We start from the raw sequence: 44,712 nt of genomic DNA on the forward strand, positions 1-44,712 counted from the left end.
CGGCCTGATGGTGTTCATGGACGTGGTCTACAACCACTTCGGCCCGCACGGCAATCATCTGCCGGCCTACGCGCCGGCGTTCTTCCGGGACGACACGCCGACGCCGTGGGGCGCGGCGATCGATTTCCGCCAGCCCAGGGTGCAGCGTTTCTTCATCGACAACGCGCGCATGTGGCTGCACGAGTACCGCGTCGACGGGCTGCGGCTCGACGCGGTGCACGCGATCGCGCCGCAGGATTTCCTCGCGACGCTGCGCCGCGCGCTGCGCGCCGATCTGCCGCCGGGCCGGCACGTCCACCTGGTGCTGGAGAACGAGCACAACACCGCTTCGTGGCTGGGCGACGACGGCTACGACGCGCAATGGAACGACGACTTCCACAACGCGCTGCACGTGCTGCTGACCGGCGAAACCGAGGGCTACTACGCGGCGTTCGCCGACGACCCGGCCGCGCACCTGGCGCGCGTGCTCGGCGAGGGTTTCGCCTTCCAGGGCGAGGCCGACGCGCGCGGCCATGTGCGCGGCGAACCCAGCGCGCACGTGCCCCCGCGACACTACGTGGCGTTCGCGCAGAACCACGACCAGGTGGGCAACCGCGCGTTCGGCGACCGGCTGGCGGCGCAGCTGCCCGCCGCGCGCCTGCGCGCGGCGCTGGCGTTGACCGCGCTCACGCCGATGGTGCCGCTGTTCTTCATGGGCGAGCCCTGGGGCGCGACCGCGCCGTTTCCGTTCTTCACCGATTTCCCGGCGCCGCTCGACGCCGCCGTGCGCGAGGGGCGGCGCCGCGAGTTCGCGTCGTTCGCGGCGTTCGCCGACCCGCAGGCGCGCGCCCGCATTCCGGACCCGAACGCGCCCGCGACGTTCGCGCTGGCGCGGCTGGATCCGGACGAGGCCGACGCGGCGCCCGGCGCCGACTGGGCGGTGTGGTTCGCCGACCTGCTGGCGGTACGCCGGACGCAGCTGGTGCCGCGTCTGGACGGACTGCGCGCGCAGGGCGCGGCCACGATCGCGCCCGCCGCGGTCCACGCGGCCTGGTCGGATGGCACGTGGAAGATGGACCTGGTCTGCAATCTCGGCGCGACGCCGGTGCCGTTCGAGTCGACCCTGGCGGCCGTGCTCGGCCACTACCGCAGCGACGGCGGTCCCGATGCGGCGCAGGTGCCGCCCGACACGCTGGCGCTGCGCTGGAGCCGGGCATGAGCGCGGCGTTGCATGCGCTGGCCGATGCCGCCGGACTGTGCCGCGCGTGGGAGGACGCGTCCGGACGCGCGCGCATCGTCGACGACGACGCGCTGCGCGCGATCCTCGCGGCGCTGGGCCTGCGGACCGGCACCGCGGCCGACATCGACGACGCGCGCCGCGCCTGCGCCGCCGCCGGAGAGACGCCTGCACCGCTGGCGACCGCCGAGGCCGGACAGGTCTGCCGGCTGCCTGCCGCGGGCGCCGCGCTCGTGCTGACCCACGAGGACGGCGGCGAATGCGTCGTCGCCGTGGAGGCGGACGGTCGCGCCACCGCGCCGTGGCGGCCCGGCGACTGGCGGTACGCCTGGCGGGGCCGCACGCACACGCTGGCGGTCGCGCCGACGCGCTGTTTCGGCGTCGCCGACGCGCTGGGCATCGCGGCGCCGCGTGCCTGGGGCGTCGGCCTGCAGGTCTACGGTACGCGCGCGCCGGGCGACGGCGGCGTCGGCGATGCCGCCGGCGTGCTCGACTGGGCGCAGCGGGTCGCGGCCGCCGGTGGCGACGCGCTGGCGCTCAGCCCGGTGCATGCCGCGCGGCCGCCGGGCGACGGCTACAGCCCGTACTCGCCGAGCGACCGCCGCTTCCTCGACCCGGTGCATGCCGCGCCGGCGCTGGTACTCGGCGATGCGACCGTCCACACACTGTGGGCTGAGGCCGGCCTTGATGCGACCGGCGACGCCGACGCGGACCTCGTCGACTGGCCGGCCGCCGCAGGGCTGCGATGGCGCCGGCTGCGCTTACTGCGTGCGGCGCGAGACCGGCTGCCCGACGCGGCGCGCGCGTCGCTGGCGCACTTCGAACATGCCGGCGGTGCCGCGCTCGAGGCCTTTGCCGCGCACGCGGCCGCCGATTTCGGCGGCGGCGATCCGTCGCTGCATCGCTTCGCGCAATGGCTGGCGGCCGATAGCTGGGACCTCGTGCAGCACGCTGCTCGCGAGCGCGGCATGGGCCTGGGGCTGATCGCCGATCTCGCCGTCGGCTTCGACCCCGCCGGCGCCGAGGCCGCCGCGTGCCCCGACGCGGTGCTGCAGGGCCTGGAACTCGGCGCGCCGCCCGATGCGTTCAATGCCGACGGCCAGGTCTGGGGCGTGACCGGCTACGCGCCCGGCGGCCTGCGCCGCAGCGGCTTCGCGCCGTTCCGCGCGCTGCTCGACGCGACGATGCGCGGCCGCGGCGGCATCCGCATCGACCACATCCTCGGCCTGATGCGACTGTGGGTGGTGCCGCGCGGCGCACCGTCGTCGGCCGGCGCCTACCTGCGCTGCCCGCTGGACGACCTGCTCAACCTGGTCGTGCTGGCGTCTTGGCGCCACCGCTGCATCGTCATAGGCGAGGACCTGGGCGTGGTGCCGCCGGGCATCCGCGACACGCTCGCACGGCGCGGCGTGCTCGGGATCGACGTGCTGCCGTTCACCCGCGACGCCGACGGCGCGTTCCTGCCGCCGGCACGCTGGCGGCGCGAGGCGGTGGCGACCACGACGACCCACGACCTGCCGACGCTGGCCGGCTGGGCCCGCGGCCGCGACCTCGACTGGCGCGTGCGCCTCGGCAGCCTGACGCCGGCGGACGAACGCGCGCAGCGCCAGGCGCGCGCTGCCGACGTCGCCGCGCTCGACGCCGCGTGCGCGCAGGCGCTGGGCACGACCGGGCCGGCGGCCTGGTCGGCGCTCGTCGCCGCGTCGCCGGCACCGCTGGCGCTGCTGCCGGCCGAGGACGCGCTGGGCCTGGACGAGCAGCCGAACCTGCCGGGCACCGTCGACACCCACCCCAACTGGCGCCGGCGGCTGCCGGCAGCGGATGTGCGGCTGGACGCGGCGCTGGCCGCCTTCGATGCCGCCAGGCGAACCGCATGACGCCGCTGCGCGCGACCGCCCGCCTGCAACTGCACGCCGGCTTCGGGTTCGACGCCGCCGCCGCGCAGGTCGACTACTACGCCGCGCTCGGCGTCAGCCACCTGTACCTGTCGCCGGTCGGCACGGCGGTGCCCGGTTCGACCCACGGCTACGACCAGACCGATCCGACCCGCCTCAACCCGGAACTGGGTGGCGACGACGGCTTCGCGCGGCTGGTGCGCGCGGCGCGCGCCGCCGGGCTGGGCCTGCTGCTCGACATCGTGCCCAACCACATGGCCGCGCACGCCGACAATCCGTGGTGGTGGGACGTGCTCGCCCAAGGACGCGCATCGCGCCATGCGGACTGGTTCGACATCGACTGGCGCGCGCCCGGACGCGAGGGTCGCCTGTGGCTGCCGGTGCTCGACCGCCCGCTGCGCGCAGCGATCGCCGACGGCGTGCTGCGCGTCGAGGACGGCGCGCGCGGCCCCGTGCTGGTGCATCACGACGTCCCGTTCCCGGCGTCGGGCACGCCGCAGGAGGACCGTGCGGCCTGGTGCGCGGCCTGCAACGCCGATCCGGCATGGCTCGAAGCGCTCGTGCTCGCGCAGCCCTACCGGCTGGCGTGGTGGCGCATCGGCTTCGACCGCGTCAACTACCGGCGCTTCTTCGACATCACCTCGCTGGCCGCGTTGCGCATCGAGCGCGCGCCGGTCTTCGACGCGGTGCACGCGCTGCCGCTGCGGCTGCTGGCCGAAGGCGCGATCGACGGCGTGCGCATCGACCACATCGACGGCCTGGCCGATCCGCGCGGCTACCTGCGCCGGCTGCGCCGCGCGCTGGACGCGGCGGGCACCGGGCCCGAGCGGCCGGTGCTGCTGGTGGAGAAGATCCTCGCGCCCGGCGAGACGCTGCCGGCCGACTGGACCTGCGACGGCACCACCGGCTACGACTTCATGGACCAGGCGGCCGGCGTGCTGCATGCCGGCGAGGGCGAGGCCCCGTTGCGCGCGCAATGGCGCGCGGCGAGCGGACGCAGCGGCGACTTCGCCGCCGAGGAGCGCCTGGCGCGCGCGCAGCAGCTGGTCCACGCGCTGGCCGCGGAAACCGACCGCGCCGGCCGGGCGCTCGACGCGCTGGTCGCCGGCGATGCCGCGCTGCGCGAACTGGGCGCGCCGGCGCTGCGCCGGGCGCTGGTCGCGGTGCTGTGCGAATTCCCGGTCTACCGGACCTATGCGCAGCGGGATGGCTTCGACCCGGACGACCTCGCCCGCTGGCAGGCCGCCGCGCAGCGCGCACGCCGGCGCGACGACGATCCGGTGCTGGCGGCCGCGATCGACGCGCTGCTCGAAGCGCTGCAGCGTCCGGGCGCGACGGCGCGCACGCTGCGGCTGCGTTGCGAACAGCTGTCGGCGCCGCTCAACGCGAAATCGGTCGAGGACACCGCGTTCTACCGCCACGGCGTGCTGCTCTCGCGCAACGAGGTCGGCAGCCATCCGCAGCACCTGGCGCTGCCGGTCGAGGACTTCCATGCCGCCGCGGCGCGCCGCGGCCCACGCGCGCTGCTCGCGACATCGACCCACGACCACAAGCGCGGTGCCGACGTGCGCGCGCGGCTTGCGCTTCTGAGCGCCGAGCCGACGTGGTGGGCCGACGTCGTGTCCGGGGTCGAAACCGCCGTGGGCGAGGCCTGCGCGCAAGTCGACGGCGGCGACCGCGCGATGCTGTGGCAGACGCTGGTCGGCGCCTGGCCACCGGCGCTGCGCGCCGACGATGCCGCCGGCGTCGAGGCGCTGCGCACGCGCGTGGCCGGCTGGCAGGTCAAGGCCCTGCGCGAGGCCAAGCTGCGCACCGCATGGACACGCCCCGACGAACGCTACGAAGCCGCAGCCGCCGCGCTGCTCGACCGGGCGCTCGCCGACGCCGCGGCGCGTGCCGCGCTCGCCCGCGCGGCCGAGACGCTGGCCGCGCCCGGCGCCGTCGTGGGCCTGGTGCAGGCCGCGCTGCAGCTGTGCGCGCCGGGCGTGCCCGATCTGTACCAGGGCTGCGAAGGCTGGGACCTGTCGCTGGTCGATCCCGACAACCGCCGTCCGGTGGACTTCGCACGGCGTCGCGCGTGGCTCGCCGACGACGCGCCGCCGGGCGCCGACTGGCGTGACGGGCGGCCGAAGGCGCTGCTGTGGCGATGCTTGCTGGCGTTGCGTCGCGCGCGCCCCGCGCTGTTCGCGCACGGCGACTACGCACCGCTGTACGCCGAAGGCGCGGCGTCGGACCGGATGCTCGGATTTACACGACGGCATGACGGCGACGCGCTGATAGTGCTGCTGCCGCGTGCGTTCGGATCGTCCTGGATCGAGGGGGACGCACCGGCACTGGTTCCCCGGTTCTGGGATGCGACGTCGGTCGCGCTTCCCGACGGTCGCTGGCGCGATGTGACCGCCGGCACCGTCGTGGCGGGCGGGCGGCATCCGCTCCCGGCGTTGTGGTCGCGGTTTCCCCTGGCGGTCCTGGCCGCCGAACGATGAGTCGAACGACGATGGACGAACAGCAGCGGACCGCCCGCATCCGGGAACTCGCACGCGAGATCTGGCAGGCCGAGGGACGCCCAGACGGCGAATCGCTGCGCCACTGGGCGATGGCCGAGCGGCTGGTCGACGCCGAACTGCAGGCCGAGCGCGAGAACGTCGAGCACGCCGCCGGAACGCCGCGCTGATGGCCGCGCCCCGGGCCCAGCGCGCGACCCCGCCGCGCCTGCTGCAACGCTCGCGCGTGCGCGAAGGCCGTCCGTTCCCGCTCGGCGCGACCTGGGACGGCCTGGGTGTCAACTTCGCGCTGTACTCGGCGCACGCCACGCGCGTGGAGCTGTGCCTGTTCGACGCGCGCGGGCGCGAACAGGAGCGCATCACGCTGCCCGAGCATACCGACGAGATCTGGCACGGCTACCTGCCCGACGCGCGCCCGGGCCAGCTCTACGGCTACCGCGTGCACGGCCCGTACGCGCCGGACGCCGGCCACCGCTTCAACCCCAACAAGCTGCTGCTCGATCCCTACGCCAAGCAGATCGTCGGCGAGCTGCGGTGGGCGCCGCACCTGTTCGGCTACACGATCGGCCACCGCGACGCCGACCTGAGCTTCGACCGGCGCGACAGCGCGCCGTACATGCCCAAGGCCGCGGTCATCGACCCGGCCTACACCTGGGGCGAGGACCGCCGCCTGCACACGCCGTGGGACCGCACGGTGATCTACGAGGCCCACGTGCGCGGCCTGAGCATGCGCCACCCGGCGGTGCCCGAGTCGGCGCGCGGCACGTTCTCGGCGCTCAAGCACGACGCGTTGATCGACCACCTGCGCACGCTGGGCGTGACCGCGATCGAGCTGTTGCCCATCCACGCGTTCGTCGACGACCAGCACCTGCTCGAGCGCGGCCTGCGCAACTACTGGGGCTACAACTCGATCGGCTTCTTCGCGCCGCATCCGCGTTATCTGGCGTCGAGCAACGTGGCCGAGTTCAAGCAGATGGTCGCCCACCTGCACCGCGCGGGCATCGAGGTGCTACTCGACGTCGTCTACAACCACACCGCCGAGGGCAACGAGCTGGGCCCGACGCTGTCGTTCAAGGGCATCGACAACGCCAGCTACTACCGGCTCGCCGACGATCGCCGCTACTACATCAACGACACCGGCACCGGGAACACCTTCGATCTGACCAACGCCGGTGCGCTGCGCATGGTCAACGACTCGCTGCGCTACTGGGCCTCGCAGATGCACGTCGACGGCTTCCGTTTCGACCTGGCGACGATCCTGGGCCGCGAGCCGCACGGCTTCGACCGCAGCAGCGGCTTCCTCGACGCGGTCGGCCAGGATCCGCTGCTGGCCCAGGTCAAGCTGATCGCCGAACCCTGGGACATCGGCCCCGGCGGCTACCAGGTCGGCAACTTCCCGCCCGGCTGGTCGGAATGGAACGACAGGTTCCGCGACACGATGCGCGCGTTCTGGCGCAGCGACGCCGGCCAGCTGCCGGAGTTCGCGCGCCGCCTGGCCGGCTCGGCGGATCTGTTTGACCATCGCGGCCGGCGCCCGCGCGCGTCGGTGAACTTCGTCACCGCGCACGACGGCTTCACGCTGCACGACCTGGTGACCTACGCCGACAAGCACAACGCCGCCAACGGCGAGGACAATCGCGACGGCCACGACCACAGCCTGTCGGCGAACTACGGCGTCGAGGGCGAGACCGACGACGCGTCGATCAACACGCTGCGCGCGCGGCAGAAGCGCAACCTGCTGGCGACGCTGCTGCTCTCGCAGGGCACGCCGATGCTGCTGGCCGGCGACGAGTTCGGCCACAGCCAGCAGGGCAACAACAACGCCTACTGCCAGGACAACCCGCTGACCTGGCTCGACTGGGAAGCCGCGTGGCGCGGCGAGGGGGCCGCGCTGTCGGCGTTCGTTGGCCGGCTCGCCCGCGTGCGCCGCGACCATCCGCTGCTGCGCAGCACGCGCTTCCTCGACGGCCGCTTCGACGAGCGCCGCGGCGTGCGCGACATCGCGTGGCTCGCGCCCGACGGCGGCGAGCTCTCGCCGGAACAGTGGGACGACGCCCATGCGCGCGCGATCATGGTCCGGCTCGACGGTCGTGCGGCCGATGCAGGCGCCGGCCATGTCAGCCTGCTGCTGCTCGTCAACGCCAGCGCCGGCGCAGTCGACTTCGCACCGCCGTCGATCGATGGCGTGGCGTGGCGCGTGCTGATCGACACCGCCGATCCGGAGGACCGCGGCCAGTGGGCGCCCGGCACGACGCGCACGCTGGTCGACCGCAGCCTGATGCTGCTGGTGGCCGAGCACGACGGCGGGCGTGCAATGCCGGCGCAGGCCCCGACGGAACCCGAGGCCGACTGAGCGGCGCGTCCCGCGGCGATGCGAAGACGGCGGGACACGGCGATCAGCCGCGCGGCATACGTCCGCGGCGCATCGCGCGCCGCCGCTGCGCACGTGCCGACCAGAACCCGATCGACACGAACTGCGCCGCGCACAGTGCGAGCAGTGTCCAACCCAGGTCGAGGCCGAGATAGACACCCGATGCCCGGTTGAGCCAGCCCCATTCCGACCGCCGCATCGCGAGGCTGCCTTCGCCGAACACCGCGTGCAGCACCTGCGCGGTCGTCACCGTCTCCCAGTCGCCGTGGCGCACGAGCCCGACCAGTCCGGCCCCGAACGCGGCAGCGGTCGCCAGCGCCAGCAGTCCCGCGATCCAGGCCAGCGCATCGCTCATACCGCGCGTGTCGCGCCACAGCAGCAACGCGCCCAGGCTCCAGGCGACGAGCAGCGCAGCGAACAGGAACACGAACACCATCGAGGGATCCTTCGGGAACTGGCCGGCATCGGCGAGCGACCGGCCGGCCGGCGGCGCGGATGCGGCTTGACCAGCATCGCAGCGCGCCTGCATCCACCGCGTCGCGGTTCCCGCAGCGTGGCCTCCGGCGCGTACCCCGCGATGGCCGCAATGTGGCCCGGGGCGGCGTTTGAGGCGCCGGGCCCGCGGGCGCACAATAACCGGCCCTGCATGGCCCGTGCGACGGGCCACGCGCCACGCCCGCGCTGGCGGCATTGCCCGGTGCGACCGCAGGCGTCTTTCCCCGGAACCCATATGCACGCTTTCGAACCCGACGCCCTCCGGCTCTCGGTCGCCCCGATGATGGACTGGACCGACGTCCATTGCCGGCAGTTCCACCGCATTCTCGCGCCCGGCGCGCGGCTGTACACCGAGATGGTGCACGCCAATGCGGTGATCCACGGCGACCGCGCGCGGCTGCTCGCGGCGACCCCCGAGCAGGCGCCGCTGGCGCTGCAGTTGGGGGGCAGCGACCCGGCGCTGCTGGCGCAGGCGTCGGCGATCGCGGCCGGGTACGGGTTCGACGAGATCAATCTCAACTGCGGCTGCCCGTCGGACCGGGTGCAGGCCGGGCGCTTCGGCGCCTGCCTGATGCGCGAGCCGGCGCTGGTCGCCGACTGCGTCGCGGCGATGGTCGCGGCGAGCCCGGTGCCGGTCACCGTGAAATGCCGGCTCGGCGTCGACGAGGACGACGACTACGCCGCGTTCGCCGCGTTCGTCGACGGCGTGGTCGCGGCCGGCGCGTCGATGGTCGTGGTGCACGCACGCAACGCTTGGCTGCAGGGGCTCTCGCCGAAGGAGAACCGCGACATCCCGCCGCTGCGCTACGACTGGGCCTGGCGGCTCAAGCGCGAGCGTCCGGCGCTGCCGGTCGTGGTCAACGGCGGCATCGCGACGCTGGAGGCCGCGCACGCGCAACTGGCGCACGTCGATGGGGTCATGCTCGGCCGGGCGGCCTACCACGATCCCTACCTGCTGCATCGGCTGGACGCGTCGCTCGGGGGCCGCGCGGAGCAGCCGCGCGAGACGCTGCTCCGGGCGCTACGCCCCTGGATCCAGGCGCGGCTGGCCGAGGGCGTGGCGCTCAAGCACATCGTGCGCCACGTGCTGGGGCTCTTCCATGGCGAGCCGGGCGGACGGCGCTTCCGACAGGTGCTCAGCGAAGGCGCCCACCGGCCCGGCGCGGACTGGGCGCTGGTCGAGCGCGCGCTGGAGGCGACCGCGGTCGCCGCGTGACGCCTGTCGCCGCGTCCGCGACGGAGGACGGCTGCGAGTTCGCGCGCGTTGCACCATCGCGCGAATGCGGACATGATCGGCGGCCGTCCGAAGCTGAACACAGACAGCCTTGTCAACGAAAAGTTAAGGACGGATTCACCGCCTTCGCCCGACCATGCAATGCGTTGTCCGCCGACCCACGCTCAAGGAGCGGCCGTGCCCGTCCCGTCGTCCCGTCCCTCGCCATCGTTCCTGCTCGCCGTCGCGCTCTGCGCCTCGGGCGCGGCCACGACGGTGCGGGCGCAGGAGGAGCCGCCGATGGGCGGCGCGCGCTCCGGGCCCGACATACGGGCCTCGTGGGGACGCCAGAACGTGGGGCCGCGGGGCGTCCAGGATTCCATGTCCGATTCGGTCCGCCGGATCGAGCGCAGCACGCGGGGACGCGTGCTGAGCGTGGAGCGGATGCATTCCGACGGTCGCGACGTCAACCGCGTCAAGGTGATGGACGACAGCGGGCGGGTCCGGGTGTACGTCGACGATCCGCAGCAGCGGGGCCGCGGGCCCCGTGCACGCGGCGACGACGATTGATCCTGCATCCTCGCCCACAATTCACGGCCGGTCCGGCCGTTCGACCGGAGTTGACCCCATGCGAATCCTGCTCGTCGAAGACGAAGCTCCCCTGCGTGAGACCCTTGCCGCCCGGCTGAAGCGTGAAGGCTTCGCGGTGGACGCCGCCCAGGATGGCGAAGAGGGCCTGTACATGGGCCGCGAAGTCCCGTTCGACGTGGGCATCATCGACCTTGGGCTGCCGAAGATGTCGGGCATGGAACTGATCAAGGCGCTGCGCGAGGAGGGCAAGCAGTTCCCGGTGCTGATCCTCACCGCGCGCTCGAGCTGGCAGGACAAGGTCGACGGCCTCAAGCAAGGGGCCGACGACTACCTGGTCAAGCCGTTCCACGTCGAGGAACTGCTGGCGCGCATCAACGCGCTCGTCCGCCGTGCCGCGGGCTGGAGCAAGCCGACGCTCGAATGCGGCACCGTGATGCTCGACCTGGCCGCGCAGACGGTCAGCGTCGACGGCAAGAACGTCGATCTCACCAGCTACGAGTATAAGGTGCTCGAGTACCTGATGATGCACGCCGGCGAGCTGGTGTCGAAGGCCGACCTGACCGAGCACATCTACCAGCAGGACTTCGACCGCGACTCCAACGTGCTCGAGGTGTTCATCGGCCGGCTGCGCAAGAAGCTCGACCCCGAGGGCGCGCTCAAGCCGATCGAGACCGTCCGCGGTCGCGGCTACCGGTTCGCGATCCCGCGCAACGGCGAGGGGTGAGCCCGCGCCGGCGGCGTGCGACCGGATGCCCGGTCGCGGCCGGTCGCGCGGACGGTGTCTCGACGTGATGGTCCGTCATGCCCGCTGAGTCCCGACGCTCGAAGGCCAAGCCGCGGCGGCCGTCGCGCTGGCGTCCGCGTTCGCTGCAGGCCCGCCAGCTGCTCGCGGCGAGCATCGGCCTGCTCGCGTTCCTGGCGCTGGCCGGCTACGCGCTCGACCGCGCCTTCATCGACGTCGCCAGCGAGGGCCAGCGCGAGCGCCTGCGCAACTACGTCTACGCCTACGCCGGCGACATCGAGTTCCTGCGCGGCGGCGAGATCTACCTGCCATCCGAATCGCCGCCCGACGACCGCTTCCTGCGCCCGGGCAGCGGCCTCTACGCCGAGGTCGTGCTGCCGAACGGCGCCTGGGCCTCGCGCTCGGCGTCGGGTCCGCAGCTGCCTGAGGCGACGATGCTCGGCGCGCGCGAGGAGAAGTTCGAAGGCCCGCTGCCGGTCGTGCGCAGCGACGGCTCGCCGGGCGAGGTCTACCGCTACGGCCTGGGCCTGCTGTGGTCGCCCGCCGAGGCACGCACCGAGGACGAGTTCGCCTACACGATCTACGTGATGGAGGACGCCGGCATCGTGCCGCGCCAGGTGCGGGTGTTCCGCGCCGCACTGTGGGTCAATCTCGGCATCGCCGGCATGATCCTGCTGCTGCTGCAGGCGCTGATCGTGCGCTGGAGCCTGTGGCCGCTGCGGCGGGTCGAACACGAACTGGTGCGCGTGCAGCGCGGCCAGGCCGACCGCATGGGCATGCAGCATCCGCGCGAACTGCTGCCGCTGACCGAGAGCATCAACGCGCTGATCGAGAGCGAGCGCGAGCACCTCACGCGCCAGCGCAACACCATGTCCGACCTCGCGCACAGCCTCAAGACACCGCTGGCGGTACTGCGCTCGCGGCTCGATGCCGGCACCGGCGAGGCCGAGCTGCGCGAGGAGGTCGAGACCCAGCTGCAGCGCATGACCGACCTGGTGACCTACCAGTTGGCGCGTGCGGCTTCCAGCGGGCACCAGTTGTTCTCGGCCGCGATCGAGATCGAGCCGCACGCCGAGCAGATCGTCCGCGGACTGGAGAAGATCTACGCCGCCAAGGGCGCGGTGTGCGAGTTCGAGATCGACGCGGCGGCGCGCTTCCACGGCGAGCCGGGCGACCTCCAGGAACTGCTGGGCAACCTGCTCGAGAATGCGTTCAAGTGGGCGCGCTCGCGGGTGCTGCTGACGGTGCGATCGGGCGAGACCGCGCCCAACCGGCGGCCCGGCCTGGTGCTGGTGGTCGAGGACGACGGCCCGGGCATCCCGGCCGACCGCGTCGCGTCGGTGCTCCAGCGCGGCGTGCGCGGCGACGAGCGCGTCCAGGGCCACGGCATCGGGCTGTCGATCGTGCAGGACATCGTGCACAGCTACCGCGGTGAACTGCACGTGGGCCGGTCCGAGGAACTGGGCGGGGCCTGCTTCTCGGTGCGCCTGCCACCGGGGTTCTAGACCGGTCGGCGCGGTCGTGTATGAGCGCGCTCGCGCGCGAGGACGTTCCCGATGAAGCCCGCGCGCGCGAGCGCGCGCCTACAGTGGGTCAGGGGCGTCGAGCGGCGAGGGGCCGTAGAAGCGCGCCAGGTGCGCGGCGACGGCGGGCAGCGTCTCGCGCAGCAGCGCCGGCGCGCTGAAGTGGTACTCGCTGCACACCGCGAAGAACTCCTCGGGTGCCTCGGCCGCATAGGGGTCGAGCGTCGTGTCCTCGCCGGCGTCCACGCGCGCGACGAAGCCGTCGAACGCGCGCTGGAAGTCCCGCGCCCATTCGCGTTGCCAGGTGCGCGGCAGCGGCGGGGTGCCGTCGAGCACGCCGTCGAGCGCGTCGAGCTTGTGCGCCATCTCGTGCACGGCCACGCAGAAGCCGCCGTCGGGCTCGGCGATGTCGCCCTGGATGTCGGCCCACGACAGCACCAGCGGTCCGCTCTCCCAGGATTCGCCGATCAGCTCGTCGTCCCATTCGTGCATCACGCCGGCCGCGTCGACGTGGCTTCGGTTCACGCGGAACGCGTCGGGATAGACGATCACCTGCGACCAGCCGTGCAGGCCTTCGTCGCCGAACGCGAGCAGCGGCAGGCAGCACAGCGCGGCGAGCAGCAGCCGCTCGCGATCGTCCAGCGCCAGGCCGGCGACCGGGGTGATCGTCTTGCGGTGCACGAAGCGCGCCGCGAGGTCGCGCAGCCGGGCCGCGCGCGCCTCGTCGAGCGCGCGGACCCATGGCAGGCGGGTGCGGACGTCGGCCCAGTCCGCGTCGGGGACCGGGGGTGGGGCGCCGTCGAACAGGCGCCGGATCAGAGAGCGCACGACCCGGGGCCGTGCCTCAGCGGAACATGCCGGGCAGGAAGCTGTGCCAGCGCGGCCCGCGCAGCGGACCGTCGCTCTCGATGCCGCCGGTGACCGGCGGGCGGGCCTTCGACGCGCTGGCGGCCGGCGGGCGGCGCGCGGCATCGGGATCGGCGGCCTCCTGCGTGGCGACGGCAGGCGTGGCGCTGCACGGCGCGCCGTCCGCGGCGCCGGGGGTGCGCGCTTCGCGGGCCGCTGCCGGCAGGCAGGCGGCGAACAGCAGCGCACAGAACATCGCTCGTATCGACATCGAAGACCCCGGCAGTCAGGCGGACGCAGACCTCCGGCGACTATAGCGCAGGTTGCGCGCCTGCGACGTTGGGCCGCGACAGCGCACGACAGCGGGCCCGCGCTCGCCGATAATCGTCCGATGACCGTCCCGCCGCCCGCCGTCATCGTTGCGACCGCCGCATGGCCCCGCTGAACGCCGAGCGGGCGCTGCTGGAACGGCTGATCGCGGGCCCGGTGTCGGGCGATGCGCTGGCGCGCGAGTCGGGGCAGACGCGCGCGGCGGTCTGGAAGCGGATCGGCCTGCTGCGCGAGGCCGGCGTGCCGATCGAGGCGCGCCGCGGGCAAGGCTACGTCCTCGCCCAGCCGGTGACACTGCTCGACGTCGACGCGATCGCCTCCGCGCTGCCGGCGGCGGCCCGGGCGGGCCTGGACCGGCCCGACGTCGCCTGGACGCTCGATTCGACCAATGCCGAACTGCTGCGCCGGCCGATGCCCGGCGCCGGCGCGGAGGCGCTGCTGGCCGAACGCCAGACCGGCGGGCGTGGGCGGCGGGGCCGGGCCTGGCGTTCGCCGCTGGCCGCGCATGTGTACCTGTCGCTGCAGCGCGGTTTCGACGGCGGGCTCGCGCGGCTGGGCGGGCTGAGCCTGGTCGCCGGCATCGCCGCGGTCGAGGCGCTGCACCGGCTCGGCGTCGGCGACGTGCGGCTGAAGTGGCCCAACGACCTGGTCGTGCCCGACGGCGCGGGGCTGCGCAAGCTCGGCGGCGTGCTGGTCGAGGGCGGCGGCGAGCACGCCGGGCCGGTGCGCGCGGTCCTGGGCATCGGCATCAACGTGCGCATGCCGGCCGTGGATGCCGCGGCGATCGACCAGCCCTGGATCGACCTGGTGACGCTCGCGGGCGATGCATCGCCGTCGCGCGATGCGGTCGCGGCCGCGGTGATCGGCGCCTGGGTGCCCGCACTGGCTCGGTTTGATCGAGACGGGCTGGCGCCGTTCCTGCCCGGCTATGCGGCGGTCGACGCGCTCGGCGGGCGCGCGGTACGCGTGCAGACCGCAGCCGGCGCGCTCGACGGCATCGCCGAGGGCATCGCCGACGACGGCGCGCTGCGGTTGCGGCTTGCCGATGGCGTCCGGACGTTTCACGCTGGCGAGGTCAGCGTGCGCAAGGGGGACCGAGCATGACGGTGTGGTTGTTCGACCTGGGCAATACCCGGCTCAAGTACGCGCCACTGCACGGCGAGGACGTCGGGCCGGTCGCCGGTACCGCGCACGCGGCCGGTGGCCTGGATCCGTCGTGGATCGAACGCCTGCCGGAGCGGATCGACACCGCGGTCATCGCCAGTGTGGCGTCGCCCGCGTTGCGCGCGGTGCTGCTCGACGCGCTGGCGGCGCGCGGTGCGCGAGTCGAGATGGCGCGGACGCTGCCGGTGCTCGACGGGTTGACGGTCGCCTACGCCGACCCCGCGCGCTTCGGCGTGGACCGGTTCCTCGCGCTGCTGGCCGCACGCGCGCAGACGCGCGAGCCGGTCGTCGTCGTCGGTGTCGGGACGGCGCTGACGATCGACCTGGTCGACGTCGACGGCCGGCACCTGGGCGGGCGCATCGCCCCGTCGCCGACGCTCATGCGCGAGGCACTGCAGCGTCGGGTCGCGCAACTGCCGGCCACCGGCGGTACCTTCGTCGAGTTCGCGACCGATACCGAGGACGCGCTGGCCTCGGGATGCGAAGGCGCGGCCGCGGCGCTGGTCGAGCGCAGCCTCGTGCAGGCCGCCGCGCGCGTGGGCGCCGCGCCGGGGCTGTTGCTGCACGGTGGCGGCATGGAAGGCCTGCGACCGCACCTGCCGCAGGCCCAGGTCCGGCCCGACCTGGTGCTGGCCGGCCTCGCGCGCTGGCACCGCGCGACCGCGGCCGCGCACGCCTAGGCCCGGCCGTGCTGCTGCGCGCGACCGTCCTGCTGTTGGTGATCCTCAACCTCGGCGTTGCCGCGTGGTGGGCACTGCGCGACGCGCCGGCCGACCCCGTTCCGGTCGCGTCGGTCGACGCGCCGACGCTGACGCTGCTCGATGCGGACGCGGACACCGTCGCATCGGCCCCGATGCCGCTGGTCGAGGACTTCGACGAGACCGACCCCGCGGCGCTGGAAGGCGACGATGCCGCGGACGCGCCGCCCACGCGCTGCGTTGCGCTCGGGCCGTTCGCCGATGCCGCGGCGCGCGAGGCCGCGCGCATGGGGCTGGCGGACGACGGCATCCGCGCGGTCGCGCGCGAGGTCGCGGTCGCGCCGCGCGGCTGGCGCGTGTGGCTGCCGCCGCGGCCCGATCGCGCAGCCGCCGACGCCGAGGCCGCCCGGCTGCGCGCGGCCGGCATCGAGGAGCAGTACGTGATCGCCGATGGCGACGACGCCAACGGCATCGCGCTGGGCCGTTTCGACAGCGAGGCGCCGGCGCGTGCCCGCGTCGAGGCGCTGCGCGCGGCCGGGTTCGCCGCGCAGGCCGAGGCGCTCGGGGGCAGCTCGCAGCCCTGGCTCGACGCGCGGATCGATGCCGCGACGGCCGACGCCGCGCTGCGCGCACGCACCGGCGCCCCGCGGGCCGAGCCGGGCGGCTGCGACGCCGCGCAGGATGCGGGTTAGAATCGCCGCGCGGCCCCGCCGCACGCCATGCCGGCATAGCTCAGTTGGTAGAGCAACCGCCTTGTAAGCGGTAGGTCCCCAGTTCGAACCCGGGTGCCGGCACCATCCAGACGCCGTTCCCGCGACCCGCGCCGCCCAGGCGCCTCCCCATGGCCGCCCGACGTCGCGTCCCGCCATCCGCGCGTGGCTTCGGCCGCACGTCTGCGGCGGGCGTTCGCCAAGTCGCCAGGAGAAGCCATGCAGCAGTCGTATCCGCCGGTCTCGATCTTCGGGGTGCCCACGGACGTGGGCGCGGGCCGTCGCGGGGCTTCGATGGGGCCCGAGGGCCTGCGTGTCGCCGGCCTGTCCGAGGCGCTGCTCGCGCGCGGCATCGACGTCGCCGACCTGGGCGACCTCAAGGGGCCGAGAAATCCGTGGCAGGGCCCGCAGGACGGCTACCGGCATCTCGACGAGGTCGTCGCGTGGAACCGCGCGGTGCTCGAGGCCTCGTCGGCGGAACTCGCACGCGGGCGCATGCCGATCATGCTCGGCGGGGACCACTGCCTGGCGATCGGTTCGATCGCGGCGGTCGCCCGCCACTGCCGGGCCGTGGGCAAGACGCTGCGCGTGCTGTGGCTCGATGCGCACACCGACTTCAACACCTCGCAGATCACGCCGTCGGGCAACGTGCACGGCATGCCGGTCGCGTGCCTGTGCGGCATCGGGCCCGACGTGCTGACCGGGCTCGGCGGCGAGGTGCCGGCCACGCGCGTCGACCAGTTCCGCCAGATCGGCATCCGCTCGGTCGATCCCGACGAGAAGCGCATGGTCAAGGCCCACGGGCTGGACATCTACGACATGCGCTACATCGACGAAGTCGGCATGCGGCGCGTCGTCGAGCAGGCGCTCGACGGGGTCGACGCCGATACCCATCTGCACGTGAGTTTCGACGTCGACGTACTCGACCCGACGATCGCGCCGGGCACCGGCACGCCCGTGCCGGGCGGCATCAACTATCGCGAGGCGCAGCTGGTGATGGAGATGATCGCCGACACCGGCCGGCTGGGGTCACTGGATGTGGTCGAGGTCAACACCGCGCTCGACCACGGCAACGCGACCGCGGAACTCGCCGTGGACCTGGTGGAGAGCCTGTTCGGCAAATCGACCTTGATGCGCGATTGACGGGGCGATTCTCGCCGGCCGCACAACGATGAATGGGGTCGATTCGGCGCGCCGGCGATGCACGCGGCATTCACACGGCGCGCTCCTATAGTCCGCCCAACGGTTGCGGCGTCCCGCAATCGCCCGCGAAGAATCCCTGGAGAATCCCATGAAGCGTCTGACTGCACTTCTGCTGCTCGCCCTGTTCACCGCCGGCTCGCTGAGCGCCTGCAACACCGTCCGCGGCGCCGGGCAGGACGTCCAGAAGGTGGGCGAGAAGATGGAAGACGGTGCGAACGACACGGGCGGCACCACGCGTCGCCCCTGATCCACGTCCGTTCCACGCGATCCGATCAAGCCGGCGAAAGCCGGCTTTTTCGTGGGCGTTTTCCCGCGGATGCGTATCCGCCCAGGGTCCGCGCAGCTGGCGCGTGCGGCATCCACTGCAGACCGCCGATGTGACGATCTCGCTCATGTTCCCTTGACTGCCGCTTGATGCGCGTTGCGCGAGGATGATCCCAAGCCCGCAGCGACCTGCTCGACCGAGTCGCCGCTGCTGACCTCCGACCTCCAAAGAAGGACCAACGACGATGAACAAAGACATTATTTCCGGCAAGTGGACCCAGCTCAAGGGCAAGGCGCAGGCCAAGTGGGGCGACCTGACGGACGACGTGTTCGACGTCGCCGCCGGCGATAGCAAGTACCTGGCCGGCAAGCTGCAGGAAAAGTACGGCTGGGAGCGCGACCGCGCCGAGCAGGAAGTGCGCGACTTCGAGAAGACGCTCGACTGACAGTCGTCGAAGCCTGCATCAATGGATGGGCCGGCACTGCCGGCTCGTCTTCGTTTGCCGCGCCGGCAGGGCGGCCCGGGCCTGCAGCCGGCCGGCAGGCAGCGGTTAGACTGGAGCGTCCCTCCGTCGCCGCCCCGTCCATGTCCAAGCGTCCCCTGCGCATCCTGACCGGCATCACCACGTCCGGCACCCCGCACCTCGGCAACTACGTCGGCGCGGTCCGCCCGGCGATCGCCGCCAGCCGGGCGCCCGGCACCGAGAGCTTCTATTTCCTCGCCGACCTGCACAGCCTGATCAAGGCGCAGGACCCGGCGCGCACGCAGCGCTCGACACTGGAGATCGCCGCCACCTGGCTGGCCGCCGGGCTCGAGCCGGACAAGGTCTGGTTCTACCGGCAGAGCGACATCCCCGAGATCACCGAGCTGACGTGGATGCTGACCTGCGTGGCCGGCAAGGGCATCCTGAACCGCGCGCACGCCTACAAGGCCGCGGTCGATCGCAACCGCGCCGAAGGCGAGGACGACGATGCCGGGGTCAGCGCGGGGCTGTTCATGTACCCGGTGCTGATGGCGGCCGACATCCTGATCTTCGATGCCGACCGCGTGCCGGTGGGGCGCGACCAGATCCAGCACATCGAGATGGCGCGCGATTTCGGGCAGCGCTTCAACCATGCCTACGGGCGCGCGTGGTTCACGCTGCCCGAGGCGGTGGTCGACGACGACGTCGCCACGCTGCCCGGCCTGGACGGGCGCAAGATGAGCAAGAGCTACGGCAACACGATCCCGCTGTTCGTCCCGCCCGCGCAGCTCAAGAAGCTGGTGTTCTCGATCCTCACCGATTCGCGCGCGCCCGGCGAGCCGAAGGACACCGAGGGCTCCGCGTTGTTCCAGCTCTACCAGGCCTTCGCCACGCGCGAGCAGACGGCGGCGTTCGCGCAGGCCTTCGCCGACGGCATCGGCTGGGGCGAGGCCAAGCAACAGCTGCTCGACGTCGTGGAGCGCGAGATCGCACCGATGCGCGAACGCTACGAGGCGTTGATCGCGCGGCCTTCGGACATCGAGGACATCCTGCGCGACGGCGGGCGCCGCCTGCGCGAGCGCTACGCGACGCCGCTGCTGGCGCAACTGCGCGATGCGGTCGGCCTGCGCGACCTGGGCCGCGTGGCGGTGCCCGCCGCCGAGGGCGCCGCGGCGGCGCGCAGCGAGCCGCCGCAGTTCAAGCAGTACCGCGAGACCGATGGCCGCTTCTATTTCAAGCTGGTCGACGGCGACCGGGTGCTGCTGCAGAGCCACGCGTTCGACGCACCGCGCGACGCGGGGCAGACCATCGCGCGGCTGCGCCGTGGCGAACTGGCGCCGGCCGACGCACCGGCCGAGCTGGGCGAGGGCGTCGCGCCGGCCGACGTGCAGACGGCGCTGGACGCGATCGCCGCGGCCGATGCGGAGAAGGCGGCGTCATGAGCCCGGGCGTCGAGCTCAATCTGGCGCTGTTGCTGTTCCTGCCGTGGTTCCTGATCCTCGGCGCGCTGTTCTGGGCGTATCCGCGCCGCCCGCGCGGGCCGGCGCGCGTGCTCTACGACCTGGCGAGTCTGGCGCTGTCGGTCGGCGCGTTCGTGGCTTCGATCCACTGGGCGCAGGCGAACGCCGATCCGGTGCACGGCCACATGTGGCAGCAGATCCTGGCGACGGCCGTCGGCTACGGCGTGTTCTTGGGCGTGCTCGGTGCAGCGTTCGTGCTGCGCATCTACGTGCTGCGGCCCCGAGGCTGACGCGCCGCGTACGACCAAAGGCCCATGCGACGGCAGCGGCATGCGGCCTAGACTGCCGGGACACGGATACGGGAGCGACGCGATGCGCGACGACACGCATGGGATCACCGTCATCGACACCGGCTATGTGCGGCCATCGCTGTGCGCCGCGTACCTGGTACGCAGCGGCGAGCGCGCGGCGCTGATCGACTGCGGCACCGCCGCCTGCGCGCCGCGCGTGCTCGCCGCGATCGACGCGGCCGGCGTCGCGCGTACGGCGGTGGACTGGGTGATGGTCACGCACGTGCACCTCGACCACGCCGGCGGCGCCGGGCCACTGATCCGCGCGCTGCCCAACGCGCGGCTCGTCGTGCATCCGCGCGGCGCGCCGCACATGATCGATCCGACGCGGCTGATCGCGGGTGCCAAGGCGGTGTACGGCGAGACGACCTTCGCGCGCGACCATGCCGGCATGCTGCCGGTGCCCGAACACCGCGTCGTGGTCGCCGACGACGGTCACGTCGTCGATCTCGCGGGTCGGCCGCTGCTGTGCATCGACACGCCCGGGCATGCGCGCCACCACTACAGCGTCTGGGACGAGCGCAGCCGTGGCTGGTTCGCCGGCGACACCTTCGGCATCTCGTATCGCGAGCTCGACAATGCCCGCGGCGCCTTCATCGTGCCGACGACCTCGCCGGTGCAGTTCGATCCGCAGCAGATGCACGCCTCGATCGACACGCTGCTGGCGCGCGCGCCGGCGTCGATCCGGATCGCGCACTACGGCGAGGTGACCGAGTGCGCAAGGCTCGGGTGCGACCTGCACGTCCAGGTCGATGCGATGGTCGACATCGCGCAGGCGGCCCAGGGCCACGACGACCGCCACGACCGGATCGTCGAGGGCCTCGTCCGGCCCTACACCGAACGCGCCAGCGCGCACGGCATCGACGATGCCGGGGCGCGCGTGCGCGAGGTGCTGGGCGGCGACATCGCGCTCAACGCGCAGGGCCTGTGCGCGTGGCTGGACCGCGTCGCGCGCTGAGGGTGGCTGTCCCTGGGCAGGGCCGGCACCGGATCATGGCAGGGTGGGGCGGCCGAGTTCGGCGAACAGCCGGTCGTGCGCCTTCTGCGCGTTGACGCGCGGCACCTTGGCGAGCGGGCCATCGGCGGCCAGCGCCAAGTCGCCCTTGAGGATCAGGCCGTCCACGCGCACGAAACTGCGGGTGGCGATCCGGTCGCCGTGCGGCTCGACCTCCAGGTACATCGGCGAGGTCAGGAGATTGAGCCCCTTGCGGTACACCCGGCGGCCGTCCTGGTCGGCCTGGCGGCGATAGCCGTTCGCCGCGGCCCAGGCATCGATCCTGGCCAGCGCATCGGCACCGCCCGGGAACTCGCGGCGGTCGAAGGGATTGTTCTTGCCGCGCGCCAGGTAGGCCATGAGGTTGATGCCCGCGAAGCCGATGACGGCACCGACCAGGGCGAAGAACAGGATGCGCATCGGGAATCTCAGCGGACGGGCAGCGCACGATAACCGAACGCCGTGAGAGCGTCAGCGGACCGGCGGATCGTCCCAGACGTTGGCGTGGGGTCCGAACGGCGTGCGCTGCTGGCGGATGACGCAGAACCGGTGGCCGCTCGGCGCCTCCATGACCCACCAGCGCTTCACGAACGCGATCTTCTTCGCGCCGAGCCCCTCCAGCCGCGCGGCCTCGGCGTCGACGTCGTCGCTCTCGATGTCCAGGTGGATGCGCGAGGCGTGGTCGACCTTCTGCAGCAGCAGGATCGGCTCGTCGGACGCGGTCCGCAGCTCGGCATAGCGGCCGTCGCCGTCCTGGTCGGCGACGGCGACCGGCTTGCCGAGCGCGCGGCTCCAGAATTCGACGTGGGGGGCGAGGTCGTCGACCTCGCAGTCGAGCACGAACGTGGACAGGCGGCTGCGGTGCGGCATGGCGGACTCTCCGGTCGGTGGAGCGCCAGCATGGGGGAGCTTCGGTGCAGTGGCCGCGACGACCGTCCGTGGTGACCCGTAGGAGCGCGCTCGCGCGCGATGGGTTTGCCGGGAACGCCCCATCGCGCGCGAGCGCGCTCCTACAGAACCCAATCGCATCGCGCTACGGCGATGCGGGGTTCCGGAATCAGTTCGGCAGCGCGAGGTCGTCGAGCATCGCCTTGAGGAAGCGCGCGGCCTCGCCGCCGGTCGCGGCGCGGTGGTCGAACGTCAGCGACAGCGGGATGACCCTGTGCGACTCGAAGCCGCCGATGACCGGGACGATCTGGTGGCGGCCGCGGCCCGCGGCGACGATTGCCACGCACGGCGGCACGACGACCGGGGTCGCGTAGCGGCCGGCGAACATGCCGAAGTTCGACAGCGAGATCGTGTAGCCGGTCAGCTCGCCGGCCGGAATGCTGCGGTCCTGGACCTGCGCGCGCAGCCGGTCGATGCCCTCGCGCACGCCGCGCGCATCGAGCACGTCGGCGTTGCGCAGCGCCGGCACGAACAGGCCGTCGTCGGTGTCGACCGCGATGCCGACGTCGACGTGCGGGTGCAGCGTGCGGGTCAGCTTGTCGCCGTCGAACCAGGCATTGAGCGCCGGCACCGCGCGCGCCGCACTGCAGATCGCGCGGATCAGGCGCACGGTGACGTCGTTGCCCGGCGTCCAGGCGTGGATGTCGGCGTCGTCGGCCAGCGTGGTCGGCACGACCTTCGCGTGCGCGTCGGCCATGACCCGCGCCATGTTGCGGCGCACGCCCTTCAGCGGTTCGGGCTGGCCCGAGGCGCTGACCGACGGCGGCTGCGTGCGCATCGGCCGGCCGGAGGCCGACAGCGCGGTGCGTTCGCCGGCCTGGCGGGCCGGTGCCGGTGCCGCGGGGGCAGGCCCGGCACCGGCGGGTGTGTCGCGACGCGCGGGCGCCGCTCCGGCGGTCGCGCTGCCGTCGGCGGCGGCCTGCTTGACGTCGGCCATCGTCACCACGCCGTCGGCGCCCGTGCCGCGCACGCGCGCGATGTCGACCTTGAGCTTGCGCGCAAGCGCGCGCACCGCCGGCATCGCTTTGACGCCGCCCGCCGAGCTTGCCTGCTCGCTGTGCACCGCGTCGGAGGACTGCATCGCCCCGACCACGGTGCCGCTGTCGGCGCGGCCGCCGGCCGGCGAGGACTTGGCCTCGGGCTGTGCGCCGTCACCTTCGGCAATCGCGCCGCCGTCGCTCGAGGCGACGACCCGGTCGTCGGGCGCGGGATCGGCGGCGCCCACGCCCTGGCCGGCCGGCTTCGGTGGGCCGTGGTGGTGGCCGGTGTCCTGGCCCTCGGCGCGTTGCGGCAGGTCGGGGTCGATCTCGAACTCGGCCAGCACCGCGCCGGTCTCGATGATGTCGCCCGGCTCGCCGGCGAGCCGGACCACGGTGCCCGAGACCGGCGAGGGCACGTCGACGACGGCCTTGGCGGTCTCCATCGACACCAGCGCGTCGTCGAGGCGGATCGTGTCGCCGACCTTGACCGCCCACTCGACGATCGTCGCATCGGGCAGGCCCTCGCCGAGGTCGGGCAGGCGGAAGGAAGTGGTGTTGGCCATGCGTGCAGTCCTCAATCGGTCGTGCCGGCCGGGGCCGGCGATGCGAGCACGCGCGCGGGTATCCAGCCGCGCGTGCCGTGGTCGTCTTCCGCCCACCACCAGTCGGCGAGCAGGCGGTGGAGGCGGACGCGGGCACCCGCGTCGGCCGCCAGTTCGGTCGTGTCGTAGGCGTCGCGCGCGACCGCGCGCGCGGGATCGCCGGCGACGCGCTGCAGCAGCGACGTCGGCACCCAGCCGCCCAGGCCGTCGTCGCGGACGACCCAGGTGAACTGCGGCCAGTCGGTATCGGCCCGGCCGAGCATCAGCGCCTGTCCGGTCTCGATCCGGATCGGCGGATGGCCGGGCGCGCGATGCGCCGCGACCACCGTGGCGACGAGCGGCGCGGCCATCGCGCCGTCAGCCCGCCGCCATCGCCCGCTTGGCGGCGGCGACGATCTTCTCCACGCTCGGCAGGTACTTCATCTCCAGCCGGAACAGCGGGATGTGCGTGTCGTAGCCGGTCACGCGCTCGACCGGGGCGACGAGGTCGTACATCGATTCCTCGGCCAGGCGCGCGGCGATCTCGGCGCCGAAGCCCGCGGTCCGCGGCGCCTCGTGCACGATCACGCAGCGACCGGTGCGCGCGACCGACTCGGCGATCGTCGCGAAGTCGAGCGGCTTGAGCGTCGCGACGTCGATGACCTCGGCGCTGATGCCCTCGCCGGCGAGCTTCTCGGCCGCCTCGAGCGTTTCCTTGACCTGCGCGCCCCAGCTGACCAGGGTCACGTCGGTGCCGTCGCGCAGCACGTAGCACACGTCCAGCGGCAGCGCCTCGCCGTCGTCGGCGACGACCTCCTTGTACTGCCGGTAGATGCGCTTGGGCTCGAAGTAGATCACCGGGTCGGGCTCGCGGATCGCGGCGAGCAGCAGGCCGTAGGCGCGCGCGGGCGAGGACGGCATGACCACGCGCAGCCCGGGCACGTTGGTGAAGATCGCCTCGTTGGCCTCGCTGTGGTGCTCGGGCGCGCGGATGCCGCCGCCCCACGGCACGCGCAGCACCATCGGGCAGGTCAGCCGCCCGCGCGTGCGATACCGGAAGCGCGCGGCGTGGCAGATGATGTGGTCGACCATCGGGTACATGAAACCGTCGAACTGCGCCTCGGCGACCGGCTTCATGCCCATCGCGGCCATGCCGACGGTCAGGCCGGCGATCGTCGTCTCGTCGAGCGGCGTGTCGAGCACGCGCTGGGGGCCGAACTGCTGCTGCAGGCCCGAGGTCGCGCGGAACACGCCGCCGTTGACGCCGACGTCCTCGCCGAGCACGACGACCGAGTCGTCGTGGTCCAGCTCCCAGGCCAGCGCCTGGGTGATCGCCTCGATGAGCGTGATCGCGGCCGGGGCGGCGGCCTGCTTGGTGTCCGTGGCGGCGGCGTTCATGCGCGTCCCTCCGCGGCGAGCGCCTGCGCCCGCTGCTCGAGCAGGTCGGGCGGCGGGTCGGCGTAGAGGTAGTCGAACATCGCTTCCACGGGCTGCACCTTCGATTCGAGGTAGGCGTTGATCTCCACGTCGATGCGCCGCGTGCAGTCGGCGATCCACGCCTTCTCCCGGTCCTCGTCCCACAGGCCCTGGGCGGTGAGGTAGGTACGCAGGCGCGTCATCGGGTCGCGCGTCCACGCCTCCTTGACCTCGGCCTCGTCGCGGTAGCGGCGGGCATCGTCGGCGGTGGTGTGGTCGTGCAGGCGGTAAGTCATGAACTCGATGACGCTGCCGCCCTCGCCGGCGCGCGCGCGCTCGAGCGCGCGGCGCATGCCCTCGAGCACGGCGACCAGGTCGTTGCCGTCCACCTGCAGGCAGTGCAGGCCACCGGCCAGGCCCTTCTGCGCCAGCGTCTGCGCGCCGGTCTGCGCGCTGCGCGGCACCGAGATCGCCCAGCCGTTGTTGACGATGCACTGCACGAACGGCAGCGCATAGGCGCCGGCCGAGTTGATCGCGGCGTACGTGTCGGTCTTCGAGCTGCCGCCGTCGCCGCAGCAGGCGACGGCGACGCGCCGCTCGCCGCGCAGCTTGAACGCCAGCGCCGCGCCGGCCGCGTGCAGGCACTGGGTGGAGATCGGCACGCACCACGGGAAGTCGTGGCGCTGATGCTGGAAATCGTTGCCGCGCTCGTCGCCGCCCCAGTACATCAGGATCTCGCGCAGCTGCACGCCGCGCACGATCTGCGCGCCGTATTCGCGGTAGCTGGGCGCGAACACGTCCTCGGGCGCCATCGCCGCGCCAATGCCGACGTGGGTCGCCTCGTGGCCGAGGCACGCAGCGTAGGTGCCCAGCTTGCCGGTGCGCTGCAGGGCGATCGCCTTGCTGTCGAAGGTCCGCACGAACAACATCTGCTCGAACAGCGGCAGCAGCGTGGCGGGGTCGGAGAAGGCCTCGGGGAACGGGGCGACGGGCGTGCCGTCCGGGCCAAGGTATTGCAGGTGTTCGATCTCGAACTTTGCGACGACGGTCATCATGCCAACCGGTCAGGGACAATGCCGCCATGATACCGGGGCGGCGTTCAAGGCCCGTTGCGCATCGCGTCATGACAGCGGCCGCCGCCGCGTGGCAGTCGCGCGGCGCCGCGCGACCCCGACGCGGGCCGGCTCACATCGGCGCCTTCGGCCAGAGGTAGTCGCGGTCGTCGAAGCTGGCGCACCAGTGGGGCCGGTAGACCACGACCAGCGCCATCACGGTCCCGGCGAAGAAGGCCTCGGCGAACATCAGCAGCGGCGTGGCAGCCAGGTACGCCTCCACCGTGCGTCCGCCGGCCCAGGCGGTGACCGCGGCCTTGGCGAGCATCGAGGCGGCCATCGCGAGCGCCGCGGCCGCGAATGCGTTGAGCATCACGTAGACGAAGATGTTGCGCGGCGCCCAGCGCAGCGCGGCGCGCGAAGCCAGCGCCGTGACCGCGACCGGCAGCGCGCCGGTGACCAGGAAGTCCACCGCCCAGCCCTGCCAGGCGGCCCCCAGCAGCACGCCCGACAGGCTGACCGCGGCCATCGTCCAGCAGGCGGTGCCGGCGCCGAACATCAGCGTGGCGATGGTGGCGCCGAGGAAATGCAGCATCACGCCCTGCAGCGCGGCGGTGTTGAACCAGCGCATGCCGGCCAGTGCGGCGGCCGCGACCAGCAGCACGCGCAGCGCGTCGGCGTCGGCCGCGCGTACGTGCGCGCGCAGCGTCGGCGCGGCGCGCGCCAGGACCGCGGCCGCGCCCGCCCAGGCCAGCGCCTGGCACCAGAGCGGCAGCGCGAGTCCGGTCGGAGGCATGCGCGAGCGCCGTGCGCCGCTCAGCCCTGCGCCGGCGGCGCGGGATGGCCGAGGTGGGTCCGCACCTCGAACAGCTCGGGGAAGAACGTCAGCTCCAGCGCCTGGCGCAGGAAGCCCACGCCGCTCGATCCGCCGGTGCCGCGCTTGAAGCCGATGATCCGCATCACCGTGCGCATGTGGCGGAAGCGCCACAGCTGGAACTGGCTCTCCAGGTCGACCAGGTCCTCGCACAGCGAGTACTCCCGCCACCAGCGGTCGGTGTCCTCGTAGATCGTGCGCAGCACCGGCACCAGTCCGGCATCGAATGCATGCGGCTGCGCCCAGTCGCGCGCCAGGTGCGCAGGATCGACCGGATGGCCCCAGCGCGCGAGATAGCGCAGGAACTCGTCGTACAGGCCGGGTTGTTCCAGCACCGTGCGCAGCCCGGCCTGGCCGTCGGGGTCGTGTGCGAACACCTCGAGCATCGCCGTGTTCTTGTTGCCCAGCAGGAACTCGACCGTGCGGTACTGCAGCGACTGGAACCCCGACGACGGGCCGAGCACGTCGCGGAACTCCATGTACTCGGCCGGCGTCATCGTCTCGAGCACCGACCATTGCTCGGTCAGCTGCCGCAACACCTGCTTGCAGCGCGCCAGGACCTTGCGGCAGCGCCAGACCTCGTCCCGGCGCAGGTGCGCGATCGCCGCCGACAGCTCGTGGATCATCAGCTTCAGCCACAGCTCGGAGACCTGGTGCTGCACGACGAACAGCATCTCGTCGTGGTGCGGCGGGTCGGACAGCGGCTGCTGGGCCGTGAGCAGCAGGTCCAGCCGCAGGTAGCCGCCGTAGGTCAGGCGCCCGGACAGGTCGCGGTGGATGCCGTCCTCGAGCGGACGCTGGTTGCGGTCGATGGCCATCGACACAGCGTAGCGCAGGACACGGTCCGCGCCCGCGCCGGATCCGCATGACCCGGGTCGTCGGCAATTGCCGCACAGCGTCATGCAAACGACATCGGCCCCGTCCACACTCCGACCAGGGGCGCCTTCGCCCGGGGATGCCAGGGAACCGACGCATGAACGAGACCGTCCGCCGGCTGCTGCCGGCGCTGTTGCTGTCCTGCGCCGCCACGGCCGCGCAGGCCCAGGTCGTGGTCAGCCAGGTCTACGGCGGGGGCGGCAACGCCGGCGCCCCGTACGACGCGGACTACGTCGAGCTGTTCAACGCCGGCGACCAGCCGGCGTCGCTCGCCGGCAAGTCGGTGCAGTACGCGAGCGCGACCGGGACCGGGAATTTCGGCGCCGGCGGCGGCCAGATCGTCGTGCTGCCGGACGTCGCGATTCCCGCCGGCGGCTACTTCCTGGTCGGCCTGGCCGGCGGTGCGAACGGCGCTCCGCTGCCGGCGCCCGACGCGCGCGGCACGATCAACATGTCCGGCAGCGCGGGCAAGGTGGTGCTGGCCGACACCGCCACCGGGCTGGGCTGCAACGGCGGCAGCACGCCGTGCACGCCGGCGCAGCAGGCGCTGATCCTCGATCTCGTCGGTTTCGGCGGGGCCAACTTCTTCGAAGGCGCCGGGCCGGCCCCGGCGCTGGGCAACGCACTGGCGGCCCTGCGCGCCGGCGGCGGATGCACCGACAGCGACGACAACGCGGCCGATTTCTCGGCCGGCGCGCCGGCGCCGCGCAACGCCGCCTCGGTGCCCAACGTCTGTGGCGGCGGTGGGGCGCTGTACCTGAGCATCGGCGATGCGCGCGGCGCCGAGGGCGACAGCGGCACCACGCCGTTCTTCTTCACCGTGAGCCTCAACCAGCCGGCAGGTCCCGACGGCGTGCGCTTTTCCTATGCGACGGTCGACGGCAGTGCGACCGTGGCCGACACGGACTACGCCGCCAAGGCCGGCACCGGCAGCTTCGCGCCGGGCCAGCGCGAGCTGACGATCCACGTCGACGTGATCGGCGACGAGACCGTCGAGCCGGACGAGGACTTCCACGTCGACCTGGCCGACGTCGATGGCGCGCTCGTCGCGAAGGGGCGCGGTACCGGCACGATCGTCAACGACGACGTGCTGACGCTCCCGATCCACGACATCCAGGGCGCGGGCGCGCGCTCGCCGGTCGAGAACCAGCCGGTCGCCACGACCGGCATCGTCACCGGCCGCAAGAACAACGGCTTCTTCATCCAGACGCCCGACGGCGAGGACGACGGCGACCCGGCGACGTCCGAGGGCGTGTTCGTGTTCACCGGCAGCGCGCCGCCGGCCGATGCCGCGGTCGGCAACAAGGTCCTGGTGCAGGGTACGGTGATCGAGTACGTGCCGGCCGCCGACCCGCACCAGCTGCCGCTGACCGAGGTCACCGACGCGTCGGTCGTCGCGCTGTCGACCGGGCATGCGCTGCCGGCGCCGGTCGCGCTGACCGTGGACCTGCCGCGCGCCGACGGCGGCCTCGACCAGCTCGAGCCGCTGGAGGGCATGCGCGTGACCGCGCCTAGCTTCACCGTCGTCGCGCCGACCGGCGGCAACGTCGACGAGCGCGCGGCGACCGCGACCGGCAACGGCCGCTTCGCGGTCGTCGTGACCGGGACGCCGCGCCCGTTCCGCGAGCCGGGCATCCAGGTGCCCGATCCCGACCCGCTGGGCAGCAGCGCGCCGTCGATCCCGCGCTGGGACTTCAACCCCGAGACGATCGCCGTCAACAGCGCCACGATCGGCGCGCCGGCGGCCGACCTCGCCGCGGGCTGCCGGATCGTCGGCGGCTCGCTGACCGGGCCGCTCGACTACACGTTCCGCCGCTACACGATCTACCCCGAGACCGCGCTCGACGCCGACTGCAGCGGCGCCGGCGAGGTGCGCCCCGCCGCGCTGCCGGGCCCGGACCACGTGAGCTTCGCGACCTACAACCTGCAGCGCTTCTTCGACACCGTCAACGACGGCAACAGCGGTCCGACGCTGACCGCGCAGGCGCTGGAGACGCGGCTGGGCAAGGCGTCGATCGGCATCCGCGCGTTCCTGCACGCCCCGGACGTCGTCGGCGTGACCGAAGTCGAGAACCTGGGCGTGCTGCAGACGCTGGCCGCGCGCATCAACGCCGACGCGGTGGCCGCCGGCCAGCCCGATCCGGGCTACGTCGCCTACCTGCAGGAAGGCTTCGACGTCGGCGGCATCGACGTCGGCTTCCTGGTGCGGACCGGCGCGGTGGCGCCGGGCATCGCCCGGATCGAGGTGCGCTCGGTCGTGCAGGAAGGCGCCGACGCGGTGCTGGCCAACCCGAACGGCTCGACCAGCGTGCTCAACGATCGGCCGCCGCTGGTGCTCGACGCGGTGGCGCATTTCGCCGACGGCCGCAGCTTCCCGTTCACCGCGATCGTCGTCCACCAGCGCTCGCTCAGCGGCATCGAGGCCGACGACGGCGGCAGCAACGGCTGGGTCAGCGGCGGCGCGCGGGTGCGCGCCAAGCGTCAGCGCCAGGCCGAGTTCCTGGCCACGCTGATCGACGACATGCAGCGGGCCGATGCCGGCCGCCACGTGGTCGTGCTCGGCGACTTCAACGCCTTCGAGTTCAACGATGGCTACGTCGACGCGATGGGCACGACGACCGGCCTGCCGTCGCCCGACGCGCAGACCGCGGTCGACGGCGATGGCGCGGTGCTGGTGGCGCCGTCGCTGCTGAACATGACGCTGGAGGCGGCGGAGGACGAGCGCTACTCGTTCGTGTTCGACTACCAGGCGCAGTCGCTCGACCATGTGCTGGTGAACCAGGCGGTCGTCGATTCGCCGCTGGTCGTCGGGCTCGACGTCAGTCATGCGCGCATCAATGCCGACTTCCCCGAGGTCGCGCGCAACGACGCGACGACGCCGACCCGGCTGTCCGACCACGACCCGACGGTGCTGCTGCTGCGGCTGCAGCCGGCGACGCTGGCCGACCTGGGCATCGAGGCCGAAGCGGCGAACGCCGAGGTCTTCGAGGGCGCACCGCTGGCGTTCGCCGCCACGCTGCGCAACGCCGGGCCCGATGCCGCGCAGTTCCCCGGCGTCGGCGCGGTGCTCGATGCCGAGCTCGCGGATCTCGCCGTGACGGCCCCGGCGGGCTGGGACTGCGAGGCGCCGGTCGTCGGCGGCGGTACGACGACGCTGTCGTGCAACCACGACACGCTGGCGGTCGATGGGGTGGCGGCGTTCGCGCTGGCGGCCACGGCGCCCGCCTCGGCGGTCGGCGCCACGGTGACGCTGACCGTTGCCGCGACCTCGCAGACCCAGGATCCGGACGAGGCCGACAACGGCGCCACCGCATCGGTGTCGGTCGTCGCCGATCCGGCGTCGGCCGCGCAGCCGCTGGAGAACGGCGTGCAGGTGCGCGACGTCTCCGCCGCGGCGGGCGAGTCGCGCCTGTTCCGCATCGACGTGCCGGCCGGTGCGCGCAATCTGCGCATCCTGACCGCGGGCGGCACCGGCGACGTGACGCTGTACGCCAGCCACGAGGCACTGCCGACCGTCGACGACTGGCAGCTGCGCTCGCAGCGTCCGGGCAACAACGAGCTGGTGCAGGTCGCCGCGCCGCAGCCGGGCACCTGGTACGTGCGCGTCGTCGGCGAACGGGCGTTCGGCCGGCTCACGGTGCGGGGCAGCTACACGCCCTGATCCGGGCGCGTGTCCCGCGAAGACCCCCGGCCATGTGCCGGGGGTTTTCGTCATGGGGCGGAGCGCGTGTTTCATGTAGGCGCGCCCTTGCGCGCGATCGGGCCTTTCCCGATAGCCCATCGCGCGCGAGCGCGCTCCTACGGGGTGGACCTTCGCTTCGCGCGCGGCGCGAGGCAACTGGCCGGCGCCGCGGACAGGGCTGCTAGGATGCGAGGCCGCACGCCTCAGGGGAATCCGCCGCATGACCGCGCCCACTCCGGACACCGCCGCGCCGCGCGGCGCCATCGCCCGCGTCCTCGACACCATCGAACGCGTCGGCAACCGGTTGCCGGATCCGGCGATGCTGTTCCTGCTGCTGATGCTCGCGGTGTGGGGGCTGTCCTGGGCGCTGTCGGGCGTGGACTTCGCCGCGATCGACCCGCGCAGCGGCACGCCGATCCAGGTCGTCAACCAGCTCTCGGGCGAGTCGCTGACCGCGTTCATGGCGAACATGGTGCGGGTGTTCCTGGGCTTCGCGCCGCTGGGCGTGGTGCTGATCGCGATGCTGGGCCTGGGCGTGGCCGAGCACACCGGCTTCATCAACGCCGCGCTGCGCCGCGTGCTGGCGGTGACGCCCCGCGCGCTGCTGACGCCGGCGCTGGTCGCGGTCGCGGTGCTGAGCCACGTCGCGGTCGACGCCGGCTACGTGCTGGTGATCCCTCTGGGCGGGGTGATCTTCTACGCCGCCGGACGCCACCCGCTGGCCGGCATCGCCGCCGCGTTCTGCGGCGTGTCGGGCGGATTCTCGGCGACGCTGCTGGTGCCCTCGTCGCTCGACCCGCTGCTGGCCGGCTTCACCGAGCAGGCCGGCCGCATCCTCGACCCGGCGCTGACGGTCAATCCGCTCAACAACTGGATCTTCACCACCGCTTCGAGCCTGCTGATCATCGTGATCGGCTGGTTCGTCACCGACCGCATCGTGGAGCCGCGCCTGGCGCGCACGCCGGTCGACGGCGACCCGGCCAACCTGCCGAAGATGGACCCGCTCAGCGATGCCGAGCGCCGCGGCCTGACCTGGGCGGTGGCGGCGATGGCGCTCGCCGCGCTGGCGTTCGCGCTCAGCCTGGTGCCCGACGGCTCGCCATGGCGCGCGCCGGCCGACGATCCGGCGGTGCTCGCCGGCGGCAACGACCTGCTGGTCGCCGGCGCGCCGGTGATGCAGTCGATCGTCGCGCTGATCTTCGTGCTGTTCCTGCTGCCGGGCGTGGTCTACGGCGCCGTCGCCGGCACGGTGAAGACCCACCGCGACGTCATCGCCGCGATGACCAAGTCGATGAGCGGCATGGGCTACTACATCGTCATCGCGTTCTTCATCGCGCAGTTCCTGGCCGGCTTCAACGGCTCGGGCCTGGGCACGCTGATGGCCGTGGAGGGCGCGGACTTCCTCAAGGCGCTGGGGCTGCCGATGTGGCTGACGATCATCGGCCTGATCCTGATGACCGGCATCGTCAACCTGTTCATCGGCTCGGCATCGGCGAAGTGGGCGCTGCTGGCGCCGATCATGGTGCCGCTGATGATGCAGCTGGGCGTCTCGCCGGACCTGACCCAGGCCGCCTACCGGGTCGGCGACTCGATGACGACGATCCTGACCCCGCTGATGCCGTACTTCCCGCTGATCGTCGTGTTCTGCCAGCGCTACGTGACCGCGGCGGGAATCGGCACGCTGGTGTCGATGATGATCCCGTACTCGATCGCGCTGTCGGTGCTGTGGACGTCGTTCCTGCTCGCGTTCTGGGGGCTGGGCATCCCGCTGGGGCTGGGCGCGCGCTACGACTATCCGACCGGCTGAACAGGGGCGTCGGCGCGGCGCGCGCGGTCGATGCGTTGACGCCCGGGCCGCGGGCTGGGATTCTCGCCGCTCCGCGGACGGGCCGTCCCGTCCGCCGGACCGTCCCAGCTTCCCTTCTGCAAGGATCTCCATGAGCGCCGACGTCGTCGAGCCCAAAGTCGCGGTGGTGCCGCCACCGCCGCCCGTCAATCCGCCCGAGTTCGCCCAGGTGCTCGGCCATCCACGGCCGCTGTGGATGCTCTTCATGTCGGAATTCTGGGAGCGCTTCGCGTTCTACGGCATCCGCTGGGCGATGGTGCTGTACGTGGTCGCGCAGTTCCACGGTGGCGACACCGCGGGCGAACGGCCGGCCAGCGAGCTCTACGGCGCGTACCTGGCGCTGGTCTATGCCGGTGCGATCTTCGGCGGCTACGTCGCCGACAAGCTGGTCGGGTTCCAGCGTTCGATCCTGCTCGGTGCGCTGTTCATGGCGGTCGGCCTGTTCCTGCTGGCTTCGCCGGCCGAACCGCTGTTCAAGCTCGGCCTGGCCACGATCATCGTCGGCAACGGCCTGTTCAAGCCGATCATCTCGACGATGGTCGGCAAGCTCTACGCGCAGGGCGACGCGCGCCGCGATGCCGGCTTCACGATCTTCTACATGGGCATCAACATCGGCGCGATGATCGCGCCGGTCATCACCGGCTGGCTGGCCCGGCAGGTGTTCGGCACCAACGAGGACCCGCACTACCAGTGGGTGTTCATCTCGGCCGGCATCGGCATGGTGATCAGCCTGGTGTGGTTCTGGGCCGGTCGCAGCCAGCTCAAGGGCATCGGTCTGCCGGCCCCCGGGCAGGAAGGCCTGGGCCGCGTGGGCATGGTCGCGCTGCTCGGCGCGGTGGTGGGCATCCCGCTGTTCTATTTCCTGCTGACGATCGACGCCAATGCGCTGCAGGCGATCCTGATGGCGCTGTTCGTGGTGCCGGCGGTGATGCTGCTGGTCGAGGGCGTCCGCGAGGGCCGGGTCGCGCGCGACAAGGTGCTCGCGATGTTGGTGATCTTCGTGTTCAACGTGCTGTTCTGGATGTTCTTCGAGCAGGCCGGCAGCTCGTTCACGTTCCTTGCCGACCGCATCGTCGACCGCGAGTTCGGCGACTGGACGTTTCCGCTGGAGTGGTTCCAGTCGGTGAACTCGATCGCGATCATCACCTTCGCGCCGCTGATGGCGTGGATGTGGGTCAAGATGGGGCGCGCCAATCCCTCGATCCCGCGCAAGTTCGGCCTGGGGCTGATCTTCAACGGCCTGGCCTTCCTGCTGCTGATGATCGCGCTCAACAGCATGGTCGACGGCAACGGCAAGATCCCGTTCTGGACGCTGTTCATGGTCTACGTCATCCAGTCGGTCGGCGAGCTGTGCCTGTCGCCGATCGGCCTGTCGATGACGACCAAGCTGGCGCCCACCAGGCTGGCGGGCATGGCGATGGGCTGCTGGTTCCTGTCGATCGCGATCGGCAACAACCTGGCGGGCATCTTCGCCGGCCGGGTCAGCGGCGAGGCGGGCATGACCGTGCAGTCGGCGCATGCGGGCTACACGTTCGGCTTCTGGGCGCTGGCCGGCGCCGGCGTGTTGCTGTTCGTGATCGCGCCGCTGGTCAACCGGCTGATGCACGGGGTGAAGTGACCGGCGCGCGCCGGACGCGACGCCCACGCAACGGAAACGGCGGCCCTGTGGCCGCCGTTTCCGCATCTGGCCGGCGCATCAGCCGTGCAGCGGCGCCTCGAGCTTGTCCATCATGCGGACGAACGCCGCGCGCTCGTCGGCGTCGAGCGGCGCCATGACCTGCTGCTGGTACTCCAGCGCCAGCGGCACGACGACGTCGTAGACGGCGTAGCCGGCCGGACTTAGTTCCAGCACCGAGCGCCGCCGGTCGCTGTCGTGCATGCCGCGCAGCAGCAGTTCGCGTTCGAGCAGCCGGGCGACCGCGCGACTGACGGCGACCTTGTCCATCGCGGTGCGCTCGGCCACCTCGTTGGCCGACAGCCCGCGGTAGCGGCCGAGCACCGCGATGACCCGCCACTCGGTCACGCTGATCCCGAAGCGCTCGGAGTAGATGTCCGCCAGCCCCCGGCTGACGTGGTTGGTCAGCACGCTGAGCCGGTAGGGCAGGAACGTCTCGAGGTCGAGCGTCGCGCGCTCGGGGGCCGGGGCGTCGTCTTCGTCCCGAACGGCGTGGGAAACCGGCTGCGTCATGGTGCGGTGCGCCTTGCAAGTGGTTGCAGCTGAAACTATAAACAGGCATCCAAGCCATCGTCACGCCACGGAGTATCCCATGAGCGCACACGCACACACCGGCCCGAACCTGGGCATGGACGTCACCACGTTCGACAATCCCATGGGCATCGACGGCTTCGAATTCGTCGAGTTCGCGGCGCCCGCCGGCCAGGCCGACGCGATGCACGCGTACTTCCGCAACATGGGGTTCACCGCGGTGCTGCGGCACAGGTCGCGGCCGATCACGGTGTATCGCCAGGGCCAGGTGAACTTCCTGCTCAACGCCGATCCCGATTCGTTCGCCGCCGACTTCGCCAAGGCCCATGGCCCCTCGGCCTGTGGTTTCGCGATCCGCTTCCAGCGTCCCGCCGACGAGGTGTACGGGCGCGTGCTCGAGAACGGCGGCGAGGCGATCGGCGCGCGCGAGGCGACCAAGGCGGTCGACGCGCCGGTGGTCAAGGGCATCGGCGACTGCATGCTGTACCTGGTGGACCGCTACGGCGCGTCGGGCTCGATCTACGGCGACGACTACGTGCCGGTCGAGGGCGCCGACCAGAACCCGGTCGGGTTCGGGCTGACCTTCATCGACCACCTCACGCACAACCTTTACTTCGGCAACATGCAGAAGTGGTCGGACTACTACGAGAAGCTGTTCAACTTCCGCGAAATCCGCTACTTCGACATCAAGGGCAGCAAGACCGGCCTGAAGTCCAAGGCGATGACCGCGCCCGACGGCATCGTGCGCATCCCGCTCAACGAGTCGAGCGATCCGAAGTCGCAGATCAACGAGTACCTCGACGCCTACAAGGGCGAGGGCATCCAGCACATCGCCTGCTTCACCGACGACATCTACACCTCGATCGAGAAGATGCGCGAGCACGGCATCGAGTTCCTCGACACGCCGGACACCTACTTCGAGGTCATCGACCAGCGCATCCCCGACCACGGCGAGGATGTCGCCCGCCTGGCACGCAACAAGATCCTGATCGACGCCGATCCGGAGACCAAGCAGCGCAAGCTGCTGCAGATCTTCACCCAGAACGCGTTCGGCCCGATCTTCTTCGAGATCATCCAGCGCAAGGGCAACGAGGGCTTCGGCGAAGGCAACTTCCAGGCGCTGTTCGAGAGCATCGAGCGCGACCAGATGAAGCGCGGCGTGCTGTAAGGCGGTTTCCGGCCGCGGATGTCCGTCGATGCACACGGATCGGGGCGCGATCGGGCAGGTCGCCCGTCGCGCCCGCGGGCGCGGGAACGACGGCACGAGGCGCGAGCGTCCGGGGCCCCCGGACGCAGCTCGCAACCGCACCATTCCACTCCGCTCCGGTCCGCGTCTTCGATCCACGCCGCCCGCGCCGCGCGGCGGTGAGCATTCCCTCCAGGTGAAGCGATGAACGCATCGATCCAAGACCAGGTGATCGCGCTGCCGCGCCATGACGCGCAGGCGGATGCGGCGCTCGGGTACATGTCCGGCTTCGGCAACGAGTTTGCGACGCAGGCCGAGCCCGGCACGCTGCCGGTCGGCCAGAACTCGCCGCAGCGCGTCGCGCACGGACTCTACGCCGAGCAGCTGTCGGGCACGGCGTTCACCGCGCCGCGCGGCGAGAACCGGCGCAGCTGGCTGTACCGCATCCGCCCGGCGGTGCTGCACGGCCGCTTCGCGCCGTTCGCCCAGCCGCGCTTCCACGACGGCTTCGACCGCGGCCCGGTGACGCCCGAGCAACTGCGCTGGAGTCCGATCCCGCTGCCCGAGACGCCGGTGGACTTCGTCGACGGGCTGTTCTCGATGGGCGGCAGCGGCGGCGCCGGCGCCTACGATGGCGTGGGCATCCACGTCTACGCCGCCAACGCGTCGATGGCCGACCGCTTCTTCTACAGCGCCGACGGCGAACTGCTGCTGGTGCCGCAGCTGGGCCGGCTGGTGCTGGCGACCGAGCTGGGCACGCTCGAGGTCGAGCCGCAGGAGATCGCGGTGATCCCGCGCGGCATCCGCTTCCGCGTCGAGCTGCCCGACGGGCCGAGCCGTGGCTACGTCTGCGAGAACCAGGGCCGCGCGCTGCGGCTGCCCGACCTCGGGCCGATCGGCGCCAACGGCCTGGCCAACCCGCGCGACTTCCTCGCGCCGGTGGCGCGCTACGAGGACGTCGAGGGCGACTTTTCGCTGATCGCCAAGTTCCAGGGCCACCTGTGGCAGGCGCCGATCGGGCATTCGCCGCTCGACGTGGTCGGCTGGCACGGCAACTACGCGCCGTACAAGTACGACCTGCGCCGGTTCAACGCGATCGGCTCGATCAGCTTCGACCATCCCGACCCGAGCATCTTCACCGTGCTGACCTCGCCCAGCGACACGCCCGGCACGGCCAACCTCGACTTCGCGATCTTCCCGCCGCGCTGGCTGGTCGCCCAGCACACGTTCCGGCCGCCGTGGTTCCACCGCAACGTCGCCAGCGAGTTCATGGGCCTGGTGCACGGCCGGTACGACGCCAAGGCCGACGGCTTCTCGCCGGGCGCCTGCTCGCTGCACAACTGCATGAGCGGCCACGGGCCGGACGCGGCGACGTTCGACAAGGCGAGCGCGGCCGACCTGGCGACGCCGGACGTGATCGCCGACACGATGGCCTTCATGTTCGAGACGCGCGGCGTGCTGCGGCCGACCGCGCAGGCGCTCGACGCCGCGCACCGGCAGGGCGACTACCAGACGGTCTGGCAGGGGCTCGAACACCGTTTCGTCCCGCCGCCGCGCTGAGGCTCGACGGGCCGGTAAGCCCGCGCGCGCAATGGAGACCGGACGGTGAAGCGCTCGCGGCCAAGGCCGCTCCCACAGGCGCGTCTTCGTCTGTAGGCGCGCGCTCGCGCGCGATGGGGCCAGATTGGGAACGCCCTCGCGGCCAAGGCCGCTCCTACAGGTCAGCTATCTTCTTTGTAGGAGCGCGCTTGCGCGCGATGACGTTCGCGGGAATCCCCATCGCGCGCACGACACTGCGATTCGCAACGCGTTCACGCGGCTTCGCCGAGCCTGCGGCGCTTTCCAACCGAGGCCGCCGCCGATGAAACCGTCGATTTCCTGCATCGCCGTGCTCGCGCTCGCGCTGTCCGCCTGCGGCGAGCGCGCGCCCGATGCGTCGGTCGATCCGGTGCCCGGTCCCGCCGCCGACGGCACGGCACTCGGACACGATCCGGCCGCGCCGCCCCCGCTCGACCATCCCGACACGGGCGTGCCCGGCAGCGATGACGCGATCACGTTCGAGGGCTTCGGACCGGCGGCGTTCGGCAATGGGCCCGAGGCCGTCCGGATGGCGTGGGGCCATGAACTCGGCGATGCGACGCCGTCCGAGCCGGGCGGTTGCTACATGCTCGCTCCGCAGGGCGACGGCACGGCGGGCGAGCGGATCGCCTTCCTCGTCGAGGGCGAGCGCTTCTTGCGCATCGACGTGCGCGACGACGGCTACACCGCGCCCGGTGGCGGCAAGGTCGGCATGGACGCGGCGCAGATCGAACGCCTGTACGCGGGAGGCGTCGAGGCCTCGCCGCACAAGTACGTCGACGGCGCGCGCACGCTGCGCGTGGCCGAGGGCGACAAGGCCCTGGTGTTCGAGACCGACGCCGCCGGCACGGTCACCGCATGGCGCGTCGGCGTGCCGCCGCAGGTCGACTACGTCGAGCGTTGCGGCTGACGGCCCGTTCCCCCCCCCGCACGGGGCGCCGGCGGCGTCAGTCGCGCTCGGGAGGCGCCGGATCGTCGTCGTCGACCACGCGCTGGCTCGCGTCGGGCGTCCGCTTCGGATGCGGCGGCCGGTCGTCCATCAGCGACAACGCCGCGCGCGACATCAGGTGCGCGCTGATCGGCGCGGTCAGGAACAGGAACACCGTGATCAGCAGCTCACGCGGATGCACGCCGCTCTCGTTGACCGCGTGGTAGACGATCGAGGCGAACAGGATGCAGCCCACGCCCAGCGTGCTGGCCTTGGCCGGGCCGTGGACGCGCTGGAAGAAGTCGCGCAGCTTGAGCAGCGCGACCGCGCCGAGCAGCGTGAAGAAGCAGCCGACCACGAGCAGCACGACGACCAGGATGTCGATCGCGACGCTCATTCGACGATGTCCCGGCGGATCACGTACTTGCTCAGCACCACGGTGCCGACGAAGCCGAGCATCGCGATGATCAGCGCCGCCTCGAAGTAGATCTCGGTGTTCATCAGCATGCCGAACAGGATCAGCTGGGCGATCGAGCTCACGTACAGCGTGTCGAGCGCGAGGATGCGATCGGGCGCGGTGGGCCCGCGCAGCAGCCGCCACGTGGACAGCAGCATCGCGAGGCCGACCAGGTGCATGCCGACGACGATGGCGATCTGGATCATGGGAAGATCTCCCGCAGCGGGGTTTCGTAGCGCGCCTTGATCTCGGCGACCAGCGCCTGGGGATCGTCGGTGCTCAGGCAATGGATCAGCAGGAACCGGCGATCCTCCGACAGTTCCGCGGACACGGTCCCGGGCGTCAGCGTGATCACGCTGGTCAGCGCCGAGATGCCGTGGATGTTGGTCAGGTCCAGCGGCAGCCACACGAACTGCGAGTTGAGTTTCTCGCGCGGGCCGAGCACCTGGCGGGCGACCGTCAGGTTGGCCACCAGGATGTCCCACAGCAGGCGGCCGGTCAGCGTCCACAGGCCGCGCAGCCGCCCCAGGCGCGCGAACTCCCGCTCCATGCGCGCCGCCAGCAGCGGCATCAGCCAGGCCAGCAGCAGCGCCATGACGATGTTGCCCGGGCCGATGTCCTCGGCCATCAGCAGCCAGAACGCGAAGACCGTCAGGCTCTGCGGGATCGACGGCAGCAGGCGGCGCTTCATCGCGACGGCTCCCGGATCAGCGGCGTCGCGCCGCCGACGCGCTCGACGGTGGCGCCGGTGTCGAGCAGTTGCGCGGCCGTCGCCTCGGTGTAGCGCAACAGCGGGCCGGCGAACACGGTCATCGCCACGCCGTAGGCCAGCAGCAGCGTGGTCGCGGCGATCTCGGCGCGACGCAGCGGAACCGGCGCGGTGCCCTCGGGCACCGGGTCGACGCGCCAGAACAGCCGCGTGCCGCTGCGCGACAGCCCGATGATCGCCATCAGGCTGCTGCCCAGGATCGCGGCCCAGACCCAGCCGATGACCGACTCGGGTACCGAGTTGAGCAGTTGCAGCTTGCCGATGAAGCCCGACAGCGGCGGCAGGCCGGTGACCGAGATCGCCGCGACCAGGAACAGCAGCGCCGGCACCGTCTTGCCCGGCATCGAGGCGATCGGCACGAGGTAGTCGCCGGTCTGGCCGCGGTGGCGCTGGATGATGTCGGCGAGCAGGAACAGCGCCGCGGTCACGAATACGCTGTGCGGCAGGTAGTACAGGCCGGCCGAGATCGCGCCGGGGCTGGCAAGCGCGAACGCGACGAACAGCATGCCGGCCGACAGCAGCACCAGGTAGGCCACGCCGATGCGCAGCCGCGGCGCGCCGACCACGCCGAGCGCGGCCAGCACCATCGTCGCCGCGCCGGCCGGCAGCAGCCAGGGCCAGGCGAGATCGGCCAAGAGTCCCGCATCGGCGCCGAACACCAGCGTGTAGACGCGCAGGATCGCGTACAGGCCGACCTTGGTCATGATCGTGAACAGCGCGGCGACCGCGGCCGGCGCGCGCGCGTAGGCCTCCGGCAGCCACAGGTACAGCGGCAGCAGTGCGGCCTTGGCGCAGAACACCAGCAGCAGCAGGCCCGCGCCGGCGCGCACCAGCGGTGCGGTCTCGGGCGGTACCTGCGCCACGCGCACCGCCAGCTCGGCCATGTTCAGCGTGCCGAGCAGGCCGTACAGCAGCCCGAGCGCGAGCAGGAACACCGTCGAGGCGGCGATGTTGAACACCACGTAGTGCATGCCGGCCTTGATGCGCTCGCCGCGCGCACCGCTCAGCAGCAGGCCGTAGGAGGCGATCAGCATCACCTCGAAGAACACGAACAGGTTGAACAGGTCGCCGGTCAGGAACGAGCCGTTGAGGCCGGCGAGCTGGACCTGGAACAGCGCATGGAAGTGCAGCGCGCGTTTGTCCCAGCCCGCGCACGCGTAGAGCAGGCACGGGATCGCGAGCAGCGTGGTGGTCATCACCATCATCGCCGAGAGCCGGTCGACCATCAGCGCGATGCCCAGCCGCGCCGGCCAGTCGCCGAGCAGGTAGACCAGCATGTCCTCGCGCTGGACCTGCAGCAGCAGCGCGATGCTGGTCGCCAGCAGCGCGGCCATGCCCAGCCAGGCCCACCACCGCAGTGTCGAGGCGCTGTGCCGCCGTTCCAGCAGCAGGAGCAGCGCACCGGTGACCAGCGGCACCAGGATCGGCGCGATCGCCAGATGGTTCATCGGGCGCCTCCACGCCGATCGTCGTCGGGTTCCTCGCCGTCGACGTGGTCGGTGTGCAGGTCCGCATGCTCGCGCATCGCCACGACCACGGTGACCGCGGTCATCGCGAAGGCGATGACGATCGCGGTCAGCACCAGCGCCGGCGGCAGCGGATCGGTGTAGCTGACCAGTGTCTGCGCCACGCCATCGCGCAGGACCGGCGGCTTGCCGACCACGAGCCGGCCGGACGAGAAGATCAGCAGGTTGGTCGCGTACGAGAGCAGCGTCAGGCCGAGGATCACGTCGAACGTGCGCGCGCGCAGCAGCAGGTAGACGCCCGAGGCGGTGAGCACGCCGATGGCGCTGGCGATCGCGAATTCCATCAGGGCGTCTCCTCGGCGGCTTGGCGTTGCTTGACCGTGCCCATCGTCGAGAGCATCAGCAGCGTGCCGGCGAACACCACGACGTAGACGCCGGTGTCGAACACCAGCGCGCTCGCCAGCGGCAGCACGCCCACGACCGGCAGCGTCACGTCGACGTGGCCGCTGGTCAGGAACGGCACGCCGAACCACCACGAGCCCACGCCGCCGATGACCGCCAGCAGCAGGCCGATGCCGATGCCGCGCAGGTAGTCGAAGCCGAACGTCGCCTCGACCGCGCGCGCGCCCTGCAGCACGTACTTCACCAGCACCGGCACCGCGAACACCAGGCCGGCGATGAAGCCGCCGCCCGGCGCGTTGTGGCCGCGCAGGAACAGGTAGATCGAGACCGTGAGCGCGAGCGGGAACAGCAGCTGGGTCAGGTCGGCCGCGATCGGCAGGTTGACCGGCGGGCCGGGCATCACTTCGTCGGGCTGCAGCCGCGCCCAGCGCAGCAGCGCGTGCACCACCAGCGCCGCGGTGCCGAACACGGTGATCTCGCCGAAGGTGTCGAAGCCGCGGAAATCGACCAGGATCACGTTGACGACGTTGCGCCCGTAGGCCTCGGGCAGCGAGCGCACCAGCAATTCGCCGGAGATCGTGTCGACCGGCGCCATCATCATCGCGTAGGCCAGCGTCGCCAGCCCGCCGCCGGCGACCAGCGAGATCGCCACGTCGCGCACCTTGCGCAGCGGCGCGCGCGCGACCTTCGACTGCTTGGGCAGGTAGTTGAGCGCCATCATCATCAGCGCGATCGTGACCATCTCCACCAGCAGCTGGGTCAGCGCGAGGTCGGGGGCCGACAGGTAGACGAACAGCAGGCTGACCGCCAGGCCGACCCCGCCGATGACGATCAACGCGGTAAGGCGCTTGCCGTGCACGAGCACCGTGCCGATCGACGCGGCCACCAGCAGCGCCCACAGGATCCAGCCGATGATCGGCATCGTCTGCGAGCCGGGCGCGGCGGCCAGGATCGCGCCGACCTCGCCGGCGAGCGGCCAGCCGGCCAGCAGCATCGCCACCAGCAGCAGCCCCAGCAGGCTGCGCTGCAGGCTGCCGTTGGCCACGCGCGCGGTGAACGCGCGCGCCAGCGAAAACAGCCGCTCGATGTTGACGTGGAAGACGTGGCGTCCGATCGACCGCATCACCACCGCGTGGAAGTCGAGCAGCCGGCGCAGGCCGAAATACAGCGCCACGCCCAGCACCAGGCTCGCCACGCTCATCAGCAGCGGCAGGTTCACGCCGTGCCAGACCGCGAGGCTGAACTGCGGCGCGGCGTCGCCCAGCGTGCCGCGGGCCATCGTGCGCAGCAGCGGCTGCACGGTCAGCGCCGGCACGATGCCCACGACCAGGCACAGCACCGCGAGCACGCCGACCGGGATGCGCATCCAGCGCGGCGGCTCGTGCGGCACCACGTCCAGTGCGCGCGGGCCGTGGCCGAAGAACGTGTCGTGCACGAAGCGCAGGCTGTAGGCGATGCCGAACACGCCGGCCAGCAGCGCGGCGACGCTGATGACCAGGCGCATCGTGCCGTGCCCGCCGATCTCCAGTGCCTCGGCGAAGAACATCTCCTTGGACAGGAAGCCGTTGAGCAGCGGGATGCCGGCCATCGCCAGCGAGGCCACGATCGCCAGCGCGCTGGTCATCGGCATCAGCCGGCGCAGGTTGCCGAGCCGGCGCATGTCGCGGGTGCCGGCCTCGTGGTCGATGATGCCGGCGGCCATGAACAGCGAGGCCTTGAACATCGCGTGGTTGAGGATGTGGAACAGGCCGGCGACGACCGCCATTTCGGTCGACAGGCCGAACAGCAGCGTGATCAGGCCCAGGTGCGAGATCGTCGAGTAGGCCAGCAGGCCCTTGAGATCGTGCTGGAAGATCGCGAACCAGGCGCCGACGAGCAGCGTCGTCGCGCCGATGCCGCTGACCACGTAGAAGAACAGGTCGGTGCCCGCCAGCGCCGGGTGCAGCCGCGCGAGCAGGAACACGCCCGCCTTGACCATCGTCGCCGAGTGCAGGTACGCCGACACCGGCGTGGGCGCGGCCATCGCCTGCGGCAGCCAGAAATGGAACGGGAACTGCGCGCTCTTGGTGAAGACGCCCAGCAGGATCAGGCCCAGCGCCCACGGATACAGATGACTCCCGCGGATCAACTCGCCGGCCGCGAGCACCGCGTCGAGGTCGTAGCTGCCGACGATGCGGCCGATCAGCAGCACGCCGCCCAGCAGCGCCAGGCCGCCCAGGCCGGTGATCGTCAGCGCCATGCGCGCGCCCTGGCGGGCGTCCTGCCGGTGCGACCAGAAGCCGATCAGCAGGAACGAGCTGATCGACGTCAGCTCCCAGAACACCGCGAGCAGCAACAGGTTGCCGGCCAGGACCATGCCCAGCATCGCGCCCATGAACAGCAGCAGGTAGGTGAAGAACCGCCGCGGGCTGTCCTTGGCCGACAGGTAGTAC

The 44,712-nt window shown here is 72.1% G+C and carries 42 protein-coding genes and 1 tRNA gene (1 of these 43 cut by a window edge); 25 read left to right on the forward strand and 18 right to left on the reverse strand.

All coding sequences use genetic code 11. The features are described 5' to 3' along the window. The 5 genes in view from treZ to glgX are tightly spaced (at most 11 nt apart) and all read left to right on the forward strand, a layout consistent with a single transcriptional unit that may run on beyond the window. Nucleotides 1-1,198, forward strand: partial view of a malto-oligosyltrehalose trehalohydrolase gene (gene treZ / locus WQ56_RS12400; RefSeq protein ID WP_047137430.1) — the 3' portion only. Its footprint begins 563 nt before the window's first position; 1,198 of the gene's 1,761 nt are visible here — the last part of the coding sequence; its start codon lies off the left edge, out of view; its stop codon occupies nucleotides 1,196-1,198. Continuing rightward, nucleotides 1,195-3,093, forward strand: coding sequence for a 4-alpha-glucanotransferase (locus WQ56_RS12405; RefSeq protein ID WP_047137431.1), 1,899 nt, complete (start codon nucleotides 1,195-1,197; stop codon nucleotides 3,091-3,093). Before treZ ends, WQ56_RS12405 begins: the two co-directional genes overlap by 4 nt. Then, entirely contained in the window at nucleotides 3,090-5,597 is a 2,508-nt protein-coding gene (treY, locus tag WQ56_RS12410; RefSeq protein WP_047137432.1) for a malto-oligosyltrehalose synthase, read from the forward strand. Before WQ56_RS12405 ends, treY begins: the two co-directional genes overlap by 4 nt. Nucleotides 5,598-5,608: 11 nt before the next feature. After that, complete coding sequence (locus WQ56_RS18160; protein ID WP_082132390.1) at nucleotides 5,609-5,785, forward strand: DUF2934 domain-containing protein; 177 nt, start codon at nucleotides 5,609-5,611, stop codon at nucleotides 5,783-5,785. Continuing rightward, nucleotides 5,785-7,968, forward strand: coding sequence for a glycogen debranching protein GlgX (gene glgX / locus WQ56_RS12415; RefSeq protein WP_047137433.1), 2,184 nt, complete (start codon nucleotides 5,785-5,787; stop codon nucleotides 7,966-7,968). Before WQ56_RS18160 ends, glgX begins: the two co-directional genes overlap by 1 nt. Before the next feature lie 43 nt (nucleotides 7,969-8,011). Here glgX and WQ56_RS12420 read toward each other — a convergent pair whose 3' ends face one another. Then, nucleotides 8,012-8,515: a hypothetical protein gene (locus WQ56_RS12420; protein ID WP_047137434.1), complete on the reverse strand. Its 504-nt coding sequence runs from the start codon at nucleotides 8,513-8,515 to the stop codon at nucleotides 8,012-8,014. 201 nt (nucleotides 8,516-8,716) lie between these two features. Here WQ56_RS12420 and dusA point away from each other — a divergent pair, with 201 nt between their 5' ends. The 4 genes from dusA to WQ56_RS12445 all read left to right on the forward strand — a co-directional run bounded on the left by dusA (nucleotide 8,717) and on the right by WQ56_RS12445 (nucleotide 12,532). Next, nucleotides 8,717-9,697, forward strand: coding sequence for a tRNA dihydrouridine(20/20a) synthase DusA (gene dusA, locus WQ56_RS12425; RefSeq protein WP_047137435.1), 981 nt, complete (start codon nucleotides 8,717-8,719; stop codon nucleotides 9,695-9,697). Nucleotides 9,698-10,075: 378 nt separating this feature from the next. Then, nucleotides 10,076-10,264, forward strand: coding sequence for a hypothetical protein (locus WQ56_RS19340; protein WP_047137437.1), 189 nt, complete (start codon nucleotides 10,076-10,078; stop codon nucleotides 10,262-10,264). 58 nt (nucleotides 10,265-10,322) lie between these two features. Then, nucleotides 10,323-11,009, forward strand: a complete 687-nt coding sequence (locus WQ56_RS12440; protein WP_047137438.1) for a response regulator transcription factor — start codon at nucleotides 10,323-10,325, stop codon at nucleotides 11,007-11,009. A gap of 77 nt (nucleotides 11,010-11,086) precedes the next feature. Then, complete coding sequence (locus WQ56_RS12445; protein ID WP_047137439.1) at nucleotides 11,087-12,532, forward strand: sensor histidine kinase; 1,446 nt, start codon at nucleotides 11,087-11,089, stop codon at nucleotides 12,530-12,532. A gap of 78 nt (nucleotides 12,533-12,610) precedes the next feature. Here the strand turns inward: WQ56_RS12445 and WQ56_RS12450 are convergent, their stop codons facing one another. Both WQ56_RS12450 and WQ56_RS19345 read right to left on the reverse strand, forming a co-directional pair. After that, nucleotides 12,611-13,378 carry a M90 family metallopeptidase gene (locus tag WQ56_RS12450; RefSeq protein WP_047137478.1) on the reverse strand — a complete coding sequence of 256 codons (768 nt, stop codon included), beginning with the start codon at nucleotides 13,376-13,378 and terminating at the stop codon, nucleotides 12,611-12,613. Nucleotides 13,379-13,394: 16 nt separating this feature from the next. Further along, nucleotides 13,395-13,667, reverse strand: coding sequence for a hypothetical protein (locus tag WQ56_RS19345; RefSeq protein ID WP_231583413.1), 273 nt, complete (start codon nucleotides 13,665-13,667; stop codon nucleotides 13,395-13,397). 161 nt (nucleotides 13,668-13,828) lie between these two features. Between WQ56_RS19345 and birA the strand changes: the two genes are divergently transcribed. The 10 genes from birA (at nucleotide 13,829) to WQ56_RS12505 (ending at nucleotide 20,997) form a co-directional block, all read left to right on the forward strand. Continuing rightward, nucleotides 13,829-14,830 (forward strand): bifunctional biotin--[acetyl-CoA-carboxylase] ligase/biotin operon repressor BirA, encoded by a 1,002-nt coding sequence (gene birA, locus WQ56_RS12460; protein ID WP_047137441.1) that lies wholly within the window; start codon nucleotides 13,829-13,831, stop codon nucleotides 14,828-14,830. Next, nucleotides 14,827-15,570: a type III pantothenate kinase gene (locus tag WQ56_RS12465; RefSeq protein ID WP_047137442.1), complete on the forward strand. Its 744-nt coding sequence runs from the start codon at nucleotides 14,827-14,829 to the stop codon at nucleotides 15,568-15,570. Before birA ends, WQ56_RS12465 begins: the two co-directional genes overlap by 4 nt. A gap of 8 nt (nucleotides 15,571-15,578) precedes the next feature. After that, complete coding sequence (locus tag WQ56_RS12470; protein ID WP_047137443.1) at nucleotides 15,579-16,280, forward strand: SPOR domain-containing protein; 702 nt, start codon at nucleotides 15,579-15,581, stop codon at nucleotides 16,278-16,280. A gap of 29 nt (nucleotides 16,281-16,309) precedes the next feature. Continuing rightward, nucleotides 16,310-16,385 (forward strand) — tRNA-Thr (locus WQ56_RS12475). Nucleotides 16,386-16,517: 132 nt separating this feature from the next. Further along, a complete protein-coding gene (gene rocF, locus WQ56_RS12480) occupies nucleotides 16,518-17,441 on the forward strand; it encodes an arginase (RefSeq protein ID WP_047137444.1) in 924 nt (307 codons plus the stop codon). 148 nt (nucleotides 17,442-17,589) lie between these two features. Beyond that, nucleotides 17,590-17,748 carry an entericidin A/B family lipoprotein gene (locus tag WQ56_RS12485; protein WP_047137445.1) on the forward strand — a complete coding sequence of 53 codons (159 nt, stop codon included), beginning with the start codon at nucleotides 17,590-17,592 and terminating at the stop codon, nucleotides 17,746-17,748. A gap of 262 nt (nucleotides 17,749-18,010) precedes the next feature. Next, the gene (locus WQ56_RS12490) at nucleotides 18,011-18,211 is read left to right on the forward strand and encodes a CsbD family protein (RefSeq protein ID WP_047137446.1); all 201 of its coding nucleotides are present in this window, start codon (nucleotides 18,011-18,013) and stop codon (nucleotides 18,209-18,211) included. Nucleotides 18,212-18,351: 140 nt separating this feature from the next. Beyond that, on the forward strand, nucleotides 18,352-19,671 hold the full coding sequence (locus tag WQ56_RS12495) for a tryptophan--tRNA ligase (RefSeq protein ID WP_047137447.1): 1,320 nt from the start codon (nucleotides 18,352-18,354) through the stop codon (nucleotides 19,669-19,671). Next, nucleotides 19,668-19,979: a hypothetical protein gene (locus tag WQ56_RS12500; protein ID WP_047137448.1), complete on the forward strand. Its 312-nt coding sequence runs from the start codon at nucleotides 19,668-19,670 to the stop codon at nucleotides 19,977-19,979. The genes WQ56_RS12495 and WQ56_RS12500 overlap by 4 nt, the downstream gene beginning before the upstream one ends. 82 nt (nucleotides 19,980-20,061) lie before the next feature. Beyond that, complete coding sequence (locus WQ56_RS12505; protein WP_047137449.1) at nucleotides 20,062-20,997, forward strand: MBL fold metallo-hydrolase; 936 nt, start codon at nucleotides 20,062-20,064, stop codon at nucleotides 20,995-20,997. Between the two features lie 33 nt (nucleotides 20,998-21,030). Here the strand turns inward: WQ56_RS12505 and WQ56_RS12510 are convergent, their stop codons facing one another. The 8 genes from WQ56_RS12510 to WQ56_RS12545 all read right to left on the reverse strand — a co-directional run bounded on the left by WQ56_RS12510 (nucleotide 21,031) and on the right by WQ56_RS12545 (nucleotide 27,702). Further along, the gene (locus tag WQ56_RS12510) at nucleotides 21,031-21,453 is read right to left on the reverse strand and encodes a hypothetical protein (RefSeq protein ID WP_047137450.1); all 423 of its coding nucleotides are present in this window, start codon (nucleotides 21,451-21,453) and stop codon (nucleotides 21,031-21,033) included. A gap of 51 nt (nucleotides 21,454-21,504) precedes the next feature. After that, entirely contained in the window at nucleotides 21,505-21,903 is a 399-nt protein-coding gene (locus WQ56_RS12515) for a VOC family protein (RefSeq protein WP_047137451.1), read from the reverse strand. Nucleotides 21,904-22,090: 187 nt separating this feature from the next. Next, nucleotides 22,091-23,524 (reverse strand): dihydrolipoamide acetyltransferase family protein, encoded by a 1,434-nt coding sequence (locus WQ56_RS12520; RefSeq protein WP_047137452.1) that lies wholly within the window; start codon nucleotides 23,522-23,524, stop codon nucleotides 22,091-22,093. Between the two features lie 11 nt (nucleotides 23,525-23,535). Beyond that, entirely contained in the window at nucleotides 23,536-23,913 is a 378-nt protein-coding gene (locus tag WQ56_RS12525; RefSeq protein ID WP_047137453.1) for an SH3 domain-containing protein, read from the reverse strand. A 7-nt stretch (nucleotides 23,914-23,920) separates the two neighbouring features. Next, nucleotides 23,921-24,940, reverse strand: coding sequence for an alpha-ketoacid dehydrogenase subunit beta (locus WQ56_RS12530; RefSeq protein ID WP_047137454.1), 1,020 nt, complete (start codon nucleotides 24,938-24,940; stop codon nucleotides 23,921-23,923). Continuing rightward, nucleotides 24,937-26,010, reverse strand: a complete 1,074-nt coding sequence (pdhA, locus tag WQ56_RS12535) for a pyruvate dehydrogenase (acetyl-transferring) E1 component subunit alpha (protein WP_047137479.1) — start codon at nucleotides 26,008-26,010, stop codon at nucleotides 24,937-24,939. The genes WQ56_RS12530 and pdhA overlap by 4 nt, the downstream gene beginning before the upstream one ends. 133 nt (nucleotides 26,011-26,143) lie before the next feature. Next, nucleotides 26,144-26,806 carry an energy-coupling factor ABC transporter permease gene (locus tag WQ56_RS12540; protein ID WP_047137455.1) on the reverse strand — a complete coding sequence of 221 codons (663 nt, stop codon included), beginning with the start codon at nucleotides 26,804-26,806 and terminating at the stop codon, nucleotides 26,144-26,146. Nucleotides 26,807-26,826: 20 nt separating this feature from the next. Then, nucleotides 26,827-27,702, reverse strand: a complete 876-nt coding sequence (locus WQ56_RS12545) for a tryptophan 2,3-dioxygenase family protein (protein WP_047137480.1) — start codon at nucleotides 27,700-27,702, stop codon at nucleotides 26,827-26,829. 155 nt (nucleotides 27,703-27,857) lie between these two features. Here WQ56_RS12545 and WQ56_RS12550 point away from each other — a divergent pair, with 155 nt between their 5' ends. From WQ56_RS12550 to WQ56_RS12560, 3 genes are all read left to right on the forward strand, one after another. Beyond that, nucleotides 27,858-31,421, forward strand: a complete 3,564-nt coding sequence (locus tag WQ56_RS12550) for a pre-peptidase C-terminal domain-containing protein (RefSeq protein WP_052773002.1) — start codon at nucleotides 27,858-27,860, stop codon at nucleotides 31,419-31,421. A 241-nt stretch (nucleotides 31,422-31,662) separates the two neighbouring features. Continuing rightward, the gene (locus tag WQ56_RS12555; protein WP_047137456.1) at nucleotides 31,663-33,249 is read left to right on the forward strand and encodes an AbgT family transporter; all 1,587 of its coding nucleotides are present in this window, start codon (nucleotides 31,663-31,665) and stop codon (nucleotides 33,247-33,249) included. Nucleotides 33,250-33,379: 130 nt separating this feature from the next. Then, nucleotides 33,380-34,906: an oligopeptide:H+ symporter gene (locus tag WQ56_RS12560; RefSeq protein ID WP_047137457.1), complete on the forward strand. Its 1,527-nt coding sequence runs from the start codon at nucleotides 33,380-33,382 to the stop codon at nucleotides 34,904-34,906. A gap of 78 nt (nucleotides 34,907-34,984) precedes the next feature. On the opposite strand, the gene WQ56_RS12565 is transcribed toward WQ56_RS12560, so the two are convergent. Beyond that, nucleotides 34,985-35,476 (reverse strand): MarR family winged helix-turn-helix transcriptional regulator, encoded by a 492-nt coding sequence (locus tag WQ56_RS12565; protein ID WP_047137458.1) that lies wholly within the window; start codon nucleotides 35,474-35,476, stop codon nucleotides 34,985-34,987. A 79-nt stretch (nucleotides 35,477-35,555) separates the two neighbouring features. Between WQ56_RS12565 and hppD the strand changes: the two genes are divergently transcribed. The 3 genes from hppD to WQ56_RS12580 all read left to right on the forward strand — a co-directional run bounded on the left by hppD (nucleotide 35,556) and on the right by WQ56_RS12580 (nucleotide 39,168). Beyond that, entirely contained in the window at nucleotides 35,556-36,662 is a 1,107-nt protein-coding gene (hppD, locus tag WQ56_RS12570) for a 4-hydroxyphenylpyruvate dioxygenase (protein WP_047137459.1), read from the forward strand. A 297-nt stretch (nucleotides 36,663-36,959) separates the two neighbouring features. Beyond that, nucleotides 36,960-38,240, forward strand: a complete 1,281-nt coding sequence (gene hmgA / locus WQ56_RS12575; RefSeq protein WP_047137482.1) for a homogentisate 1,2-dioxygenase — start codon at nucleotides 36,960-36,962, stop codon at nucleotides 38,238-38,240. 301 nt (nucleotides 38,241-38,541) lie between these two features. Further along, complete coding sequence (locus tag WQ56_RS12580; protein WP_047137460.1) at nucleotides 38,542-39,168, forward strand: hypothetical protein; 627 nt, start codon at nucleotides 38,542-38,544, stop codon at nucleotides 39,166-39,168. A 37-nt stretch (nucleotides 39,169-39,205) separates the two neighbouring features. Here the strand turns inward: WQ56_RS12580 and WQ56_RS12585 are convergent, their stop codons facing one another. From WQ56_RS12585 to WQ56_RS12610, 6 genes are all read right to left on the reverse strand, one after another. Then, nucleotides 39,206-39,583: a Na+/H+ antiporter subunit G gene (locus WQ56_RS12585; protein WP_047137461.1), complete on the reverse strand. Its 378-nt coding sequence runs from the start codon at nucleotides 39,581-39,583 to the stop codon at nucleotides 39,206-39,208. Beyond that, the gene (locus tag WQ56_RS12590) at nucleotides 39,580-39,849 is read right to left on the reverse strand and encodes a K+/H+ antiporter subunit F (RefSeq protein WP_047137462.1); all 270 of its coding nucleotides are present in this window, start codon (nucleotides 39,847-39,849) and stop codon (nucleotides 39,580-39,582) included. The genes WQ56_RS12585 and WQ56_RS12590 overlap by 4 nt, the downstream gene beginning before the upstream one ends. Then, entirely contained in the window at nucleotides 39,846-40,334 is a 489-nt protein-coding gene (locus WQ56_RS12595; protein WP_047137463.1) for a Na+/H+ antiporter subunit E, read from the reverse strand. The genes WQ56_RS12590 and WQ56_RS12595 overlap by 4 nt, the downstream gene beginning before the upstream one ends. Further along, nucleotides 40,331-41,860, reverse strand: coding sequence for a monovalent cation/H+ antiporter subunit D (locus tag WQ56_RS12600; protein WP_047137464.1), 1,530 nt, complete (start codon nucleotides 41,858-41,860; stop codon nucleotides 40,331-40,333). Before WQ56_RS12600 ends, WQ56_RS12595 begins: the two co-directional genes overlap by 4 nt. Then, on the reverse strand, nucleotides 41,857-42,222 hold the full coding sequence (locus WQ56_RS12605) for a Na+/H+ antiporter subunit C (RefSeq protein ID WP_047137465.1): 366 nt from the start codon (nucleotides 42,220-42,222) through the stop codon (nucleotides 41,857-41,859). The genes WQ56_RS12600 and WQ56_RS12605 overlap by 4 nt, the downstream gene beginning before the upstream one ends. Then, on the reverse strand, nucleotides 42,222-44,712 hold a 2,491-nt coding region (locus WQ56_RS12610; RefSeq protein ID WP_047137466.1), incomplete at its 5' end, for a monovalent cation/H+ antiporter subunit A. The genes WQ56_RS12610 and WQ56_RS12605, both read right to left, overlap by 1 nt.

Source organism: Luteimonas sp. FCS-9, from assembly GCF_001014645.1.
GTDB lineage: Bacteria > Pseudomonadota > Gammaproteobacteria > Xanthomonadales > Xanthomonadaceae > Luteimonas.

Excerpts from the sequence above, each read along its gene's own strand:
- WQ56_RS12405 (WP_047137431.1), top strand. The coding sequence starts at position 1,195 with ATGAGCGCGGCGTTGCATGCGCTGGCCGATGCCGCCGGACTGTGCCGC.
- treY (WP_047137432.1), top strand. The coding sequence starts at position 3,090 with ATGACGCCGCTGCGCGCGACCGCCCGCCTGCAACTGCACGCCGGCTTC.
- WQ56_RS18160 (WP_082132390.1), top strand. The coding sequence starts at position 5,609 with ATGGACGAACAGCAGCGGACCGCCCGCATCCGGGAACTCGCACGCGAG.
- glgX (WP_047137433.1), top strand. The coding sequence starts at position 5,785 with ATGGCCGCGCCCCGGGCCCAGCGCGCGACCCCGCCGCGCCTGCTGCAA.
- WQ56_RS12420 (WP_047137434.1), bottom strand. The coding sequence starts at position 8,515 with ATGCAGGCGCGCTGCGATGCTGGTCAAGCCGCATCCGCGCCGCCGGCC.
- dusA (WP_047137435.1), top strand. The coding sequence starts at position 8,717 with ATGCACGCTTTCGAACCCGACGCCCTCCGGCTCTCGGTCGCCCCGATG.
- WQ56_RS19340 (WP_047137437.1), top strand. The coding sequence starts at position 10,076 with ATGTCCGATTCGGTCCGCCGGATCGAGCGCAGCACGCGGGGACGCGTG.
- WQ56_RS12440 (WP_047137438.1), top strand. The coding sequence starts at position 10,323 with ATGCGAATCCTGCTCGTCGAAGACGAAGCTCCCCTGCGTGAGACCCTT.
- WQ56_RS12445 (WP_047137439.1), top strand. The coding sequence starts at position 11,087 with ATGCCCGCTGAGTCCCGACGCTCGAAGGCCAAGCCGCGGCGGCCGTCG.
- WQ56_RS19345 (WP_231583413.1), bottom strand. The coding sequence starts at position 13,667 with ATGTCGATACGAGCGATGTTCTGTGCGCTGCTGTTCGCCGCCTGCCTG.
- birA (WP_047137441.1), top strand. The coding sequence starts at position 13,829 with ATGGCCCCGCTGAACGCCGAGCGGGCGCTGCTGGAACGGCTGATCGCG.
- WQ56_RS12465 (WP_047137442.1), top strand. The coding sequence starts at position 14,827 with ATGACGGTGTGGTTGTTCGACCTGGGCAATACCCGGCTCAAGTACGCG.
- rocF (WP_047137444.1), top strand. The coding sequence starts at position 16,518 with ATGCAGCAGTCGTATCCGCCGGTCTCGATCTTCGGGGTGCCCACGGAC.
- WQ56_RS12485 (WP_047137445.1), top strand. The coding sequence starts at position 17,590 with ATGAAGCGTCTGACTGCACTTCTGCTGCTCGCCCTGTTCACCGCCGGC.
- WQ56_RS12490 (WP_047137446.1), top strand. The coding sequence starts at position 18,011 with ATGAACAAAGACATTATTTCCGGCAAGTGGACCCAGCTCAAGGGCAAG.
- WQ56_RS12495 (WP_047137447.1), top strand. The coding sequence starts at position 18,352 with ATGTCCAAGCGTCCCCTGCGCATCCTGACCGGCATCACCACGTCCGGC.
- WQ56_RS12500 (WP_047137448.1), top strand. The coding sequence starts at position 19,668 with ATGAGCCCGGGCGTCGAGCTCAATCTGGCGCTGTTGCTGTTCCTGCCG.
- WQ56_RS12505 (WP_047137449.1), top strand. The coding sequence starts at position 20,062 with ATGCGCGACGACACGCATGGGATCACCGTCATCGACACCGGCTATGTG.
- WQ56_RS12510 (WP_047137450.1), bottom strand. The coding sequence starts at position 21,453 with ATGCGCATCCTGTTCTTCGCCCTGGTCGGTGCCGTCATCGGCTTCGCG.
- WQ56_RS12515 (WP_047137451.1), bottom strand. The coding sequence starts at position 21,903 with ATGCCGCACCGCAGCCGCCTGTCCACGTTCGTGCTCGACTGCGAGGTC.
- WQ56_RS12520 (WP_047137452.1), bottom strand. The coding sequence starts at position 23,524 with ATGGCCAACACCACTTCCTTCCGCCTGCCCGACCTCGGCGAGGGCCTG.
- WQ56_RS12525 (WP_047137453.1), bottom strand. The coding sequence starts at position 23,913 with ATGGCCGCGCCGCTCGTCGCCACGGTGGTCGCGGCGCATCGCGCGCCC.
- WQ56_RS12530 (WP_047137454.1), bottom strand. The coding sequence starts at position 24,940 with ATGAACGCCGCCGCCACGGACACCAAGCAGGCCGCCGCCCCGGCCGCG.
- pdhA (WP_047137479.1), bottom strand. The coding sequence starts at position 26,010 with ATGACCGTCGTCGCAAAGTTCGAGATCGAACACCTGCAATACCTTGGC.
- WQ56_RS12540 (WP_047137455.1), bottom strand. The coding sequence starts at position 26,806 with ATGCCTCCGACCGGACTCGCGCTGCCGCTCTGGTGCCAGGCGCTGGCC.
- WQ56_RS12545 (WP_047137480.1), bottom strand. The coding sequence starts at position 27,702 with ATGGCCATCGACCGCAACCAGCGTCCGCTCGAGGACGGCATCCACCGC.
- WQ56_RS12550 (WP_052773002.1), top strand. The coding sequence starts at position 27,858 with ATGAACGAGACCGTCCGCCGGCTGCTGCCGGCGCTGTTGCTGTCCTGC.
- WQ56_RS12555 (WP_047137456.1), top strand. The coding sequence starts at position 31,663 with ATGACCGCGCCCACTCCGGACACCGCCGCGCCGCGCGGCGCCATCGCC.
- WQ56_RS12560 (WP_047137457.1), top strand. The coding sequence starts at position 33,380 with ATGAGCGCCGACGTCGTCGAGCCCAAAGTCGCGGTGGTGCCGCCACCG.
- WQ56_RS12565 (WP_047137458.1), bottom strand. The coding sequence starts at position 35,476 with ATGACGCAGCCGGTTTCCCACGCCGTTCGGGACGAAGACGACGCCCCG.
- hppD (WP_047137459.1), top strand. The coding sequence starts at position 35,556 with ATGAGCGCACACGCACACACCGGCCCGAACCTGGGCATGGACGTCACC.
- hmgA (WP_047137482.1), top strand. The coding sequence starts at position 36,960 with ATGTCCGGCTTCGGCAACGAGTTTGCGACGCAGGCCGAGCCCGGCACG.
- WQ56_RS12580 (WP_047137460.1), top strand. The coding sequence starts at position 38,542 with ATGAAACCGTCGATTTCCTGCATCGCCGTGCTCGCGCTCGCGCTGTCC.
- WQ56_RS12585 (WP_047137461.1), bottom strand. The coding sequence starts at position 39,583 with ATGAGCGTCGCGATCGACATCCTGGTCGTCGTGCTGCTCGTGGTCGGC.
- WQ56_RS12590 (WP_047137462.1), bottom strand. The coding sequence starts at position 39,849 with ATGATCCAGATCGCCATCGTCGTCGGCATGCACCTGGTCGGCCTCGCG.
- WQ56_RS12595 (WP_047137463.1), bottom strand. The coding sequence starts at position 40,334 with ATGAAGCGCCGCCTGCTGCCGTCGATCCCGCAGAGCCTGACGGTCTTC.
- WQ56_RS12600 (WP_047137464.1), bottom strand. The coding sequence starts at position 41,860 with ATGAACCATCTGGCGATCGCGCCGATCCTGGTGCCGCTGGTCACCGGT.
- WQ56_RS12605 (WP_047137465.1), bottom strand. The coding sequence starts at position 42,222 with ATGGAATTCGCGATCGCCAGCGCCATCGGCGTGCTCACCGCCTCGGGC.